We start from the raw sequence: 56,846 nt of genomic DNA, 5'->3' as shown, positions 1-56,846 counted from the left end.
ACGAGCAGCGGGTGATGCGTGCGCTCCGCATGCCGGATGGCCTCGACATACCGTCGCCGGGCCGCCGCGTCGTCGCCGCGGTCGGCGGCCAGCCACGCGGCGAGCCCGGCGATTTCGGAGAGCGCGCGGAAGCCGCTGGAGGTGCGCAGCCGATCCCGGACTACTCCGGCGACCAGGTTCAGATGCGCATCCACCACCGGCGCCAGCCGATCCGAGGGCACCGAGGATTCCATGCGCCGATAGTTTGCGGTGGGCCCGGCCATGGTGTCGACGAGTTCGCCCTCGGTGGGCGCGCTGTTCGCCAGCACCGCGCCCGCGGTCAGGGCGAGTGCGCTGGTGAGAAACTGCTTGCGGTTCACGCTCTCGTCATCCGCTGCCCGGCGCGGCGTGCTGAAGCCGAGTTCGGCGTCCGTGGCAACATTCAGCACCGCCCGCAGTGCCGCTCGATAATGCTTTCTCGGCCATGTAGTTTCGCCTCGCTCCCACTTGCCGACGTGCCGTTCGTCGACGGCCCCGCGCTTGCCGGTGACCCGGAAGACCTGGTCGTTGACGGCGTCGGCCAACTCCCGGCGAGTCATCGATTGTCCGGGCGCTCCTGGCGATTCCATGCGCAGGCGAGCCTCGACGAGCAGCTCGTTGCGTCCGGTCACGGCGTGCGGCCTCTCTGCTGGACCCACAGTCGAGAATAGGTCTTCCACGGATTTGCCGTGCCGTCATGACCCTGGTTTGCCCAGCACTTTCCCCATTGCCCGGCCTCGATCGATCCGGTACGGCGGACGAACCTTGAAGTCGTCACGGACAGTGGCAGTGGATGGCCCCAAGGGATAGCCATGACAACCGAACCCAATGCGATCGGATGGTTGCGGAGCGATGTATCGGGTGAACGGCAGCAATGGGACGAGGCCCGGATCCGGGGGCTGGCGCTGCGGCTCGGTTACGACCTGCGCAAGACGGTCGTGTTCGGCCCGCGGACGGATCGTCCGATGCATCGGTTGCGCATGCTGGTGTCGAGGCTCGCGCTGGAGGCCGTGATCGTGCCCAGCATCGAGCATTTCGACGGTGGTGAGGTGCCGGCCGAGCTGGTCGCGGTGGCCGACATCATCACGGTGTCGCCGGAGAACACGTACGCCCGCTACGCCACCGGGCAGGTGCCCGAATGGCTCGAGGGGTAGCGGGCGTTCAGTCCAGGCGCACTGCCAGCGTCGCCACCACGGCGTCGGTGCGGGACCGCAGCGCGGAGGTGAGCACGGGGCCACGGGGATTGTGCAGCAACCGATGCCACCATCGCCGGGTCTCGATCTGGGTGAGCAGCACGGTCACCTGATGACCCTTGTCCGTTTGTTTGCGGACATAACCAACGAGGGTCGCAACCAGGCTCCGATTCGGACTGGGCAGCACCACCAGCGGTACTCCCGGATCCCACTTCTTCCACAGCGTGCCAAGGCGTTTCGAGGAGGAGGGTTCGATGGCCACGGCGACCGCGACCACCTCGCCGCCCAGCCGCAGCGCCGCGCTGATGGCCTGTTCGGTGAGCAGGTTGACCGTCACCACCGGCACCACGATGAGGCTGGTCCGGGTGCCCGGTTCCGGGCTGGGCGGAATCCGGCCCTGTTTCAGCAGTTTCGCGACGCTCGCGTAGTAGTTCTCGGTGCGCCCGAACAGGATCACCAGTCCGGGCACGATGATCAGCAGCAGCCACGCGCCCTCCGTGAACTTCTCGACCAGCAGCACCACGCCCGCGATGGCGGTCAATATCGCGCCGAACCCATTGAGCAGCGACCGCCACACCCAGCCCGGACTGCGTTCCCGCCGCCAATGCAGCACCAGGCCGATCTGACTGATGGTGAAGCCGATGAACACGCCGATGGCGAAGACCGGCAGCAGCCGATGCGTATCCGCGTTCACGATGAGCAGCACGATCAGCGACAGGATCGCCAAAGCGCCCACGCCGTACCGGAATACCGGCCGCTCCGACCGCATGGCGAACGCGTGCGCCACCCGATGATCCTTCGCCAGCAGCGACAACAGCACGGGCAGGCCGCCGAAACTGGTATTGGCGGCCAGCACCAGAACCAGCGTGACCGCGATATTGGTGACATAGAACATCCAGCCCTTGCCGAAGGCCGCGGCCGTCAGCTGCGCCAGGATGGTGACATCCCCGCGCGGCACCATGTCGTACTGGCGGATCAGCAGCGCGAGCCCGACCAGCATCACCCCGAGCAGCAGGCCGAGCGCGATCTCGGTGTGCTGGGCGCGTTTCACCGCGGGCGTGCGGAAGGCCGGCACCGCGTTGGCGATGGCCTCGACACCGGTCAGCGAGGAGCAACCGGCCGAGAAGGCCTTGAGGATCAGCACGATTCCGACCGCCTCGGTCGGTTCCACCGGACCCAGGTCGGTGCCCACGGTGGCGAGCGGGTCGTGATGCAGGAAGCCGCCCACGATGACCGCGAAGATGGCGAGCACGAACACGATGGTCGGGCCCATCAGCACCTTGGCCGATTCCGCGATACCGACCAGGTTGATGGCGGTCAGTGCCACCAGCCCGATCAGCGTGACCAGCAGCAGATGATCCGCGAGCACCGGGAACGCGCTGGCCAGGCTGGCCGCACCCGCCGCCAGGCTGACGGCCACGGTGAGGGTGTAGTCCACCACCAGGCTCGCGGCGGCCAGCAGGCTCGGCCAGCGCCCGAGATCCTTCTTGGCCACCGCGTAGGCGCCGCCGCCGTCCGGGTGCACGGCGATGACCTGCCGGTAGGACAGCACTAGCACCAGCAGCAGCGCCGTGATGGCCAGCGAGATCGGCAGCGTCCAGGAGACCGCGGCGATGCCGGCCGGAATGAGCGCCAGCACAATCGATTCGGGGCCGTAGGCGACGCTGGACAGGGCGTCCAGGGACAGGGCCGCGAGTCCGCCGAGGGCGGTCAGCCGGAAGGCGTCGCCGCGCAGGGCTCTCCGCACTCGGCGGTCGGCTACGGGGGGTTGCGGATTCGGGGTCTCCAGCGTCTCCACCACAGGGTTATTGAACGCGGTGGTGATACAAACCGCGCGGTATGACACCGGATAGGCGGCAGTTTTTCACCAGCGGCGGACGCGCGGTCCGGCTCAGCGCCGGGTGAGCGGCGGGCGCAGGCCCAGATGTTCGCGCAGTGTTCTCCCCGCGTATTCGGTGCGATACGAGCCGCGGTCCTGGAGTTCGGGGACGAGCCACTGCACGATCTCGTCGAGACCGGTCGGCACCAGGTACGGCGTGATATTGAAACCGTCGCTGGCCCCGTGCCGCACCCACCGCGTCAGCTCATCGGCCACCTGACCCGGTGTGCCCGCGAAACCGAAACGGGCCGTGGTCTCGATGGCCACCTGCCGCAGCGTCAGCTGCTTGGACTCGGCCAGCGCCCGCCACTGCCGCGCCACCTCGGACCGATCGTGACCGTCCCGCTGCGCACCGCGCGTCCCCGAAATCACCGAGGACTCCGGATCTTCCGCCGGCAACGGCCCGTCCGGATCCAGATGCGACAGATCCTTGCCCCACACCTGTCCGGCCAGCGACAAGGCCGTCGCGCCGGTGATCTGCTGCTCCAGCACCCAGCGCTTCTTCTCCTCGACCTCGGACTCCTGCTCCGCGAGCACGATCTGCGTGCCCGGCAGGATGCGGATGTCGTCCGCCGGACGCCCGGCGGTGACCAGACGTGCGCGAATATCGTTCGCGAAATCCAGCGCCGGATCGAAGTGAGTTCCGAAGGGGGAGAAGATGACCTCGGCATGCGCCGCGGCGAAATCCCGCCCGGTCGGCGACACACCGGCCTGGAAGATCACCGGACGCCCCTGCGGACTGCGCGGCACGGTCGGCGTGATGGTGACCCGGAGATGCTCGGTGTCCCGCTCGACGGTACGGACCGCGCCCGGTTCGACCCAGGACCCGCTCTGCCGCGAAGGGGCAATGGCATTGTCCGACCACGAATCCCAGATTTCCTTTGCCGCGCGCAGGAATTCGGCGGCCCGCTCGTAGCGCAACGCGTGATCCAGGAACCCGCCGCGCCGGAAATTCTCACCCGTCCAGGCATTGTCGGTGGTGACCGCGTTCCAGCCCGCGCGCCCGCCGGACAGTACATCCAGCGAGGCGAGCCGCCGCGCCAGATCCGCGGGCTCGTTGTAGGTGGTGTTCTGCGTGGCCACCAGCCCGATCCGATCGGTAACCCCGCCCAATGCCGCCAGCTGCGTGATGGCGTCCGGCCGGCCCGCGATATCGGTGTCCAGCAACTGCCCGTCCTGCTCCCGCAGGCGCAGGCCCTCGCCGAGGAAGAAGGCGTCGAACAGTCCGCGTTCGGCCGTGGTGGCGACGCGGCGGAAGGTCTCGAAGTCGATCTGCGAGCCGCTGCTCGGATCGGACCAGATGGTGGAGTGATTGACGCCCTGCAGGAAGACCCCGAAATGCACGGTGGCGTCGGGGAAGGGGACCTCGGTCATCGGGTGGCTTCCTTCACGTAGCGGTTGGCGGGCCGGGACAGGCCGAGATTCGCGCGCAGGGTCGAACCCGGCACGGGACGATGCGCGAGACCCGAACGCAGCAGCGCGGGCAGCACGAAACGCGCCAGCACGGGCAGGTCCTCGTCCAGGACGGCAGGATGCAGGCGCACACCGTCGGCCTCGGTGGCCAGCTCCGTGAGGACGGCGACGAGTTCCGCTGCCGAACCCGAAAAACTCAGGCGCACTTCCGATTCGGACTCTCCGGATGCATCGGTGCTCACACCGTTCGTCACGCTGCCGGATGTGGGGACAGCAGCCCCGGCGAGGCGCTCGGCCGCGGTCGCGGCGGGAGTATCCAGCGTGACGCGGAGGTCGATCACCACGCGTGGCACGCCGGTCGCGCGGGCGCGGCGTGCCGCGTCCAGGGCGGCGGGCACGGTCGGCGCGGTCACCACGGCGACATCGAGCCGGTCGGAACCGGTTGTGACATCACCGAATACGACCACCTGCCCCTGCGGCGGCCGCGGCACGATGGCAGGCCCCTTGACCGAGAAGGTCTCACCGATGAAGTCCGCGTAGTGCAGCTTGTCGCGGTTCAGGAATCGACCCGTGGCGTAATCACGGACGACCGCGTCGTCCTCCCACGAATCCCACAGCCGCCGTGCGACTTCCACCGAATCGGTCCGCTCGCGCCGGATCTCGGGCTCCAGCACCCGCGGCTCCCGCCCCCACGCCCGCGCCGCCCGCGGTTCGTCGGTGACCAGCCAGCCCGCGCGCCCGCGCGAGGCGTAGTCGAGGGTGGCCAGTTGCGAGGAAATGTGGAACGGCTCGGCATAGGTCGCCGCGACCACCGGCACCAGGCCGAGCGTGCTCGTGGTCGCCGCAACGAAGGCCGCACGGGTAGTGGCGTCGAGCCTGCCCCCGGGTCCCTGCGCGGGCGGTGCCAGCGAATCGTCGAAGGTCGCGAACGTGAATCCCGCATTCTCGGCGGCGGCCACCCGCTCCTTCAGCGTGCGGGATTCGAGCAGTCGCGCGGGTTCATGCCCGGCGCGCCGCCATGCGGCAGGATGCCAGCCCTCCCCGTCGAGTTCGATGCCCACCGCGAACAGCCCAGTCCGATACTCGTGCTCGATCGCCATACGTTCGACGATCGTCGAACACGCTCCCCGCCACCACGATTGCCGTCACCGTGATCCGAACCCTTCGGTGCCGGCCGGGAGCCACTCGGCGGTGAGTCGCCGGTGGCCGAAACGGTTCAGGTCTTCGTCGACCAGTCGTCGCAGTCGTTCCAGGCCCGCGGCGTCGGAGCCCTCGATCCGCACGAGGAGGACGCCGGGCTCGGAGTGCAGGGTGAACAGCCCGTACGGTTCGACATGGATGGTCGCGGCCGTGCCGGTCTGCTCCACGCGCAGGGCGAGGGCCGCGTGTTCGGTGCCGTCGTGGCCGCGGAATCCGTAGTGGCCGCGCGCGGCCAAAGCGTTTGCGTGCTTGCAGAATTGGCGCACGTAGCGATCGGGGTCGGCGATCGCCACCCGCCCTTCCATGGTGGTCATGATGCTCAGATCCGGGTGGCGGAGAGCAGCCACGCCTGGATGACGGGCGGGTCGAGGAGGACGTCGAGGGTGGCGGGGGTCAGGGCGTCGATGCGCCAGCCGGTGGCGAAGGTGTGCTCGATGTCCGTGCGGGACAGGCGGTGCGGGCCCCAGTCGCCGGGCTGCTGGTCGCTGAAGCCGAGCATGAAGTAGCGGCCACCCGGGTGCAGGACGGCGGCGAGCTGGGCGGCGTAGGTGGGGCGGTCCGCGGGGGCGAGGGTGTGGAACAGTCCGCAGTCGAGGACGGTGTCGAAGGTTTCGCCGAGTGCGGTGAGTTCCAGTGCGTCGCCCTGTTGGAATTTCGCGGTGCGGCCGCGGGCGCGGGCCTTGATCCCGGCCAGTTCCACTGCCCGCTGCGAGCGGTCGACGCCGACCGCGTCGAGCCCGAGACCGGCCGCGAGCAGGGCGTGTTCGCCGGTGCCGCAACCGACATCGAGTACGCGTCCGGTGATCAGCCCGTCCGCCGCGAGGTCGGCGAAGGCGGTCTGCGGGCGGTCGATGTCCCAGGGCGGCTTGGTGGTCGTGTAGTCGGCTTCGTGGTGCTCTCGTGTGTTGTCGTCCATGGCTCAATTATTCGAGACACTGTGTCTACGGTCAAGGACCGAATGTAATCAGTGCAGGCACTGCGTATAGTCGGGGTGTGCCGAAGCTGTGGAACGAGACGATCGAGGCGCATCGAGCGCAGGTACGCGATGCCATCCTGGATGCGGCCGCGGCGCTGGCCATGGAGCACGGACTGCGCGGCGTCACCATGTCGCAGATCGCGGAGCGCGCCGGCATCGGGCGGGCGACGCTCTACAAGTACTTCTCCGACGTGGACACCATCCTGCGGACTTGGCATGTGCGGCAACTGGATACGCATCTCGCCGAACTCGTCCGGGTGCGGGAGGGCGGGGGCACGCCGGGGGAGCGGCTGCGGGTGGTGCTCGCGACCTACGCGCACATCGCCTGGCGCAGTGCGAGTCACCATCGGACCCTGGCCCGCCTCCTGGTCCCCGACGAGCAGATCGCCAACGCGCGCACACAACTTCGCGCGCTGATCCGCGAACTCCTCGACGAGGGCGCCCGGGCGGGTGAACTACGGGCCGATGTGCCGGTCGCGGAGCTCGCCGAATACTCCTTGCACGCCCTGGACGCCGCGGGCGAGTTCGAGAACGAGGCCGCGGTGGCGCGGCTGGTGAACGTGGTCGTGTCCAGCCTCGTGTAAATACCCACTGGGGGTATTAAGTTTTTCTCTGTCGGAACGAAGAACGATCGAGAGGAGCGGGCCGTCACCCTCGGCGCGGATTTCACCGTGACCGGCGAATACGGCCCGCAGATCCTGCCGGAACCCGGCCGGACCGCCGTGATCGACGACTACGCGGTGACCCTCGACGGTGACCTGGCCGCCGGCGACGGGGAGATGCTGACCTTCACCGTGCGCAAGGACGGTGTGCCGGTGACGGATCTGCAGCCGTACCTCGCGGCTTACGGTCATCTGGTGATCGTGCGCGCGGGTGATCTCGCTTACGTGCACGTCCACCCGGCCGGTGCGCCCGGCGACGGCGTCACCGCGCCCGGCCCGGCGGTCACCTTCCATGCCGTGGTCCCCGGTCCCGGCGTCTACCGGCTGTTTCTCGATTTCGAGCACGGTGAAGTGGTGCGCACGGCCGCCTTCACCCGCCCGGCGGCGGGCGATCGCTGAAGAACTGGTTTCCACAGCACCCTTGCGGGTTCACAGCCGACTCCCAGGCGCTGTGGAGTGGCGGGCCAGGTCGGGCCCATACGCTCCGCCGGTTGAATGGGTAATCCTGCGGACTAAGGAAAGGGCTGTGGATGGCCACCATGACCAGCGTCGCGGAAGAGGCGGTCCCGGCGGGACCGGGCGAGCCGCCACAAGCGGTCGCGCTCGATGGCCCGCCGGGGCGGCCGCGCTGGGAGCGGCCCGGAATCATCGGGCTGCTGGGTGCGACGACGGTGCTCTACCTGTGGGGACTGGGTGGAGTCGGCTGGGGCAATCCGTTCTACGCGGCGGCCGTGCAGTCGGGTACCAAGAGCTGGAAGGCGCTGCTGTTCGCGTCGATGGACCCGCAGAACGCCATCACGGTGGACAAGCCGCCGGCGTCCATGTGGGTGATGGCCTTGTCGGGCCGCGTCTTCGGCTTCAACTCGTGGTCGATGATGGCGCCGCAGGCGATCATGGGCGTGGTCTCCGTCGGCCTGCTGTTCCTGGCGGTCAAGCGCTGGGCGGGCCCCGCGGCCGGTCTGATCGCGGCGACCGCGCTGGCTCTGACTCCGGTGGCGGCCATGATGTTCCGGTTCAACAACCCGGACGCGCTCATGGTGCTGTTCATCGTGGCGGGCGCGTATTGCACTGTGCGGTCGGTCGATTCGCCGAGTGAGCGGTACTGGTCCGCGAGCACCGGCTGGCTGGCCGCGGCCGGCGTGCTCATGGGCTTCGGCTTCCTGGCCAAGATGATGCAGGCGTTCCTGGTGCTGCCGGGCCTGGCCCTGGTGGTGCTGGTGGCCGGCGCCGGCGGCTGGCTGCTGCGCGTCTACCGATTGCTCACCGCCGGACTCACTCTCGTGCTCTCCGCCGGCTGGTTCGTGGCGCTGGTCGCGCTGTGGCCCGCGAACTCGCGGCCGTGGATCGGTGGTTCGACCAGTAACAGCCTGTGGCAGCTGGCCGTCGACTACAACGGCCTGGGCCGCATCATGGGCAACAAGAACGGTGGCGGGCATCCGGCGCCGAAGGCCGTGCCCGATCCGACCGCCGTGCCCGATCCGCAGCAGCACGGGCCCAAGGGCGGCTGGGGCGGTTTCGGCAGCGACCCGGGTCCCACCCGGCTCTTCAAAGGTGAACTCGCGACCGAGTTCTCGTGGCTGCTGATCGCCGCGCTCATCGCGCTGATCGCCGGGCTGTGGCTGACCCGCCGCGCGCCGCGCACCGATCGGGTGCGGGCCGCGTTCCTGCTGTGGGGCGGCTGGCTGTTGAGCACGGCCGCCGTGCTGAGCACGATGGATCACGGATTCCACTCGTACTACGTGATGGAGCTGAGTCCCGCGGTGGCGGCGCTGGCCGCCGTCGGCGCGACCCAGCTGTGGCAGCGCCGCGCGCACTGGGCCGCCCGCGTGACCCTGGCCCTGATGGTCGCCGGCACCGGCGTATGGACGGTCGTGCTGCTGAACCGGACGCCCGACTGGCTGCCGTGGCTGCGCTGGACGCTGCTCGGCCTCGCTATCGTGGCGGCCGTACTCCTGCTGGTGGTGAACAACTTCCGTCGCTTCGCGCTCGGAATCGGTGTCTTCGCACTGGTTTCCGGCCTGCTCGGCTCCGCCGTCTACACGGTGGAGACGATCTCGCAGGTGCACCTCGGCGGCAGCCCGATCGCCGGTCCGCCCAATCCCGATCACGAGGGCGGCTTCGGCCGGGGCGGCGCTCCGGACCCGCAGCTGGCGGCGCTGATCTCGGCGACCGGCAACCGCTGGGCCGCGGCGGCCACCGGTTCGCAGGACGTCACCCCGCTCGAATTGACCACCGACAAGGCGCTGCTCGCCGTCGGCGGCTTCAGTGGCCGGGACCCGTCACTCAGCCTGGATCAGTTCAAGCAGTACGTGGCCAACCACGAGATCGGCTACTTCCTGGTCCACAACCGGGACGACAACGGTGGCTGGCACATGGGCCGTGACGAGAAAAACGACGCGGCGAAAATCACGGCGTGGGTGAAGGCCAACTTCACCTCCACCAAGATCGGCAGCATCGACGTCTACAACCTGAACCCGTAGTATCCGCTCACACACGATGGCCGCCCCGAATTCGGGGCGGCCATCGCTGTTTCGCGGATCGGGCAGCCGGGATCAGGGCGCTCGGCTCTCGCGGATCAGCGTTCAGCCTGCGAGTTCGATGCGGGCGGGTACGTGCTTGTGCCACGGCGTCCCCGCGATGGGGTCCCGCCACCCGCGATCGGTGAGATCGTTGGGCGCCACCCCGACGCGCCCCGCCGCCTCGTCCAGCCCGAACCCATTGGGCAGCGAGACATGGCCCGGCTGCATGCGATCGCTGATCTCCACCACCGCTTCGGCCGTGCCGGTGGCGGTCACGATGCGCGCGGCGCCACCCGTGGTCAGCCCGAGCCGCTCGGCATCCGCGGGATTGACGCGCAGCGCACCGCCCGCATCCCGGGTACGCCAGCTCGGATCGCGGAAAATGGCATTGGCACTGAAGGATCGGCGTTCGCCCGCCGCCAGCACGAACGGGAACTCCGCATCGGTATGCACCGCGGGCGTCTCCGGCAGCGCGTCGATGGCCTCCAGCAATTCCGGGATCGCGACGGGAATCCGGCCGTCGGCATGCGAGACGTAATTCCACGCGTCCGCGTAGTCGTCGGCCGTGAACACCACGCCGGAGCGGGATTCGAGAATCGCATCGAAGAGCGCATCGGCATCGCGATGCCCGGCCCGCCGCATGGCGGCCGGATACTCCCGGCCCACCCGCTGCGTGAGTGCCCACAGCACGGCCGCCGCTCGCGCCCCGTGCGGCAGTGTGGGACCGAGGGTTTCGTACAGCAGATAGGGCGCGACCCCCATCAGCTTCTTGTCCCGCAACGCCAGTGCCGCGAAGGTCAGGGCATAGGCGCGGCGGCCGAGTCGCGCCGCCGCTTTCAACGCGGTGAGCACGAGCGGCGACACCACGCGCAGTTCGCGCAGCAGCCGCGCATAGATCTCCGGTTCGGCCAGCGTCCCCGGTAGCGGATCCAGCAGGGGCGCGCGCAGATGGAAGGTGTTGCGCGGGAATTCCAGATTGAAGAAGGTGGCCTCCCACTTCTCGAACTGGCTGGCCGCGGGCAGCACATAGTCGGCCAGCCGTGCGGTCTCGGTGAACGCCACATCGATGACCACCACGGTGTCCAGCGCTTCGAGGGCCTTCTGGAAGGTGGCCGAATCCGCCAGTGAGTGTGCGGGATTCGAGGATTCCACCACCATGGCCCGGAAGCGTTTCGGATGGTCGGTGAGGATCTCCTCGGCGATCACATTGCACGGCACCATGCCGCCCAGCAACGCCGCCCCGGTGACCGGCGACTGCCGGACCTTCAGGCTGTAACTGGCCAGCGGCGCCATCCACGAATGCGGTTGCATGGCGCCGGGTCCGGCGAAGTTCCCGGTGAGCAGCCAGAGCAGTTTGTTGAGGTAGGAGACGAGCGTGCTGTTGGGCCCCTGCTGCACGCCGAGGTCCTCATAGGTGGAAACGCTTGCCGCCCCGGCGATCACGCGGGCGGTGCGGCGCAGCAGGTTCTCGTCCACTCCGCAGATCGCGGCGTAGGCGGGCACGTCGACCGTCCGCAGCGTGGTCAGCACCGGGTCGGCGCCGGTGGTGTGCGCGGCGAGGAACTCGTGGTCGACCAGGTCCTCCTGCACGAGCACGCCGAGCACCGCGGACAGGCACCAGGCGTCGGTGCCGGGCCGTACCTGGAGGTGGATATCGGCCAGTTCGGCGGTTTCCGTGCGCACCGGATCCAGCACGATCATGGTCCGCGCCGGATCGGTGGCGATCTGTTTGAGCACGGTGCGGGCGCGCGGCACCCCGTGCGATTGATAGGGATTCTTGCCGATGAACACCGAGACCTCGGCATGCTCGAAATCGCCGGTGGTGTGGCCGCCGGTGAGGTGGGCGTCCACCCAGCCTTCCCCGGTCTTCTCCTGTGCGAGCGCGGTGGACCGGTAGCGCCCGCCGAGGGCCCGCATGAGCGCGCCGGAGTAGGCCCCGCCCAGGTGATTGCCCTGTCCGCCACCGCCGTAGAAGAAGATGGATTCTCCGCCGTGCGCGTCGCGCACCGCGCGCAATCGTGCGGCGATCTCGGAAATGGCGGTGTCCCAGCCGATTTCGGTGAAGGAGCCGTCGGCTTCCCGGCGCAGTGGCGAGGTGAGCCGGGTGCCGCCGTTCTGGTAGTGGTCCAGCCGCAGTGCCTTGTTGCAGGTGTAGCCGGCCGAGGCGACGTGGTCCTTGTCGCCGCGGATCTTGGCGAATCGGCGGCCGTCCAGCTGGATGCGGATGCCGCAGTTGTTCTCACAGAGGATGCACGCGGTGGGCTGCCACTCCGGGCCGTTCGCTCCGTCCATGCGTCCAGACGGTAGCACGATCGGTATACATGTGCACCTGGTTTCATATGGGAGGGAAAATGAACAGTGGTGACCGGGAGTTAATCGGACATGTCAGACACGCGAATCCCGGAGCCAATGATTAACTGAGGCTTCATTGTCGAATCCCCTCGGCGTCATGAGCTGCAAGTTTCTTCGGCGATCCTGGCATTAGCCGTTCTTGTGCTCACGACTCGAAGCCGGGGGAGTCATGGACCGGAGGCGTTTTCTGAAGCAGGCCGCGATGCTGGGTGGCGCGGCGGGCGCCATGTCGATGCTGCCGCCGAGCCTGGTGCAGGCGTGGGCCGAACCGTCCCGGCCGGGTGGCTGGGAAGATATCGAGCACGTCGTCATCCTCATGCAGGAGAACCGCGCCTTCGACCATTACTACGGCGGCATGGCCGGCGTACGCGGGTACGCGGATCTCAATGCGCTGCAACTGTCCAGCGGCCGATCGGTCTTCCATCAGCCGGACGGCGCGGGCCACGTGCTGCCGTACACGACCGCGCTGGAGAACATCGACGGCACCGATCACGGCACCGGCACCGGCCACGACGCCTTCGCGTCCGGCCGCCACGACGGCTGGATCGAGGCCAAGACCGCGGGCTGCATGGTCGGCTACGACCGCGGCAGCCTGGAGTTCTACTACCAGCTGGCCGAGGCGTTCACCCTCCTCGACGGCTACCACTGCTCGGTCAACGGGCCCACCGACCCCAACCGCATGTACCTGTTCACCGGCACCGTCCGAAACCCCTTGGCACTGGACAACTTCGCCGAGAACCTGCAGACCTCACTGTTCGACTCCGATGCCAAACTGGCCTGGATCCGCAGCCTGCCGACCTCCGAGATCATCGACACCGTCCTGAATTTCGTGCACGGCGTGACCAGCGTGGTCCCGGAACCCGTGGTGCAGGCGGCCCTCGGCATGGTCGGCCGCTCCCGGGACCTGTTCCGCTACGACGCCCTGCTCGGGCCCGACGGCGGGCGCTACCTCAACGAGGTCATCTTCGGCCTGCCCTGGACCACCTACGCCGAACGCCTGCAGGAACGCGGGCTCGGCTGGCGCGTCTACCAGGAATGGGACAACTACACCGACAACACCCTCGACTTCTTCCTGCCCTTCCGCACCGCCGCTCGCACCGCGCTGAAGTACACCAACGGCGGTGGCAACCACGCCTTCGAGAACTTCTTCCGCTACTACAGCGACCTGCAACGCGACCCGAGCCTCGAAAACGCCTATGCCGCAGAACTACAGCGCGGCATGGCCGAACTGGCGCCCTCCGATCGCACCCTGGTGGAACGCGGCCTGCTGCGCTCGCGCACCGGCACCCTGGTCGACTCCTTCCGCGCGGATGTGGCGGCGGGGACGCTGCCGACGGTCTCCTGGATCGTGGCGCCGTACGTCGACTGCGAACATCCGGTCATGGGCCCGCGCAACGGTCAGGCGCTGGTGCGCGGCGTGCTCGAGGCGCTGGCCGAACATCCGGATGTCTGGAACAAGACCGTCTTCATCCTCAATTACGACGAGAGCGACGGCTACTTCGACCACCTCCCCGCACCCACCCCGCCACGCGGCGCGGAGGGCGAATACTTCTACGGCCACAACATCGGATTGGGCGCCCGCACCCCGGCCATCGTGGTCTCGCCGTGGAGCAAACAGGCGGTGAGCTCCGAACTCTTCGACCACACCTCGGTGCTGAAGTTCCTGGAACGCGTGACCGGGGTGGCCGAACCGAATATCAGCCCGTGGCGGCGCGCCATGTGCGGCGACCTGTCGTCACTGTTCGACTTCGGGGCACGGCGCACCCTGCTTCTGCCGACCACGCCACCGGCCGCCACCCAGCCGGATATCGGTGCGACGCAACCGATTCCGGCACTGCAGAAACTGCCGGTGCAGCAGTCCGGAAGCAAGCCGCGGGTGCCATTGCCGTACCGGCTCGACGTCCGCTGTCGCGCGAGCTGGGCCAAGGCCGTCACGCTCACGGTGCGCAACACCGGGACCGGCGCGGTGCAGTGCGCGGTCCACCCCAATGCCTTCGCCGCCGATTACACGCCCACCCGCCTCGACATCCCCGGTGGCGGCAGCGTGGATCAGCATCTCCCGATCACCTCCGGCCGCTACGACTACAGCGTCTACGGCCCCGACGGCTTCCAGCGTCGCTTCGCCGGAGACCTGGCCACCACGGGCGGCGCCCTCGAGGTGATCGCCGAGCCCGCCGCCGGGTCGAAGCGGAAACTGCTGTGGCAGTTCGAGAATCGCAGCCCCAAGCCGGTCACCTTCCTGGTCGTCGCGAATGCCTACCGGCAGGACGGACCCTGGACCATTCCGGTGGGTGCCGGGCAGACCGCGCGCCGGGACATGTCCTGCGACCGTGATACCGAGGGCGCGGGCTGGTACGACCTGACCGTCACCGTGGACGCCGACGCCGGATTCCTGCGGCGCGCACGAGGTTTCGTGGAGACTGGAGCCACCGGCCGCACCGCCGACGATGCCGCACCCTACGACCGGCTGCTGCTGGACCGCGCCAGCTACGAGCCCGGCCGCGATCTGGTGGTGAGTTACGCACTGGCGCAACCGGTCCCGCGGCACAGTCTCGCCTTCTACCCCGACACCGGAGACCTGGGCGGCACCGTGCCGGTCGGCGCGCCGCTGATGGTGGTGACACTCGCCGCGGGCGCGAGCCGCGACCAGATCGTCGTGCCCATGGCGGGTCCTCCTCGCCGATCGGCGACGGTGCACGCGGTCGGCGCGGGTTCGGCGGCCGAAGTGCATTCGGCCGCAGTCGGATCCGCGGTCGGGATCAAGGAAGCGGGTGAGGCGGGACAGCTGCCGTCCGGTTCGTATCTGCTGTATCACCTGGATGACGCGGGCAGGCCGCTGGTGCATCCGATTCGCTTCCGGGTGCTGTGACGACAGCAGCTCCGGTCCATCGGACCGGAGCTGCGAATGTGTCTGTCGCGGAGGTCAGTTGGTGACTCGCCCGCCCGCGACGTCGATGGTGATGCCCGTCAGGTACGACGATGCGTCCGAGGCCAGGAACAGCGCGGCCTCGGCCACATCGTCGGTCCGGCCCAGCCGGCGCAGCGGATGCGCGGCCGCGACCTGCTGCTGCACCGCCTCCGGCATGTTCGCGGCCACCTTCTCGGTCAGGATCGAACTCGGTGCGAGGGCATTGACGCGAATACCCTGCGGTCCGAGCTCTCCGGCCAGCTGCCGGGTCAGCATGATCACGCCGGCCTTGGCGGCGCCGTAGGCCAGATTCGCCTGGGAGGGTTGCCGTCCCGCGGTGGACGACATGGTGATGATGCTGCCGCTGCCCCGCTCCAGCAGGCCGGGCAGGAAGGTCTGCACGGTGAGGAAGACGGAGGTCAGCTCCGAGTCGAGCACCTGACGCCAGCGCTCCTCGGGCAGTTGCACACTGGGGATCGGATATCCCTGGCCACCGGCGAACGCCCCGACCACATCGACCGGTCCCAGCTCCCGCGCGACCAGATCGCGCACGGCGGCCAGCTCGGCGGCGGAGGTGACATCCGCGACCGCGGCGACCGCGGTGCCGCCGGCGGCGGTGATGCCGGTGACCACCTCGTCCAGTGCGACCTTGTCGCGGCCGACGACGCAGACCTTCGTCCCGTTGGCGGCCAGCAGGCGTGCGGTCTGCGCGCCGATGCCGCGGGATCCGCCGGTGATGACGGCGACCTTGCCGGCCAGATCGGAGTAGTTGCTGCTCATGGGAGTGAAGCCTTTCGAAAAGTGAAGTGCGGGTTGAGATTCGAGGGAGATTCAGCGCCGCGCGGCGGCAATGGCGGTGGCGATCAGCCAGATCAGGCCGCCGAAGCGGACGACCGGCAGCAGGAACGAGAACGGCGTGGCGACCAGCGCCAGCCCGGAGACGAAGGCCGCGACGGCGATGACCGATCCGAACCAGCCGACCCACCGCGGCAGGCTGCGGCCGAAGAGGACCGGAATCGAAATGCCCACGGCCAGTAGCCCGAATCCGGCGGCGAAGGCGGGACCGCCGGTCATATAGCCCATATCGGCGATGCTGCGCGCCAATTCCGGTGCGGCGGTGGCGGGCAGCCGGGCGCCGGTCCAGGCGAACAGCGCGCTGAGCGTGAGTGCCGCCGAGGCCAGCGCTCCGCCGATGACCGCGATCGGCGGCGCCTGCAGCACCCGGTGCAGCAGCGCCGTCGCAATGGCGAGCGGCGCGCCCGCCAGCAGGAGGAGCAGTGCGCCCGCATCGATGGATCCGTGGTGGGCGGTGGTGTAGGCCAGCACGTCGGCGCCGGAGGCGTCCGGATGCGGGGTGGCGGCATTGAGCGCGACGTAGGCGATGGTGAGGACGGCGAAGGCGGCGGTGGGGAAGAGGGCGGCGGTGTTCATCCGGGCGGCGGTGTCGGGGCGAACGGTGGCTGTGCTCATGGCGGTGATCCCTTGGTTTCGGTGAACCGTGCTGCCTAAATAATGATTACAACTTGAAACGATTGTCAAGTGTCTATCGTTTATCCGATGCTACGATTTCGTCGTGGATACGAATCAGGGGGCCGGGCCCCATCGCATGCCGGACGCGGTCGGATTCCTGTTGACGCAGGTCGGAGCCCATGCGGCCATGAGCTTCGGGGAACGGATGGCCGCGCTCGGCCTGAACCCCGCGCAGGCCGGACTGCTGCGGATCCTGATCGTGCAGCCCGGTCGCAGTCAGCGGGAGCTCGCCGATGAGCTCGGCATGCCGCCCAGCCGCTTCGTGAAGTTCGCCGACGAGATGGAGCAGCGTGGCCTGATCGAACGCAAACCCAATCCGGAGGATCGCCGCCTGCACGCGCTGTACCTGACGCAGCAGGGGCGCGAGCAGCTCGGGAAGGTCGGCGCGGTGGCCAAGGAGCACGAAGCGCACCTGACCCGGTCGCTGACCGAGGAAGAGCATCACCAGCTCTCGGCCCTGCTCGGTCGCATTGCCGCAGATCAGGGGCTTACGGCCGGTATACATCCGGGGTATCGCAAAATCTGACCTGAAACAGGTTCTAGACACTTAGAGGCTTTTGTCTTACCTTCGAACCATGAGTTCAATGGCGTCTCATGCGGTCCGATTCGAGCTACGGTCCGGCGAGACCTGGCGCGACCCCTGGCCCATGTATTCCGCACTGCGCGACCACGACCCGGTACACCGAGCCGTCCCGGAAGGCCGGGAATCCGACGACTTCTATGTGCTCACCAGGCACGCCGACGTCTACGCCGCCGCCCGCGACCCCGAGACCTTCTCCTCCGCCTCCGGACTGACCGTCGATTACATCGGCCTGGAGGCCGCGGGCGTCGGCCAGCACCGGCCCTTCGTCTTCATGGACCCGCCCGAGCACACCGAATTCCGCCGCCGCGTCGCCCCGGGATTCACACCCCGGCAGGTGAATTCGGTGGAACCCGCCGTACGTGAGTTCGTCGTCGAACGCATCGAACGACTGCGATCCGCCGGACAGGGCGATATCGTCGCCGAACTGTTCAAGCCGCTGCCCACCATGGTGGTCGCGCACTATCTCGGTGTGCCGGAACAGGATCGGGGCCACTTCGACAAGTGGACCGAGGCCATCGTGGGCGGCGCCGTCGCCGGGGCCGGCATCCAATCCGGCGGTCAGGAAGCGCTCACCGCCGTCGGTGAACTGGTCGGCTACTTCTCGGAACTGATCGCCCGCCGCCGCGCCGAACCCGGCGACGACACCATCTCGCACCTGCTGGCCTCCGGCCTCGGCGCGGACGGCGACAACGACGGCCTGGTCGCCATCCTCGGCTTCGCCTTCACCATGATCACCGGCGGCAACGACACCACCACCGGAAACCTCGGCGGCGCCGTACAACTGCTCACCACCAGCCCGGACCAGCGCCGCATCCTCATCGAGAACCCGCAGCTCATCCCGGACGCGGTCGAGGAATTCCTGCGCATGACCTCACCCGTGCAAGGCCTGGCCCGCACCGCCACCCGCGATGTCGAACTGCACGGCGTCACCATTCCGGCAGGCCGCCGCGTCCTGCTGTGCTACGGATCCGCGAACCGGGACGAGCGCGAATTCGGGCCCACCGCAGCCGAACTCGACGTGCGCCGCAACCCCAAGCGCATCATGACCTTCAGCCACGGCCACCACCACTGCCTGGGCGCGGCCGCCGCCCGCATGCAGGCCCGGGTCGCGCTCGAGGAACTCCTCGCCCGCTGCCCCGACTTCACCGTCGACCTCGACGCCGTCACCTGGACCCACGGCAACTACGTGCGCTGGCCCGTCTCCGTCCCGTTCCGGGCCGTGGCCTAGGCTCGCCCGAAACCGAAGGGAGCAGCCATGAGCCGGGACTGGCTGGCCGACGATCGCGCCGACCTCGCCGCCGAACGCATACTCGACGCGGCGGCCCGGCTCTTCGCCGAACACGGCGTGACCGCCGTCGGCATGGCCGATATCGCCAAGGCGGCCGGCTGCTCCCGCGCCACCCTCTACCGCTACTTCGAGAACCGGCAGGCGGTGCGGGTGGCCTTCGTGCACCGCGAAACCCGGCGCATCGCCACACAGTTGTTCGGCGCGGTCGGCGATATCGCGGATCCGGGCGAGCGGGTGGTCGAGGCCATGCTCGGGGCAGTGCGCGCGGTGCGCGCCGACCCCATGCTCATCGCCTGGTTCCGCGCCGGTGAGGCCGGACCGGCCGGCCGCATCAGCCAGGACTCCGACGTCATCGAATCCATTGCGGCAGCGCTGTTCACGTCCACCGAACTCACCGAGGCCGAACGCGGCCGGCTGGCGCGGTGGCTGACCCGCATCATCGTGTCCCTGCTGTCGTCCCCCGGACGCGACGAGGACGAGGAGCGGACCATGCTGGAGGAATTCGTGGTCCCACTCGTCGTCCGCGCCTTCGCCTGACCCGCCTCACGCCAATACGGTGCCGCCGTCCACGGTGAGAACGGGTGCCCTTGCGGGCGGGCCGGTGCGACAGAATGAGGCCATGTCATCCCGCCCCATGCCGGCCACCTTCACGACCGTGCACCCGCTCTCGCACAGTCAGCGGGAGCGGCGGCAGCGGTTGCTCGACGCGGCCCGCGACCTGGCCGCACAGGGCGGATACCCGGCGGTGACCATGCACGCGGTGGCCGATCGCGCCGAGCTCGCCCGCGCCACGGTGTACCGCTACTTCGGCAGCAAGGACCAGCTCCTGACCGCGGTGGGCGCTGAATGGGCGCGCGGCGTCATCGCCGCCCAACGCGCCATCGCCCTCGAATCCGGCACCGCCGCCGACCGCGTCGGCGCCCTCCTGGACGCCATCTTCGACCAGGCCGCCACCGAACTCCCCCTCTGCTCGGCCGTGGTCTCCGCCATCATCTCCGGCGACCCCACCGCCGACCGCGAACGCCGAGAGCTCTACGCCCTCTGGATGTCCCGCTTCGACGAAATCCTCGACACCGCCGTCCCCGCCGCCGACCGCGCCGAAATCGACTACCTCCTCGGCCAAATCCTCCTGGGCGCCTTCACCAGCATGTGCATGCTCGGCCAAACCCCCGACCAGATCCGCACCATGCTCGCCGCCGCCGCCCGCCGCCTCCTCCCGTGAACCGGTCGCGCGCAAGGATTTACACGGCGGCGGCGAAGAAGTCGACGAGGGAGTAGGGGGCGCGGTCGCCGAGGAGGATGGTCAGGAGTTCGGCGGCGTCGACGGCTTCGGTTGCGGCGCGGCGGAACATGGGCTCTTCGTAGGTGGTGAGGGCTGTTTCGAGGTCGTCGGGGTGGGCCGCGAGGGCTTCGGCCAGTTGGGAGCCGTCGAACATGGCCAGGTTGGCGCCCTCGCCCGATGGGGGCATCAGGTGGGCGGCGTCGCCGAGGAGGGTTACGCCGGGGACTCGGGTCCAGCGGTGGTCGTTCGGGAGGGTGTGGATCGGGCGCGGGGTGAGCGGGGTGTCGCCGGCGGTGATGAGGGCGGTGAGTTCCGGTGCCCAGCCGTCGAATTCGGCGGCGACGCGGTTCTTCGCGGCGGGGGAGTCGGTGAAGTCGATGGCGGTGATCCATTCGAGGGGACGCCGCAGCTGGATGTAGGTGTGCAGGATGCCGCCTGCCTCACGGTGGGCGCTGATCGCCTTGCCCGGGGCGCCGGAATACAGGGCGCCGGCGCCGACCATTGCGGCCGTTGCGGGGTGCTGCTCGTCGGCGTCGTGGAGGTAGGTCTCGATGAAAGTGGCGTCGGCGTATTCGGGTTTCGCCGCCGACAGCAGGGGGCGGACCTTGGACCAGGCGCCGTCCGCGCCCACCAGGAGTTCGGTCCGCACGGTCGTGCCGTCGGCGAAAGTCAGTTCGTGGCGGCCGTTTCCGAGGGATGCGACGCCGGCGAGCTTCTTACCCCACTGAATCGTCCCTTCCGGCAGGGATTCGATGAGGATGCGCCGGAGGTCGCCGCGTAGTACCTCGGGGCGTCCGTGGGTGTCCGCGGTCTGATCGTCGAGCAGTATCTGTCCCTGCTCGTCGACAATGCGTGACGCCTCGGCGCCCTCGTGGATGAGTGCCTGGAATTCTTCGGTGAGCCCGGCCGCCGCGAGGGCGAGCTGGCCGTTGTACTCGTGGATGTCGAGCTGCCCGCCCTGCGTCCGGGCGGCGGCGGAGGGCTCGGCCTCGTAGATGGTGGCGGCGATGCCGTGGATGTGGAGGACGCGGGCGAGGGTTAGTCCGCCGAGCCCCGCGCCGACGATCGTGACGGGTGACTTCATGATCCTGCTCCTCTCGAAGTATCTCTGGAACGTCGTTCCATGAATACAGCTTGGAACAACGTTCCAGACATGTCAAGATGGTCCTCATGGCGAACAGGACACAGCGCACCGAACGACGCTCGGACGCGCTGTCCAAGCAGCGGATCGTCGAGACCGCGATGGAGATCCTCGATACCGAGGGCGAGAGCGCCCTCACCTTCCGCGCCCTCGCCGCCCGCCTGGCGACCGGCGCCGGCGCGATCTACTGGCACGTCGATAACAAGAACGACCTACTCGCCACGGTCGCCGAGGACGTCATCGCCCGCGCCCTGGCCGGAGTCGGCGGCACGGCCGAACCCCGCGAGGCGATCCGGGCCATCGCCCTCGCGGTATTCGACGCCATCGACGCACACCCGTGGGTGGGCGCCCAACTCTCCGGCGAGCCCTGGCAACCCGCCGTACTGGAGATCTTCGACAGCCTCGGCGGGCGACTCCAGGCGCTCGGCGTCCCCGAACCGGCGCAGTTCGACGCGGCCTCCGCGCTGGTGAACTACATCCTCGGCCTCGCGGGCCAGTACGCCGCGGGCGCCCGGCTCCTCGGCCGCGAGACCGACCGATCGGCCTTCCTCGCGGGCGTCGCCGAACAGTGGACACGGCTCGGCCCCGCGAAATACCCGTTCCTGCATCGGGTCGCCGCGCAACTGGCCGAACACGACGACCGCCAGCAATTCCGCGCCGGCATCGACCTCATCCTCACCGGCATCGGAACCCTCTGACTCGAGGAACGGCGCGATATCCCGTGCGGTGACCGTAGACCCGGTCGTTCAACGCCTGCGCGAGATCGGCGACCGCCTCCCGGGCCTGCGGGATCGGGAGAGCGTGGAAGACATGCCAGAGCCCCCGATACTCGTGATGCCGCAGCGGGGCACCGGATTTCGCCGCATGCGCCGCGAACCGGCGAGCGTCCCCGGCGAGCAGATCGTCCCCCGCCGAGTGCAGGACGATGGGCGGCAACCCGGTGATATCCCGATAGAGCGGGGACAGGGCGCGACGTTCCGCCTCGGATCGACCGGGCAGATAGGCGTCCATGAACATCATCATGAGCTCCGGCGTGAGCAGCGGCTCCCGGCTCGGATCACAGTGCAGCGCCTCGGAATCCGAGGACAGATCCAGCACCGGGCAGATCAGCGCGAGCACCGCCGGGGCGGGCAGCCCTCGATCACGCAGCAGCAGCGCGAGATCCAGGGCGAGCGTGCCGCCCGCCGAATCCCCGGCCACCGCAATGCGTTCCGCCGGGATCCCGCGATCCAGCAGGGCCTGATACGCCGCGAGCGTGTCGTCGACGGCCGCCGGATGCGGATGTTCCGGCGCCAGCCGGTAATCCACCGCGTACACCGTGGTCCGCATGGCCGCCGCCAGCGCGCCGGTGAGCGGCCGCACCATCTCCGGCGCACCGATCACGAATCCGCTGCCGTGCAGGTACAGCACGGCCGCATCCGCGGGCGCGCCGCGGGGCGTGAGGGTTTCGACGGGAACGCCGCCCAGGCTCGCGTTCGCCACGGTCACGCCGTGCGGTGCGCGGGAGAAGCGGATGGTCGCCACCGCGCGCCGCCGCACCTGCGGCCAATCCGGTGCGGGCGCGAACCACCAGGTCCCGGTCAGCCGGGACAGGAAGCGCCACAGGGAAATCAGCACAACATTCTCACTTCTCGCTGGCTACGCGCTGACCCAATTGGTAATCCACCAGCTCGGGTGTACTCCGGACCATCTGTTCGAAGCGGCGGGGACTCCACGGCCACAATTCCGGCAGCCCGTCCTTGCCCAGGTACCAGCTGCGGCAGCCCGTGCTCCAGATGGTGTCGGGCGCGGCCGCGCGCATGCGGGCGTTGTAGCGGTCGGCGGCGGCCCGGGTCGGCTCGATGGTGGTGAATTCGTCTGCGCGCCAGCGCCGCAACCACTCCACGATGCGCGCGGACTGCGCCTCCGCCACCGCGGTGAGCGGATGATTGGCGACCGGTGAATGCGGCCCGACCAGCATGAACAGATTCGGGAAGCCCGGCATCATGGAACCCTCGAAGGCGCGCGGCCCGTCCTCCCACGCCTCGTCGAGCGTCCGGCCGCCCGTCCCCGTGACCGCCATCGGCCGCATGTAGGCGTGCGCGTCGAAACCCGTTGCCAATATCAGGATGTCGAGCTCGTGCCGGGCGCCGTCCACGGTGATCACGGCATCCTTCTCGACGCGTTCGATACCGCTGGTCACCAGCTCGACATCGGGCCGCTGGATCGCCGTGTAGAACCGGTCCGACACCACCAGCCGCTTGCACATGGCCTGATAATCCGGGGTGAGTTTGCGCCGCAGCTCCGGATCCTCGACCGAGGCGAGATTGCGTTCCACCACCCACTGGATGAACTTGCGGATCCGCCCGGGATGCACCAGCCCCTGCGAAAACGCCGCGAAGAAGGCACGATTCATGGCGTAGGGGAGATGCCCGAGCGCGGGCAGCCACCGGTACACGCTCTTGGACACGCGCGAATAGGCGCGGTTGACGGTCGGCAGGATCCACTGCGGAGTGCGCTGGAACAACACCAGCTCCGGCACTTCCCCGGCGAGCGCACACACCAGCTGGGTGCCGGTGGAGCCGGTGCCGATCACGCCGACGTGCTGCCCGGTCAGGTCCACGCCGTGATCCCAGCGCGCGGAATGCATGACGGTGCCGCCGAATTCGTCCAGCCCCGGAATATCCGGCCGATTCGGATGATGCAGGAAACCGGTGGCGCACATGAGGAAATCGACGCGGTCGACAGCGCCGTCGACGGTGGTGATGCGCCAGCCGTCGTCCTCGAATTCGGCCGCGACGATCTCGGCGTGGAAGCGGGTGCGATGGTGCAGGCCGTGCCGCCGCGCGACCCCGGCCAGGTAGTCCTTGATTTCCGAGCCGGGTGAATACAGCTGGGACCATTCGGGATTCAGCGCGAAGGTGAACTGGTAGTAGCGCGAGGGCACATCGCAGAACAGGCCGGGATAGGTGTTGTCGCGCCAGGTGCCGCCGTAATCGCCGGCCTTCTCGTAGATGGTGAATTCGGTGAAGCCCGCCCGTTGCAGTGCGACGCCGGTGGCGATGCCGGAGATTCCGGCGCCCACGATGGCGATGCGCGGTTGTCCATTGGGTCGGTGCGGTGGAGCAGCACTCATGGGACGCCAGCCTAGACTCGAGTCTCATTCTGGGGGTAGCTTTCGGGAACATCGATAGACATTCCGTCACTCGCTAGACGTAGTGTATAGCGAATGCTACGGTGTGCGACAGATCACAATTTCTCGTGAGGAAATCCAGTATGCGAGCACTCCAGTGGACCGGTCCGGAAACCATTGCCGTCAACGAGATTCCGGTCCCGGACATCGGGCCCAATGACCTCCTCATCCAAGTCGGCGCCGCCGGCGTCTGCCATTCCGACCTCACCCTGGTCAACTTCCCGTACCAGCTGCGCGACGATCCGCTCACCCTCGGACACGAAATCGCCGGCACCATCGCGGCGGTCGGCTCGGAGGTGAGCGGACGCGAGGTCGGCGAACGCGGACTGGTCTATCTCTTCTGGACCTGCGGCGTCTGCCGCGAATGCGTGAGCGGCAATGAAAACGTCTGTCTCGCAGCGGGTCGCGTCGCCATGCCGCCGTGCCCGGGCCTCACCATCGAGGGCGGCATGGCCGAGTACGTGCGCATTCCGGCCAATACTTTCGTGCCCGTCGGCGACCTCGACTTCCTGCAGGCCGCACCCGTCGCCGATGCCGCGCTCACCGCCTACCACGCCATTCGCGGGGCCGAGGAACAGTTGCGGCCCGGCGGTACCGCCCTCGCCATCGGCATCGGCGGGCTCGGGCATGTCGCGGTGCAGATCCTGCGTGCCATCAGCGGCGTGCGCGTGGTCGCTGTCGACGTGAGCCAGGAGAAGCTGGATCTGGCCACCGCCTGCGGCGCCGACCTCGGCATTCTCGCCGGTGACGGTGACGGTGTCGCGCAGCAGCTCCTCGACCTGACCGGCGGGCGCGGTGTGGACGCCGTCTTCGACTTCGTCGGCATCGACTCCACCGCGAAACTGGCCGTGGAATCCGTTGCGCCCAACGGGGCCTACCGCATGGTCGGCATCGGCGGCGGCACCCCGCCGGACATCAATGCCGGACCCGCCGGCGGACCCGGCCTGCCCTGGGGCGCGACTGTTCGAAAGTCGCTGGGCGGCACCCGCGGTGACCTGCATGCCTGCGTCGCGCTCGCGCAGGCGGGCAAGATCCACATGGAGGTCGAACGCTACGACCTCACCGAAGGCCCGGAAGCCTTCGCCCGCTTGGACAAGGGGCAGATCCGCGGGCGCGCGGTGCTCGTGCCCTAAGCGCCCTTCGCGGTTTCGGCCTCGTCCAGGAACTGCAACATGCGCGCCGCGATCTCCTCCGGGAACTCGCCGTTGACGGCGTGCGAGGCCGCGGGCCACACCTCGATCTGCGCGGCGGGCATCAGTTTCCGCGCCCGCTTCGCGATCCGCTTCGCCCGGTGCACGATGCTGCGCCCGCCGAAGATCCCGAGGAACGGCACCGAGATCGCGGCGAGCTTGTCCTTGGCAGGCTGATCCGTCATCGGCAGGAACGCCGCGAAATCCCGCATGCCCGAGGCGATCAACCGGCCCTCGGGCAGGTCCGCGGGCGCCTGCACGCCGCCGGAGATCCAGCCCAGCAGCCGATTCCGCCATTTGTCCGGCATCCCCGGCAGCACCGAACCCAGCGACACCGTGATCATCTTCCAGGTCACGCCGCCGAACACGAACGGCGAATCCAGAATCGCCACCGACGCCACCCGCTCCGGATGTCGCACAGCGAGATTCACCGCCGACCAGCCACCGATCGACGCCCCCAGCACATGCACCGGCCGCGACTCCAGCACCCGCAACGCCGCAGCCAGCCACGCCGCCTGATCCGCCGCATCGGTGAGCGGCTCCGACTGCACACTCGCCCCCGGCTCACCCAGCAGATCCAGCGTGATCACCGGCCGCACCCCGATCAACGAGGGCAGATTCGCCGCCCACATGGGCGTAGACGCCTGCCGCCCCGGCAACAAAACCAGCGGCGTCGCATCCCCCTCCCCGAACCGGTAGGCCCGCACCACCCCGAAAGCCGTTGGAATATCAACGGACTGCCGCACCGCAGGCAGCCCCCCGAACCCCTCCACATACGCGCTCTTGTACCGCTCGTACCCGGCAGTCTCCCGGAAATATCCGACCCGCTTGCCCTTGAACTTCGCGCCCACATTGTGCTGGGGAAAGTCGACCATCCCCTAAGGCTAATCTGCGTGGATCGGGGAGCCTGCGGGTGGAGGAGTCAGCGGAGGCGGGCTATGCGGCGTTGGAGCCAGCGGCGGGATTCGGCGTCTCGGGCGTGGAGGAGGATTTTGCGCTGGGAGGTGGGGGAGAGGGCGGTTAGTAGGTGGGCTATGCGGTTTCGGGTGTGCCAGCTGATCAAGTAGCGGACTGCGCCGGCGGTGGCCTGGTCGTCGGCCAGGTCGACCGCTCGGGCGAAGTCGGTGCGGTCTTCCAGGTCGAGGAATTGGCCCGGGATGCGTTCGTGGACGGGGTATCCCGTGTAGGCGCCGGTGCCGGCGGCGGACCAGGTGAAGAGGGTGAGGATGCGGTCGATCGGGTCAGGGTAGGCGGTTGCCAGGTGTTCGCGGATCTCGGTCAGGTCGGCTTCGATGAGGCCGTTGCCGGATTTCGTGGTGTCCAGGAACAGGTTTGCGTAGATCGCGAGGGGTTCGGGAATCTCGGTCACCCACTGGCGGGTGACGCGGTCGGATTCGGCTTGGCGGCGGGCGGCGGCGTGGAATTCGCGCAGCGGTCCGGTGACGCCGCGGACCGCGAGCCACTCCAGCGAACGCACGCCGTCGGCGAGGACGGCGTCCTGCGGCCAGCCGTCCCAGCGCAGTGAATATCCATGGTGCAGCGTCACGGTGGTGACCGGCCGGCCCGCCGCGTCCAGGAAGTCGAGGGCCACATCGCCCCAGCACATGCAGACGAACCCGGGCAGATCCGCGATGCGCAGGGCCGCGCGCAGCGCCTGCACGGCAACCGGGTCCCGTTCCTCGAGCAGCGGGGTGGAATCGCCGCGCATCTCCCGGACCCGGACCCAGTGGGCCCGCGCCAGTATGCGATCCAGAGCCTGCGGATCACGTCCGGTGCGCTCTCCCCCGAACGGCATACCTTGAACCCTAACGGGAACCCTGTGCTGACCGGGAGATCCTCGGCATACCTCGTGCCGTGGACCGCCGGGTGAATGTTGTCCATCCAGTAGCTGACTGGTTCGTACCAGTTGGGTGATACGGTTCGGTGTGACGCCGACAACTCGGACCCGACAAGGGGTCCGTGCGCAGTGACGGGGCTGGAACCAGCGAGTCTGTCTGCCGGCCACCAGCGACGGCGTACCGATCGGTTGCCCGACGGTGACCGACCGGCGCTGAACTGCATTGTTGCCGAGAGCCAGACATAGGAGAAACCGTGGCGCCATCGGACTCCCCGCGGGAAGCCGTCGCACCTCCTCCCGCACGCACCACCGGATTGTTCCGCACCAAGAGCGTCGAGCAGTCCATCCGCGATACCGACGAGCCGGACACCAAACTTCGCAAGGACCTGACGTCCTGGGACCTGACCATCTTCGGCGTCGCCGTCGTGGTCGGCGCCGGTATCTTCACCCTCACCGCGCGAACCGCCGGCAATACCGCCGGACCCGCGGTCTCGCTGGCCTTCGTGTTCGCCGCCATCGCCTGCGGTCTGGCCGCCCTCTGCTACGCCGAGTTCGCCTCGACGGTGCCGGTCGCGGGCAGCGCCTACACCTTCTCCTACGCCACCTTCGGTGAACTGGTCGCCTGGATCATCGGCTGGGACCTGATCCTCGAATTCGCCCTCGGCGCTTCCGTTGTCGCCAAGGGCTGGTCGCAGTATCTGGGCACCCTGCTGAACGGGCATCAGCCGCTGTGGCATTTCGGCTCGCACTCCTTCGACTGGGGCGCGTCCGGGCTCATCGTGATCCTGGGCGTGTTGCTGGCCATGGGCACCAAGCTGTCCTCGCGGGTGTCGGCCGTCGCGGTCGCCATCAAGCTGGCGGTCATCGTGCTGGTGGTCGTGGTCGGCGCCACCTACTTCAAGGCGTCCAACCTGAAGCCGTTCATTCCGCCGTCGGTGCCGAATGCCGGCAGTGGCGGGTCACATACCTTGCAGCAGACCCTGTTCCAGCTGGTGACCGGTGGCGGGAACAGCCACTTCGGCTGGTACGGCCTGCTCGCCGCGGCGTCCATCGTGTTCTTCGCGTTCATCGGTTTCGATGTGGTCGCGACTGCCGCCGAGGAGACCAAGGATCCGCAGCGCAATGTGCCGCGCGGCATTCTGGGCTCGCTGGCCATCGTGACAGTGCTGTACGTGGTGGTGTCGCTGGTGCTCACCGGTATGGTGCCCTACACCGATCTGCAGGGCGACGACGCAACGCTCGCAACGGCTTTCGCCATTCACGGCGTCACCTGGGCCAAGAACCTGATCTCCATCGGCGCGCTGGCCGGTCTGACCACCGTCGTCATGGTGCTGTTCCTGGGGCAGACGCGCGTGCTGTTCGCCATGTCCCGCGACGGACTGCTGCCGCGGCAGCTGGCGCACACCGGATCCAAGGGGACGCCGGTGCGCATCACCGCCATCGTCGGCGTGATCTGCGCGGTGCTGGCCGGTTTCGTCGACTTCGGCACGCTCGAAGAGATGGTCAATATCGGCACGCTGTTCGCGTTCGTGCTGGTGTCCATCGGCGTGATCATCCTGCGCAAGTCGCGGCCGGATCTGCAGCGAGGCTTCCGGGTTCCGCTGGTGCCGCTGGTCCCGATCCTGTCGGTGCTGGCCTGCGCCTGGCTGATGTTCAACCTGGCCGTGGAGACCTGGCTACGGTTCGTCATCTGGATGCTGATCGGCATGGTCGTGTACTTCGCGTACGGCCGACGGCATTCGAAATTGGCCAAAACCGGTAGCTGATCGGCTGCTCAGGTTCGGTGCTGGTGGTGTGTCTTCGCTATGACACACCGCGGACTGGTGTTCAATTGCTCTGAATAGTGAGAGTTGTGCCACAAGTTCCGCCCCGTCAGCACCGTTTCAGCATCCGAGAGGAACCGATCGTGAGCATGCTCCTCGCCGTGCACGATGCGTATACCCACGTTCTCGCGCAGATCGGCAACCCGACCCCGGAGACGCCTCCGGTGGCCGACAAACTGATGAAGCTGGTTCGCTACTTCACCTGGTTCACCATGCTTTCCGGCGTTACCGCCATCACCTACGGCGGCGGCCGCTTCGCGTGGGAGAAGTGGAGTGGCGGCGGCCTGGAATCGCCGAAGATGGTGGCGGGAGCCATGATCGGCGGCGCGACGGCCACGAGCGCGGGAACGATCATGAACGCGGTGATCGGGAACTAGCGCTGTACGTGAAAAGGGGGTGCGCCGAATTCGGCGCACCCCCTTCATATTTCAGGGCCTAGTTCTGGGCGAGCATCTTGTTCATCTGATCGATCTCACCCTTCTGCGCGGTGATGATGGACTGCGCGAGGCCTTTAGCGTCGGCGTTCGTGCCGTTCTTCAATTCCGTGTTCGACATGTCGATAGCGCCCTGATGATGCTCGATCATCATCTGCATCCACATCTTGTCGAAGGCCGGACCGGAAAGACCTGCCAACTCGGTCATCTGATCCTGCGACATGATGCCCGCCATGGCGTGATCCATGGTCGTGCTGGGTGCGGGCTTTCCGAACGACGCGAGCAGCTTGGTGATCTGCTGCATTTCCGGCGCCTGCGCGTTCTCCACATTCTTCGCCAGGGTGATGAGTTCCTGGTTCTGCGAACGGCTCGGCACCATCTTCGCCATATCGACGGCCTGAGCGTGATGCGGATACATCATGTCCAGGAAGCTCACGTCGGCGTCGTTGTACGACGGGGAATCGCTTTTGCTGCTGCTACATCCGGCGATGATCACCGCGAGCAGGGAAACGAGCGCCACCAGGGCGATCTTGGTACGGCTCTTGAACATGCTTGTACTCCTTGGTAATTGATCGGAATCGTGAAAAGGGCATGCGGAAACCCGCGACCCATCAGATTCGGAGAATCGCCAATTCGGAGAGCGTCAGCACGGTCCACGGCGGCGGCCGGGCCCGATGCGGCCGGGCTTGCCGGACCTTCATCGGTGGACGATCGCCGCGCCGCAGGCCGACCCAGGCCAGCAGCGCCAGCCCGAGCAGGAACAGCAGCGCGGAGAGCACGAACAGGCAGCCGTGCATCCCGGCGTGCCCACTACCGCAGTCGGTGCCCGCACACGCGGGCGCGGACATGTCCCGATGCTCGTTCATGACCATCGCCACGACGGTCTGCGAGCTCATGTCGTGCCGGCCGGAGTCTTCGTGATTCATGCCGATGACCAGTGAGTGCATGGCCACCAGCCCGGCCAGGAGCGCGAACAGGCCGAGAGCCCGGATATACCGGGTGCCGCATGCCTGTTGTCCGACCACGGCGGTCATTCTATCGACGCGCCCGGCTCGCCGACGCGGGCACTCACCCCCGGGCGGTAGCCTGACGCCCGTGTCACAGCGCGAACTGGTCATCCTCGGAACGGCCAGCCAAGTACCGACCAAGCAGCGCAATCACAATGGCTACCTGCTGCGCTGGGATGGCGAAGGAATGCTCTTCGACCCGGGTGAGGGCACGCAGCGGCAGATGATCTACGCGGGGGTGTCGGCGACCGACATCACCCGCATCGGCATCACCCATTTCCACGGCGATCACAGTCTCGGCCTGGCCGGGGTCGTCCAGCGCATCAGCCTCGACCGGGTGCCGCATCCGGTGGACGTGTACTACCCGGCCTCGGGGGAGCAGTTCTATCAGCGCCTGTGCCATTCCACGGCGTATCACCAGACCGGCGAGCTGCGGCCGCACCCCATCGCCGAACCGGGCGCGCTCGAGGCGCCCGCCGCGCCGTTCACCCTCCGCACCGAGCGGCTCTCGCATCCGGTCGAGGCCTTCGGCTATCGGCTGACCGAACCGGACGGCCGCCGCATTCTCCCCGAACGCCTGCGCGAACTCGGGCTCTCCGGCCCGGTGGTCGGCCGATTGCAACGCGACGGTCAGGTCGAGATCGACGGCCGCGTCATCACCCTCGACGAGGTGAGCGAACTGCGCCGCGGCCAGAGCTTCGCCTTCGTCATGGACACCCGCCTCTGCGATGGCGTGCACGAACTGGCCCGCGGCGTCGACATGCTCGTCATCGAGGCCACCTTCCTGGACGCCGACGGCCACCTGGCCACCGAATTCGGCCATCTGACCGCCGGTGAGGCGGGCCTGGTGGCCGCCCGCGCGGGCGCCCGCACCCTGGTCCTCACCCACTTCTCCCAGCGCTACCGCACCCTGGACGACCACCTGGAAGAGGCCCGGACCTTCTTCGACGGCGAGATCGTGGTGGCCGAGGACCTCATGCGAATTCCCATGCCGCCGCGTCGATAGTCGCGGGCGAGCACCGGCGGTCCCGGGCATGATTGAGCCCATGGACGCGCACGAGGAACTCATCGCACTCGCGGATCGGTATTGGGACGCCCTGCTGGAGTCCGCGCCCAGCCTGGCAACACTGTTGGGGGACAGGCGGTTCGACGATCGCATCGAGGATCTGTCCGTCGCCGCCGAGGAGCGGCAGCTGGGCAGGTACCGGGCCCTGCTCGCCGAGGTCGACGCCCTGGATCCGGAAACCCTGAACGCGCAGGATCGCACCACCCGCAGTCTGCTGCGCAACGAATTGTCCGGGGCCGTCGCGCATCTGGAATGGCGGCCGGTGGAGCTCGCCTCCGATCAGATGACCGGCGTGCACGCCGAGCTGCTCACCGCGGCCCCGCAGCTGAACGCGCCCGCGCCGGAGAACGCCGAGAAACTGGTGCTCCGTTTCCGCCAGTTCGGCACGCTGCTGGCGCAGGCGGCCGAGCGGTTCCGGGCCGGGCTGGCGGCCGGGCGTACCCCGGCCCGCATCGCCATCGAGCGCTCGCTGAATCAGCTCGACGGCTACCTGGCCTCGGACCTCGCCACCGACCCCTTCGTCACCTTCGCCGGCCCGGCGGACTGGGACGGTGAATCGGCTTGGCGCGCAGAGCTGGCCGAGGTCGCCCGCGAGGTCATCCGCCCCGCCTTCACCGCCTACCGCAATGTGCTGCGCGACGAACTGCTGCCCGCCGCCCGCCCCGACGACAAGCCGGGCCTGGGCTGGCTGGGCGAGGACGGCGCGGACATCTACCGCCGCCTGCTGCGCACCCACACCACCCTGCCGGATCTCGGCGCGGACGAGATCCACCAGCTCGGCCTCGACGAACTCGGCAAGCTGCGCGCCGAATACGCGGAGGTCGGCGGCCGGCTGTTCGGTCTCACCGACCTGACCGAGATCTTCGCCCGGCTGCGCGAGGATTCCGCGCTGCGCTACGGCGACGGCGAGGAGATCATGGTCGACGCCCGCCGCTATCTGGCCGCGGCACAGGCGGAGATGGGCAACTGGTTCGGGCGGCTGCCGCGGCAGTCCTGCGACATTCTGCCGGTGCCGGAGTTCCTGGCCGCGGATGCGCCTGCCGCGTACTACTTCCCGCCCGCCGCCGACGGTTCGCGACCGGGCGCGTACTACGTGAATCAGCACGAACCCAAGGGCCGCAACCGGTACGAGACGGCCGCGGTCGCCTATCACGAGGCCATTCCGGGGCATCACCTGCAGCTCACCATCGCCAACGAGCTGGATCAGTTGCCCAGCTTCCAGCGCATGTCGTTCGCCAATACCGCCTTCGTGGAGGGCTGGGCGCTCTACACCGAGCGGCTCGCGGACGAAATGGGTTTGTACCCGGACGATCTCGCCCGCATCGGCATGCTGGCCGCCGACTCGTGGCGGTCCTGCCGCCTGGTCGTCGACACCGGGCTGCACGCCAAGGGCTGGAGCCGGCAGCAGGCCATCGATTTCATGGTGGCCAACGCACCGGTGGGGCTGGACGAGATTCGCACCGAGGTGGACCGCTACATCGCCATGCCGGGCCAGGCCGTCGCCTACAAGGTGGGGCAGCAGGAGATCCGCCGGCAGCGGGCGCAGGCGCAACAGCGGCTCGGTGCGGCCTTCGATATCAAGGCATTTCACGATGTGGTGCTGGGTTCGGGTTCGGTGAGCCTGCCGGTGCTGCGGGAGCTGGCCGCCACACTCTGATCCCCGAAGCGGGCCCGCCGAAGATCGTCCCAGGAATTTAGATCCGTTCCCGGCGTTCGACTCAAACGAGTGAGTCGTGCTGATGAAGGGATCGCCGTGCCGGCAACAGAAGTGAAATCGTCGATCGGCCTGCGCTCCGAGCGCGGGCCGGTCCTCATCGCCCTCATGCTGGCCACCTCGCTGGTGGCGCTGGATTCGACCATCATCGCGACCGCGGTGCTGACCATCACCGATCAGCTCGGCGGCTTCGCGCAGTTCCCCTGGCTGTTCAGCATCTACCTGCTGGCGCAGGCGGTCACCGTCCCGATCTACGGCAAGCTAGCCGACATGCTGGGCCGAAAGCCGGTGATGCTCTTCGGTATCGCGGTGTTCGCGCTCGGCTCGCTGCTGTGCGGGCTGGCGACCGGCATGGTCGGGCTCATCATCTTCCGCGCGGTGCAGGGCATCGGCGCGGGCGCGGTCGGCCCCATGTCCATGACCATCGCGGGCGACCTCTACACGGTCGAGGAGCGCGCGAAGGTGCAGGCGTACCTGGCGAGCGTGTGGGCCGCCTCCTCGGTGCTGGGCCCGCTGCTCGGCGGCGTCTTCTCCGAATATGTCAGCTGGCGTTGGATTTTCCTGATCAACCTGCCCCTGGCCGCGGTGGCGGCGTGGATGATCCTGCGCAAGTTCACCGAAAGCGCGCCGCGGCAGCGGCATCGGATCGACTATCTCGGCGCGGGACTGCTCACCGTGGGCGCGGGCGCGCTCATCCTGGCGCTGCTGGAGGGCGGGCAGGCCTGGGGCTGGACCTCGGCGACCAGCATCGGCCTGTTCGTGGCCGGCGCGGCGGTACTGGTGCTGTTCGGCTGGGTCGAACAGCATGCGGCGAATCCGATTCTGCCGCTGTGGATCTTCACGCGGCGCGTGATCGTGGCGAGCAGCCTGATATCGCTGCTGGTGGGCGCGGTGCTGCTGGGGCTCACCTCGTATGTGCCGACCTTCGCGCAGGGCGTGCTCGGCAGCGGGGCGCTGCTGGCGGGACTCACCGTGGGCGCGCTGACGCTGGGCTGGCCGGTCTCGGCCTCGCAGGCCGGAAAGGTGTACCTGCGCATAGGTTTCCGCAATACCGCGCTCATCGGCAGCGTGATCGCGACCTTGGGTGCGGCGACACTGCTGCTGGTGGACCGGGATTCGTCCCTGCTGCAAGTGGCGGCCGGCTGTTTCGTGGTGGGCCTGGGAATGGGCCTGGTGGCGAGTCCGACGCTGATCGCGGCCCAGTCCAGCGCGGAATGGTCCGAGCGCGGCGTGGTGACCTCCACGAACATGTTCGCGCGCAATATCGGCAGTGCGGTGGGCGTGGCGGTGTTCGGCGCGGTGGTGAACTCCCGCATCGGCCACGGCGATCATCCGGTGCCGGCGGCGCTGACCTCGGCGGTGCATCTGGTCTTCATCGGGGTCGCGGTGATGGCGCTGATCATGGTGGCAGCCTCGGCCATGATGCCCGCGCGCGATGCCGGAGTGCCGCAACAGGCGACGGCCGAGATTCCGGCGAAGGGTTAGCAATCCGGCTATTCGGTCGGACAGTGCAAGGTCAACATATGGTTTGCGAAGGCGCAGAATAACGCCGGGCCCGCTCAGCACAGAATCTGCTGTCAATTACCGGCCGAATAGGACGATGCGGCAATGATCTAGCACACTGTATGGCGTGCTCGAGATGGAAGACGTGCTGAGCCGGTTGCGGCGCTATCCGGATGTGGAGGCGGTGAACCTCTACGCGGTGGACGCCGCCGACCGGTTACTGCTGGATACGGCGGCGGAGTCGCTGGCCGCGGCCGACGGCGACCGGGTCGCGGTGATCGACGACGGTTATGGCGCGCTCACCCTGGGCGCCATTGCCGCACACGATCTGTCCGGCGTACGCGTGCATCAGGATTTGCTCACCGGTGAGCTGGCATTGGCGAATAACGCCCGAATTGTCGGCTTATCCGATCGATTCACCGTGCACGACCTCGGCCCGAAACTTCTCGACAATGCGCGCGTGGTCCTCTGGCGGCTGCCCCGCGCCCTGGCCGGCATTTCCGAAACCGCCGACGCCATTGCCCGATACGCCGCGCCGGACGTCGAGGTATTCGCCGGCGGCCGCGACAAATACCTCACCCCCGCCATGAACGAGGTACTCGCCGAATCCTTCGCCTCCGTCCGCGCCAGCCGCGGCCGGCAGAAATCCCGCATCCTGCTCGCCGCCGAACCCGAAACCGTTGGCGAGCCCCGCTTTCCGATGCGCAACCGGCTCGACGACTTCGACCTGGAGGTGGTCGCGCACGGCGCCGCCTTCTCCGGCCCGCGCCTCGATATCGGCACCCGCTTCCTGCTCGACTACCTCAAGCGCATGAAACCGGACGCCCGCGAGGCCATCGACCTGGGTTGCGGCACCGGCATTCTCGCGGTCGCGCTCGCCAAGGCGCGGCCCGGCATCCGCGTCACCGCCACCGACCAGTCCGCCGCCGCGGTCGCCTCCACCCGCGCCACCGCTCTCGCTAACGAGGTCGCCGACCGGGTGACCGTGCTGCGCGACGACGCCATGTCCGGAATACCCGACCACAGCACCGATCTCGTGCTCTGCAATCCGCCCTTCCACGTCGGCGCGGCCGTGCACACCGGATCCGCCATCAAGATGTTCCAGCAGGCCGGCCGGGTCCTGAAGCCCGGCGGCGAACTGTGGACCGTCTACAACACCCACCTCAATTACCGCGGCGTCATGGAGCGGATGGTGGGCCGCACCGATGTGCTGGGACGCAACAAGAAGTTCACCGTCACCCGGTCGGTGCGCGGGCTGCACGACCGGACCTGAACAATGGGTGCATGGGACGAATCGACCTTCGTATCTTCACCGAACCCCAGCAGGGCGCGAGCTACGACACTCTCCTGACCGTCGCCAAGACCGCCGAAGATCTCGGCTTCGACGCCTTCTTCCGCTCCGACCACTATCTGAAAATGGGTGACGCCGACGGCCTGCCGGGCCCGACCGACGCCTGGATCACCCTGGCCGGCCTGGCCCGCGAGACCCACCGCATCCGGCTCGGCACCCTGGTCACGGCCGCCACCTTCCGGCACCCCGGCGTGCTGGCCATCGAGGTCGCGCAGGTGGACAACATGTCCGGCGGCCGCGTCGAATTCGGTTTCGGCGCAGGCTGGTTCGAGGCCGAGCACAAGGCCTACGGCATCCCGTTCCCGGCGGACAAGTTCCCGCGCTACGAGGAACAGCTGGCCATCGTCACCGGCCTGTGGGCCACCCCGGCGGGGGAGACCTTCAGCTACGCGGGGCAGCACTTCACGCTCGAGGATTCCCCGGCGCTGCCCAAGCCCACCCAGCCGAAGATCCCGGTGATCATCGGCGGCACCGGCCCGAAGCGCACCCCGCGCCTGGCCGCGCAGTACGCCGACGAGTTCAACCTGCCCTTCCAGTCGCCCGAGGACGCCGCCGCCCAGTTCGGCCGGGTCCGCAAGGCGGCCGTCGACGCGGGCCGGGATCCGCAGGACATCGTCTTCTCGAACGCTCTCGTCGCCTGTATCGGCGCGAGCGATGCCGATATCGCCCGCCGCGCGGCCGCCATCGGACGGGACGTCGACGAGCTGAAGGCCAACGGCCTGGCCGGCAGCCCGCAGCAGGTCGTCGAGAAGATCCGGCACTACGAGGAGGTCGCGGGCACCAGCCGCGTCTACTTGCAGATCCTGGACCTCGGTGATCTCGCGCACCTCGAGCTCATCGCCGACGAGGTGCTCCCGCACCTCGGTTAGCAAGCCGTCAACAAGCGGGTAGCAACGGTAAAGCTCGGGTAAAGTCCGATAGGTCCGGTGTGTGAGTGATCCGGGAACTCCCGCAGTTCACGGCGCGTTGGACGAGTAGCAGTAAAGGCCACGACCGACGTGCGCCGCGACTCCAGAAAGGGACCGCAAGTGCGCTCCACATCGAACCCGGTCTTCCGGAACCTGACGCCACAGCAAGGCGGCTACGCCGGCTTCGGCGGGCCTGGAGCCGGACAATTCCCGAACCAGCAGTACGGTCAGCAGCCGCCGCAGTACCCCGGCTACGGGCAGCAGCCGTACCAGCCCGCGATCCCGACCACCCGCCCGATGACCATCGACGACGTCGTCACCAAGACCGGCATCACGCTCGGTGTGGTGACCCTCGGCGCGATCATCTCCTACGCGGTCACCTCGGCCAACAACTCGCTGGCCGTGCTGTTCGTGCTCGTCGGCGGCCTCGGCGGTTTCGCGCTCGCCATGATCGCGTCCTTCGGCCGCAAGCAGAACAACCCGGCCATCGTGCTCAGCTACGCGGCGCTCGAAGGCCTGTTCCTCGGCGCGCTGTCGTTCATGTTCACCAATGTGAAGTTCGGCGGCGTCGGCGGTTCCGGCCTGATCGCGCAGGCGGTGCTCGCCACCTTCGGCGTGTTCATCGGCATGCTCGTGGTCTACAAGACCGGCGCCATCCGCGTCACCCCGCGCCTCACCCGCATGATCGTCGGCGCCATGATCGGCGTGCTGGTACTCATGCTCGGCAACCTGGTCGCCGCCTTCTTCACCCCCGGTGGATTCGGCCTGCGCGACGGTGGCACCTTCTCGATCATCTTCAGCCTCGTGGTGATCGGTGTCGCGGCCTTCAGCTTCCTGCTGGACTTCGACGCCGCCGATCAGATGATCCGCGCGCAGGTGCCCGAAAAGGCGGCCTGGGGCGTGGCTTTCGGCCTCACCGTTACCCTGGTGTGGCTGTACATCGAAATCCTGCGCCTGCTCTCGTACTTCCAGAACAGGTAATGATCAGCCGCTCGGCGGCTGGACCCCATAGAACGGGCGGGCATCGGAATCCGATGCCCGCCCGCTCTTTTCGTTGCCGAACGGCTTTCTCTTATCCGGGGGTGTGGGGGCTCGGCCCCCACACCTATCTTTCTTCCCGACCGAGTCGGGAGCGGCTCAGCTCAGCTGAGGCGCTCGATGATCATCGCCATGCCCTGGCCGCCGCCGACACACATGGTCTCCAGGCCGAACTGCTTGTCCTGGGTCTGGAGGTTGTTGATGAGGGTGGCGGTGATGCGGGCGCCGGTCATGCCGAACGGGTGGCCGAGGGCGATGGCGCCACCGGAGATGTTCAGCTTGTCGTGATCCATGTTCAGCTCACGGGCCGAACCCAGGACCTGCACGGCGAACGCCTCGTTGATCTCGTACAGGTCGAGATCGTTGATGGTCATGTTGGCGTTCTTCAGCACCTTGCGGACCGCCTCGATCGGGCCGAGGCCCATGATCTCGGGGGACAGGCCGGAGACGCCGGTGGCGACGACGCGCGCCAGCGGGGTCAGGCCCAGCGCCTTCGCCTTGGTGTCGCTCATGACGACCAGCGCGGCCGCACCGTCGTTGAGCGGACAGGCGTTACCGGCGGTGATGGTGCCGTCCGGGCGGAACACCGGCTTCAGCTGCGAGATCTTCTCGTAGGTGGTGCCGGCGCGCGGCCCGTCGTCGGTGGTGACGATGGTGCCGTCGGGCAGGGTGACCGGGGTGATCTCCCGCTCGAAGAAGCCCGACTTGATGGCCTCCTCGGCGCGGTTCTGCGACCGCACACCCCAGTGGTCCTGCTCCTCGCGGGAGATGCCGGTGTAGGTGGCGACATTCTCCGCGGTCTGGCCCATGGCGATGTAGACGTCCGGCAGCAGGTTGTTCTCGCGCGGATCGGTCCAGGTGGCGTTGGTCTCCGCGGTCTCGACCGTGCGGGCCTCGGCGTCGGCGAACCTCGCGTTGTGGGTGTCCGGCCAGCCGTCGGAGGTGCCCTTCGGGAAGCGCGAGACGGTCTCCACACCGGCGGAGATGAACACGTCGCCCTCGCCGGCCTTGATGGCGTGGAAGGCCATCCGGGTGGTCTGCAGCGAGGACGAGCAGTAGCGGTTCAGCGTGACGCCCGGCAGGGTGTCGTAGCCGAGCTGCACGGCGACCGAACGCGCCATGTTGAATCCGGCCTCACCGGCGGGCTGACCGCAGCCCAGGATGAGGTCGTCGATGGTGGCGGGATCGAGGGCGGGCACCTTGTCCAGTGCCGCACGGACCATCTGAGCCGTGAGGTCGTCCGGCCGAATGCTCACCAGAGAACCCTTGCCGGCGCGGCCGATGGGCGAGCGGGCGTACGAAACGATGACGGCCTCAGCCATTGAGGACTCCTTTTTTGCAGGGGTGAACCAGCTTCGAATTTACGACGAGTGTGTCGGGCCTCAAACATCCGGTATGGGCGGATCCCAGTGTTTGAACTGTGGGATATCGCTCACTCTCGCGGCTCTCGTGCCCCGCTGCCTGTGGCAGCGGGGCACAACGGGAGACAGGGGCGGTGGCAATTGTCACTGGGGGACGACGAAGCTGCTGTGCGCGGGCACGTTGGCGTTGTCGGTGAAAACGGTCACATCGATGCGGCCCGGTCCGGTGTCCTGGAAGAGGGAGTACTGGATGCTGCCGTAGAAGCCGGCCACGATGTTCTCCACGTACTGGCCCTGTGCTCCGGTGTCCAGATTCCGCCAGGCGACGGTGGTCAGCGCTTCGCACTGCGGCGCGAAACTGTAGTCCCCGGGCCCGATTCCGATCACCGGCTGCGCCTGCATGTTGATGATCGCGCGGCCCGGCCACCGCGGATCGGTGTTGGCCCAGGTGTGGATGTTGGTGCCGCACAGGCCATCCCGGAGCAGGCTTGGCACCAAAGGGAATTCGAAGGTCTGCGCACCCGCGGGCGGACTCGCGGCGATCAGGGCCGCCACAAGAGGGGCCGTGAGGGATCCGAGTAGTAAGGCTCTGCACGCGGTTTTCGGCGTCCTCATACCCGCGATGGTAAACCGGGCGATCGTGATATCTCCGACGTGCGCGAAGGCTCGCGTCACCTTTCTGCAACGATGTGTGGCATGCGTATTGCTGACCATGTCGTCGACTTGATCGGAAACACCCCGCTCGTACGGTTGAACTCCGTCGTCGGTCCGAACTCGGGACTGGTGGCCGCGAAGGTCGAGTACCTGAACCCGGGCGGTAGCTCGAAGGACCGCATCGCCGTCAAGATGATCGATGCCGCCGAGAAGGACGGGTTACTGAAGCCCGGCGGCACCATCGTCGAACCGACCTCCGGTAACACCGGTGTGGGCCTGGCCCTGGTCGCGCAGCAGCGCGGCTACAAGTGCGTGTTCGTCTGCCCCGACAAGGTCAGCGAGGACAAGCGAAACGTGCTGCGCGCCTACGGCGCCGAGGTCGTGGTGTGCCCGACCGCCGTCGCGCCGGAGGACCCGCAGAGCTACTACAACGTCTCCGACCGTCTGGTCCGGGAGATCCCGGGCGCGTGGAAGCCGAACCAGTACTCCAACCCGGGCGGCCCGGAATCGCATTACGAGACCACGGGTCCGGAGATCTGGCGCGACACCGAGGGCAAGGTCACGCATTTCGTGGCCGGCGTCGGCACCGGCGGCACCATCACCGGCACCGGGCGGTACCTGAAGGAGATCTCCGGCGGCAAGGTCAAGATCGTCGGCGCGGATCCCGAGGGTTCGGTCTACTCCGGCGGCACCGGCCGCCCGTACCTGGTCGAGGGCGTCGGTGAGGACTTCTGGCCCACCGCCTACGACCCGGCCATCCCGGACGAGATCATCGCCGTCTCCGACGCCGACTCCTTCGAGATGACCCGCCGCCTGGCCCGCGAGGAAGGCCTGCTGGTCGGCGGCTCCTGCGGTATGGCCGTGGTGGCGGCGCTGAAGGTCGCCGAGCGCGATCCGGACGCGGTCGTGGTCGTGCTGCTGCCGGACGGCGGCCGCGGCTACCTGTCCAAGATCTTCAACGACCAGTGGATGAGCTCCTACGGCTTCCTGCGCTCGCGCCTGGACGGCAAGAACGCCGACCCGCACGTCGGAGATGTGCTGCGCGGCAAGTCCGGTGAACTGCCGGACCTGGTGCACACGCACCCGCAGGAGACGCTGCGCGACGCCATCGAGATCCTGCGCGAGTACGGCGTCTCCCAGATGCCCGTGGTCGGCGCGGAACCGCCGATCATGGCGGGCGAGGTCGCCGGCTCGGTCTCCGAGCGGGATCTGCTGTCCGCGGTCTTCGAGGGCCGCGCCAAGCTCACCGATCCGGTCTCCAAGCACATGAGCGTGGCCTTCCCGCTGATCGGCGCCGGCGAGCCCATCTCGGCGGCCACCAAGCTGCTGGAGTCCACCGACGCCCTCATGGTCATCGAGGACGGCAAGCCGGTGGGCGTCATCACCCGCCACGACCTGCTGGGCTTCCTCAGCACCGGCGTGCTGGGCTAGTCCCGGAACACCGCTACGGCGTAACCCGCCCGCCGGACCTGCTCGGTCCGGCGGGCGTTCTGTATTCCGGGGCCCGGTGCCGTCGCGCGAGTGACTCAGGTCCTCCGGTCCAGTGATGTTGATCCAGGCCACCTTTGCCGCCCCGGTCGCATGGGGGTCGGTGTCATCACAGGCCGGGTCCGGCAGGATAACTGCGTCGTTACTGAATGTTCATGAGCGCCGGGCAAGATCGATAGGCATGAACCCCCGGCAAGCGATCTCATGGATAGCGTTGTCAGCCGCCGTACTGGGCGGCGCGGCCCTGCTGGGCCGGGTGGGGGTGCCCGCGCCGCAGATGATCCTGGCGATCGTGACAGGTGCGGTGCTCGCACTCACGGGCAAACTCCCGAAGCCGCTTCCGCGGCAGGTCAATACGGGTGTGCAGGCCATGCTGGGCGTGCTCATGGGCAGTTATCTGCAGGTCTCGCTGCTGACTTCGCTGGGCCTGGATCTGCTCCCGGTACTGGCCATCACGGCGGCCACCGTGGTGGTCAGCATCGCCGTCGCGTTGATCTTCGCGCGGGCCGCGAAAATGGATGTCCGGACCGCGACGCTCGGGATGCTGGCAGGTGGCTCGGCCGCGGTGGTGTCGGCCGCGGACGATCTCGGCGCCGATCCGCGGCGGGTGGCGTTCATGCAGTACCTGCGCGTCGCCCTGGTCGCGCTGAGCGCCCCGGCCGTTGCCGCGCTGCTCGACGATCAAGCCGGAATCTCTTACGGCTCGGCCACTCTCGGCGGTTCCGTCACCGATCCGGGGCTGCCCTACTGGATGATCATGGGCCGCAGCGATCAGCTCGCCGGGCTGGCGATCGCGATCGCGTTGTGCCTCATCGGCGTTCGGATCGGCGGCTGGTTGCGGATGCCCAATGCCGCGCTGCTGGGCCCGATGCTGGTCACGGCGGTGGTGACCGCGCTGGGGCTGAGTCACGGGTACGCGCCCACGCATCTGTTCAAGGATCTGCTGTTCGTGCTCATCGGTTTCGAGGTGGGCGCCCGATTCACCCGCCAGGTGGTGCGGGAGATGGCGCGCATGATCCCGGGGATGGCCGTCGCCATCGTGGCCCTGTCCGTGCTGGTCGCCGGAATGGCCTTGGGACTGGCATATTTCGTGAACTTCGCGCTGTCGGATCTGTACCTGGCGACGACGCCCGGCGGCATCAACGCGGTGCTGGCGACGGCCGACAAGATGGGTGAGAACCTGCCCCTGATCACCAGCGTGCAGACCGTCCGGCTGCTCGGGATGATGCTGTTGCTGCCCTTGCTCATGCGGGTGCTGCGCCGATTCGACGGGCCCGCATCACCTTCCGAAGCCGACGGTGCGGAACCACCAGGCGGCGGCCAGCGTCCACGCCAGCACGAAGCTCGCGAACACCAGGCCGCCCAGCACGGGTAGCAGCCAGCCGGGTGCGTTGCGCAGGCGCAGCGTGAGCATCTTCGCGGCGAACGCGCCGTAGAAGGTAAGTCCCGCAAGGGAATGCATCCAGGTGCGGGTCGGTACCTGCGGCCCGAACTGGAAGCCGAAGGTGTACAGGCAATAGAAGCCGACCGGCAGGCTGAGCGTGAAAGCCAGTGCGCCGCTGAGCCGGTGGTATCGGTGCACGACGTGTGGTGCGCGGAAGCGGTATATCCATACGGCCGTGAGCAATTGGCCGATCACGAGCACCAGGATCACGCTGCTGAGGTAGGCCTTGAACACCGACGGCCCCGAGAATCCCCAGGTCGGCAGGGCGGTGGTGCCCGGTCCGTAGTGCTTGGCCACGACGCCGAGCACGACGGCTACGGCCGCGCCGGCGAACAGGACGGGTACGGCGAGGAGTTGGCGCCGGGCGGCGCGGGCGTTTCGGGCGCGGAGGGAGGTTTCCGACGGCTGGATTTGTGCCACGTAGACCGATAGGGGGCCGGGTTACGTTGCCGATTCTTTATTTGGCGTTACTGGTGTTACCAATGGGGCGATAATCGACTTATGGGATTTGCTAAATGATCACCGGCCCAGTGTGAAACGGGTGCGAAACGCCGATTACACGTCGATAAATCGGGCAATTCTCTGTATATCGTCGCGGGCGGGCTAAATTTCTCTGTGATCTGAAACACTTTGTGGTTTTAGTTGAATGACCAGGTCAGCGCTTGTATTAATGCAGGTCCCGGAGTTGCCAAACGGACCGGTTCACCGTCTGTTCAACTTTGGTTCAGACGGCGTTAACTTTGCGCAATCAAGCTGTGACCTTGTCGGAAACAGACCACAAGTCTGCAAGGCGCAAGGAGATGTGACTACATATGCGGAACGTCATCACCACCTAGGTGCGATGAGGCCGCGTGGCCGGGATGGCCGCGTGCGTACCCGCTGACCTCCATGGAGCGTCTGAATTCCCTTGGCCCGTAACGGGTCTCACAAAAAGATCACATAAAAGCATCAGCTCTCAGGTGGGCGCCACCCGGTGCCCGCGTACTCGAATGCTGCCTGCTCCCGGCCTGCGAGCCACCGAAACCGAACAGGAATCCGAATTCGCCATGCCCACGAACGCCATGAATGCCCTGCGTGACCCTGCCAGACGTAGCAAGGTGGTTGCCGCCGCCCGTACTGCCGGCACCGCCGCTCTGGCTCTCGGAGTTCTCGGCTCCATCATCACCGCCGCCGGCACCGCAGAGGGCGATGTCCGCCCCGCGGCGCTGAAGGAGACCCTGGCGGCCGCCGCGCCCGTCGCCGCCCCCGCGAAGGCCCAGCTGCCGCGCGTCCTGGCTCCCGCCCAGGCCCCCGTGCCCGCCCCGATGCCGGCCCCCGCGCCGCCGGTGGCCCCGCCGCCCGCGCCGGTCTACGCGAACAACCTCGACGGCTGGATCCGCCAGGCGCTGGACATCATGTCCCAGCACGGCATCCCCGGTAGCTACGACGGCATCCTCCGCAACGTGCTGCGTGAGTCCAGTGGCAACCCTCAGGCGATCAACCTGTACGACTCCAATGCGGCCATGGGCATCCCGTCCAAGGGCCTGCTGCAGGTCATCGATCCGACCTTCAACGCGTACCACGTCGACGGCACCTCCACGAACATCTGGGATCCGGTCGCCAATATCGTCGCGGCCTGCAACTACGCGGCCCACCGCTACGGTTCGATGGATAACGTCAACAGCGCCTACTGAGTTTGCTCGACGGCGCGGCCGAGCTTGCCGGCAATTTCCTGGCACGCGATTTGGCAACTATTTCGCAAACAGCAGCGAACGATGATCGACTAGCGGTATAACGCCTTTGGACACAGTTCCGGCAACTCGGCCGGAGCAGATAGCGAAGGGACGGGGTACATGCACACCTCGAGTTTGGCTATCGACTTCCAGCAGGGGCTCTCGGACGCGTGGAGTTCCGTCGCGCAGTTCGTGCCGAAGTTCGTCGGATTCCTGGCGATTCTGGTCATCGGGTGGTTCGTGGCGAAGATCGTCGCCAGGCTGGTGTCCCGCATCCTGAACCGGCTCGGCTTCGACCGCCTGGTGGAACGCGGCGGCATCAAGGAGATGCTGGCCCGCGGCCGCTACGACGCCACCACGCTCATCGCCAAGCTGGCGTACTACGCGGTCCTGCTGATCACGCTGCAGCTCGGCTTCGGCATCTTCGGGCCGAACCCGGTGAGCACCATGCTGAACGGCATCGTGGCCTGGCTGCCGCGACTGGCGGTGGCCATCGTCATCGTCTGCATTGCCGGGGCCATCGCCAAGGTGGTCATGGACATGATCGCGAACATGCTCAGCGGCCTGGAATACGGCCGCATGCTCGGCCGCGTCGCCGCCGTATTCATCTGGGGCATAGGCATTATCGCGGCCCTGAACCAGATCGGCGTCGGCACCTCGGTGACCATGCCCATCCTCATCACGGTGCTCGCCACCATCGCCGGCGTCCTCATCATCGGCATCGGTGGCGGCCTCATCCGCCCCATGCAGCAACGCTGGGAAGGCTGGCTCGACACCATCGAAGGCGAAATGCCCGAGGTGAAGGGTCACGCCCAGGCCTACCAGCGCGGCCGCGAAGACGCCGCCCGCCAGCGCGCCATGATGCAACAGCAAATGGCGGCCCAGCAACAAGGCATGCCCACCGGCCAATACCCCATGCCCGGCCAGCAGAACCCGCCCGGCAAATGGGCCGACCAGCCGGTCGCCGCCACCCCCGGCTACGCCCAGCAGCCCTACACCCGCGACCGCGGCGGTTACACCCCCGGCCAAATGCCCGCCCAACCGGGCATGCAATCCCAGCCAGGCATGCCACCGCAGCCGGGTATGCAATCGCCCCCCGACCGCGCCCCCCGCAATCCCTCCGACCCCGGCAGCAACCACCCCGGCATGCTCTGACCCCACCCGTCGAGTGGCACACCAGGTTCGCAAAACGCGAGTAACCGCGTCCCCCATGTGCCACTCGACGCTCGCCGATTGGCGGGCGTGCCGGGCTGGAACTATTCCGGGCTTGCACGCTGGGAGTTGTTTCGGCCATGTGCGATAGGTCGCCCGGGTGGGTCTCCTGGCTCGTGTCGGCCTGTGGGATCTCAGGGTTTGCGTCAGCCTGTGGGGCAGGGTTCGCGTCGGCCCTTGGGGTTTCAGGGGCTTGCCCCTGAGAGTAACGAGAGTTGTTCTAACCTCGGGCGAGGGAGCAGACGGCGGCCAGGCGGAGGTGGGTCCAGTCGGCTTGTTGCCAGTCGGTGGGGGATTGGGGGGTGGGGGCGGTGTCGTGGAGGGTTTCCAGGAGGCCGCGGGCGTAGCCGGCGAGCAGGACGCTGACCGGGACCTGGCTGGAGTTCTCCACGCCGAGGTCGAGGATGTCGCGGATGGCCGCGGCATGCTGGTCGATCGCTGCGGCCAGGCCCGGAAACTCGTTGGCGGCCAACAGGGCCGCGGCTCCGTGCGTGCGCTGCAGACGGTTCAGGGTCTTGCGCGCCGAGACGACGAGCAGTGCGGAGCCGGGCAAAAACACCTGGTCATGCTAGCTCTCGGCGCCCGTGTGAGGGACCCGCTGTGAGATATCGCGCATCCCCGCTCGTGGATCGTTCGGATTGCTCACGGACCGGCGGCCACTGTGCTTTCGCCGCCGGTCCGGCGGAAGGATTTTCGAACGGTCAGCGGAAGGCCTTGGAACCCGTGAGCGCCTCGCCGAGCACCAGCTGATGCACTTCGGCCGTCCCCTCGTAGGTGAGGACGGATTCCAGATTGTTGGCATGCCGCAGCACCGGGTATTCGAGCGTGATGCCGTTGGCGCCGAGGATGGTCCGGCATTCGCGGGCGATCTTGATCGCCTCCCGCGTGCTGTTGAGTTTGCCCGCGCTGATCTGCTCCGGCCGGATCTCGTGCCGGTCCTTGAGCCGCCCGAGCTGCAGCGCCAGCAGTTCACCCTTGCCGAGTTCCAGCGCCATATCGGCCAGCTTGGCCTGGGTCAGCTGATACGCCGCCAGCGGCTTGTCGAACACCTCGCGGGTGCGGGCGTAATCGATTGCGGCGGAAAGGCAATCGCGTGCCGCCCCGAGCGCGCCGAAGATGATGCCGAACCGCGCCTCGCTGAGACAGCCGAGCGGCGCGGCCAATCCGCGCGCCTCGGGCAGCTGGGCGTCGGCGGGCAGCCGCACCCCGTCGAGCGAGAGTTCCGCGGTGATGGACGCGCGCAGCGACAGCTTGTGATGCATCTCCCGCGCGCTGAAACCCGGTGTGTCGGTGGGGACCACGAACCCGCGGATGACATCGCGCTCACCTTCGCGCGACTGCGCCCACACGATCGCCACATCGGCGACCGACCCGTTGGTGATCCACATCTTGGATCCGTCCAGGATCCAGTCGTCCCCGTCCCGCCGCGCCCGCGTCCGCATCCCGCCCGGGTTGGACCCGAAATCCGGTTCGGTGAGCCCGAAGCAGCCGAGCAGTCGTCCCGCCGCCAGCTCCGGCAGCCAGCGCAGCTTCTGTTCCTCGGACCCGTACTTGTGGATGGCGGTCATGGCGAGCGACCCCTGCACCGAAACCATGCTCCGCACACCGGAATCCACGGCTTCCAGTTCCATGCAGGCCAGCCCGTAGGCAGTGGCCGAGGTCCCCGCGCATCCGTAGCCTTCGAGATGCATGCCGAGCAGCCCCAGTTTCCCCAGCTCCGGCGCGAGTTCCCGGGCCGGGAAGGTGCCCGCCTCGAACCATTCCGCCATATGAGGTCGTAACCGGTCCGCCGCGAAGGCGCGGACGGTGGCGCGGATGTCCCGCTCCTCATCGTCGAGCAGGGAATCGATGGCGAAGAGCTCCTCTACGGTGACCATGGCCTCACCATATCCCCGGGTGCGGCCCCGGCGGAGGAGCTCGAAGAGCACATCCTTAGGCTGTGCGCATGAGCGATCAGCTTGGTTTCTCCACTCGCGCCGTGCACGCCGGGTTCGATCCGGACCCTCAGACCGGCGCGGTCAATGTGCCGATCTATGCGAGTTCGACGTTCGCCCAGGACGGTGTCGGCGGGATGCGCGGCGGGTACGAATACGCGCGCACCGGGAATCCGACCCGCACCGCGCTGGAGGCCAATCTGGCCGCCATCGAATCCGGTACGTACGGCCGCGCTTTCGCCTCGGGCATGGCGGCCACGGACTGTGCGCTGCGCGCGAATCTGCGCCCGGGCGATCATCTGGTGATTCCGAACGACGCGTACGGCGGCACCTTCCGGCTCATCGACAAGGTCTTCACGCAGTGGGGGATCGAGTACTCGGTGGCGCCCGTATCGGATCCGGATGCGGTGGCGGCGGCCATGCGGCCGAACACCAAACTGGTGTGGATCGAGACCCCGACCAACCCGCTGCTGAACATCGGCGATATCGCCGCACTCGCCGCGGTCGCGCACAACGGCGGCGCGAAGCTGGTGGTGGACAACACCTTCGCTTCCCCGTACCTGCAGCAGCCGCTGCTGCTGGGCGCCGACATCGTGCTGCATTCCACCACCAAGTACCTGGGTGGGCATTCGGATGTGGTCGGTGGCGCGCTCATCACGAACGATCAGGAACTGGACGTGAAGTTCGCGTTCCTGCAGAACGGCGCCGGCGCGGTGCCGGGCCCGACCGACGCGTTCCTCACCATGCGCGGCATCAAGACGCTCGCACTGCGCATGGATCGGCACTGCGACAATGCCGAGACCCTGGCCGAATTCCTCGCCAACCACCCGAAGATCGCTCAGGTCATCTACCCGGGCCTGCCCGAGCACCCGGGCCACACCGTCGCGCAGAAGCAGATGCGCCGTTTCGGCGGCATGATCTCGGTGCGCGTCAACGGCGGCAAGCAGGCGGCGCTGGACTTCTGCGCCAAGACGAAGATCTTCACCCTGGCCGAGTCCCTGGGTGGCGTCGAATCCCTCATCGAGCACCCGGGCGCCATGACCCACGCCTCGACCGCGGGTTCCGCCCTCGAGGTGCCGGACAACCTGGTCCGCCTGTCGGTCGGCATCGAGGACATCAGCGACCTGCTCGCCGATGTGGAGCGCGCCCTGGCCTAGCCGCATACAGCAGATGAAAAGCAAGGCGCCGCACCGGAAACGGTGCGGCGCCTTGCTTTTATTCGGTACGCGACAACTGATTTCGCGAGATCCGGGTAACTCACCGGGTACGACCGAAATCGGTGTCGTTCGCGGCCGCCGGCACGCGTGCCCAAAGGGCTACGGCTCTCTGCCGGGCGCTGAAGTCGCGGGGGAGCGAGGCGGGGGAGCCTAGCTCTGGTACGGCTCTGCGGATACGAGCGTCACCTTCATGGATTTGCCGTTCGGCAAGGTGTATTCGCGGGTGTCGCCGACCTTGGCGTCGAGGAGTGCGCCGCCCAGCGGGGAGTTGGGCGAGTAGGTTTCGATCTTGCCGTTGCCCAGGCCCTCTTCGCGGGTGGCGATGAGGAAGGTCTCGGTGTCGGTCTCGTCGCCGTCGTAATAGACCTTGACGACCGAACCCGGCAGTGCGATGCCGGACTTGGTCGGCGCGACGCCCACCTTGGCGTTGTTCAGCAGTTCCTGCAGCGAGCGGATACGTGCTTCCTGCTGGCCCTGCTCGTCACGCGCGGCGTGGTAGCCGCCGTTCTCCTTGAGGTCGCCCTCTTCGCGTCGTTCGTTGATTTCGGCCGCGATGACCGGACGGTTGGCGATGAGCGCGTCGAGTTCGCTCTTGAGCCTCTCGTGCGACTCCGGTGTCAGCCAGGTCACGTTCTCAGTCATCTCGATCACTCCCTAGTAGTTGTCCCCGGCAGGCCGGGATTCCCTCTTGCCCGTCACCGGTCCCACCCGGAAATGGGCACAGCAACAGTGGACGGCTAGAGCGATCCTGGGGAAGCTTCCGACAGGCCGGGCCGTCAATGCAGCAAACACGGCTCCGAACTCCGGAACCGTGTATCGCGCCATTTTAGCACGATTTGCAAAGGTGCAGGTAGAAGCATCAAAGCGGGTTGCGGAACGGACTTTTCACTCGGCTCGCAAGTAGGCGGGAACCTTGTCGCTACAGCCGTATACATTGCCCGCGCCGGCCCGTGCCGTGGTGCGCAGTGTGGTGTTGATGCGGACCGTGCCGCTGGTGGAGGCCGGGACCAGCACCTCGCGCCGGCCGACCTCGTCGGTGTCGCCACTCATGGCGCGTACCCAGCAGACCACGGGTTTACCCGGATCCTTGCGGGTCACCTTGAAGTCGACGCTCATGGTGTGGTCGTCGATGATGTCGTAGCCGACGCGGTCGGGTTCGATGTCCTGTGGTCCGAAGTTCTTGTAGCCCATGTAGGCGACGCCGAGGCCCGCGAGGATGACGACCAGGCCCAGCGCGTACGGCAGCCAGCGGCGGTTGCGTCGCGGCGCGATACCGTACCGGTCGGCCGGTCTTTCGCTCATGGCGGACGCTCCCGGGGGGTAGGTCGGAACAAACATCGAACGGATGGAACTATAGGGAATGCAGATCTGACGCCATCCCCTGGCTGTCACTTCAAACAAGCGCGGCAAAACGGTATGAGGTGAACACTGTGATCGGTGAGGTGACTGAGAAGTGAGTGGTCTTCGCCTCATGGCGGTACACGCGCACCCGGACGACGAATCCAGCAAGGGTGCCGCGACCACCGCGCGCTACGCCGCGGAAGGCAACGACGTCCTGGTCGTCACCCTGACGGGCGGCGAACGCGGCGACATCCTGAATCCCGCCATGGACACCCCGGGCATCAAGGAGCGCATCTCCGAGGTGCGCCGCGAGGAGATGGCCGCGGCCGCCGAGGCGCTCGGCGTGCGGCAGACCTGGCTCGGCTACGTGGATTCCGGCCTGCCCGAAGGCGATCCGCTACCCCCGCTGCCCGAGGGTTCCTTCGCGCTGGTCCCGCTCGAGGAGGCCACCGAGCGGCTGGTGCGCGTGGTGCGCGAATTCCGGCCGCACGTCATGACCACCTATGACGAGCAGGGCGGCTACCCGCACCCGGATCACATCATGTGCCACAAGGTTTCGGTGGCCGCCTTCGAAGCGGCCGGCGATCCGGACCGGTTCCCCGACGCGGGTGAACCCTGGACGCCGTTGAAGCTGTACTACAACCACGGTTTCAGCCTCACCCGGCTCGAGGTCTTCGCCGACGAGTACGAGCGCATCGGCGAACCGTTCCCCATGCAGGACTGGATGGACCGCATGCGCCGCTACGCCACCGAGCGCGGCGACATCATGGGCCGCGTCACCACCCAGGTCGAATGCGCCAAGTACTTCCCGCAGCGGGACGACGCGCTGCGCGCGCACGCCACCCAGATCGACCCCAACGGGGCCTTCTTCGCCATTCCGACGGAGATGCAGCAGCGGCTGTGGCCCACCGAGGAATTCGAGCTGGTGCAGACCCGGGTCCGGACCGCCATCCCGGAGACCGACCTGTTCGCGGGCATCGACGACGCCGATACCCCGGACTATGCCGTTGTTCCGGGCTATGCAGATGCCGACACCGAGGACGCCGACCGATGATCATCAGTCTCTTAGCCGACAGCAATTCGCCCACCGGACCCGAATTCGGTAAGGCCTCACCGCTGGGCCTGGTCATCATCCTGGTCCTGCTGGCCGGCACCGTGCTGCTCATCCGCAATATGAACAAGCACATCAAGGGCCTGCCCGCCACCTTCTCCCCGGAGAATCCGGAACCGGACCAGGAGGCGGACGAGGGCACCGAACACGGCATCACCAAACGTGAGGAAGACGCCCCGAAGGCGGAGAACTCCGGCCCGGCCTGACATCCGACGGACCGCCTGAGAAGGTTGACCAGTTCGCTGACGAGCTACCGGGCCCGCAAATTCCGTTTCCGGTCGTATTCGCGTTGTCCACGCAATCGGAAGGGCGCTCATGGGCAAGGGAGGTAGTGCCCGGCGACCTCATTGTGTTCACCGATTGTTCGCGAACTCGGAATCCGTAGGACGTGAATGGCTTCGGGAGGATGGATATGGTGCCCGCCATGCATGCGCGTTCGTACATTGTCCTTCCCGCCGCCCTTCTCGCTCTCGCACTGTCAGGGTGTTCCCACGACAGCGCCTCGACGGCCTCGCCCACGACCGCCGCCGCGGCGGCCACTTCCGCGACCGCGGCGAAGACCGGCTACGGTTCGGACGATATCGCGCAGGCGTGCAAGACCATGCAGGACTACGAGTCCAAAGCCAAGGCGGTCTCCGACCCGGCGGCGCCCGACCTGACCGACAAGCAGAAGGTGGACGGCGCGATAAACCTCATCGCCTCGGCCTCTGAGGCCAGCGGCAAGCCGATGTCCCCCGACGATGTCACGAAGATGCGCGACCTGTATACCGCCGCCGCGGCGACCGGCTGCAAATAGGCAGGTTGCCGATCCGCGTCCTCGCTGCCCACCCGGACGGTCGCGAATCCCGAAGTGCCGCGAAGTGGAATCGGGCAATCGTGCGCGGTCGTCGAATTGCTTTGCGGCCGCTGAATCCACCGTGGACCTCGCCGAATTCGTGCGGCGTCACCTGAACTGACGGATCGCCCGGCTCGTCTGGGATGCTGTGGGGATGACGGTGCAGGGCAGGGCGATGGCGGGCGGGCGCTGGGGTGAGCACAATGCCGAGCGCCGCCGGGTCATTCTCGAGGCGGCCGTCGCGCTGATCGAGGAGGCGGAGCCGGGGAGCGAGATTCCGTTGCAGGCCATTGCCGATCGTGCGGGGGTGAAGCGGTCGGTGATCTACCGGCATTTCGCCGATCGGCCGGATCTGGACGCCCAGATCCGGGAGTTCGCGGCGACGGACGCGCTCGAGGAGGTGACCTCGAATCTGGTGCTGGAGGGCACCCTCGAGGAGGTCATCTTCCGGGTGATCGACACGTATGTGCGGATGGTGCTGGAACGTCCCCGGCTGCACGCGTGGATCGAGCGGGGGCCGGGCAGTGGCAGTCCGTCCGGTCATGCGGTGATCACCGGGACCAAAGCCGCTGTGGCGGAACATATTGCGAGTGTCTTCACCGTGGCCGCCGCGCTGCTGGGCAAGGAGCATCCCGGTATCGACGTGGGTGCGGCGACCGTGGTGTCGATGGTGGACGGCGGTATCGCGCGCTGGCTGGAGACGCGGCCGCCGGGGCTGGACGCGACGCAATTGACCGAGCAGCTGGCCTCGTCGATCTGGTATCTGATCGACGGTCATGCACGGGCGCTGGGGATCGAACTCGATCGGGAGCGGCCCATTTCCGAACTGCTCGCGGACGCGGCGCAGCAGGGCTGAATCCCGTTCCATGCACACCCTGCCCTGGTCGGCGGGGTGTTCGGTGCTGTCCGCGGGGCGGATCTCGATCGTGACACCATGTCGCGGTCACCCCTTGTCTGCGCCGAGTGCGGGCGTTACGCTCGACGCAACGACCGCGACATGATGTCGCGGTCGATCGATTGGGGTGAGGCCACATGTTGGAGACCAAGGCCGACGAGGTCGGCGCATCGGACATCGAATACACCGAGACACTCGAAACGCTCTCGTACGGATCGGTGCACCGCCGCTTCGATCCCTACCTCGATATCGATTGGGACGCACCGGAATACGCGATCGACCCGCACGACGAGCGCTGGATCCTGCCCACCGCCGACCCGTTCGGCGCGCACCCCTGGTACCTGGCGCTGCCCAAGGAGAAGCAGATCGCCATCGGCATGTGGCGGCAGGCCAATATCGCCAAGGTCGGCCTGCAATTCGAGAACATCCTCATCCGCGGCCTCATGCAGTACGTGTTCACCGTCCCGAACGGGTCACCGGAATTCCGCTACTGCACCCACGAAGCCGTCGAAGAATGCAACCACACCATGATGTTCCAGGAATTGGTGAACCGGATCGGGGCCGACGTGCCCGGCATGCGGCGCAGCATCCGGATCATCGGGCCGCTGGTTCCTTTCCTGGCCAATATCTTCCCGGAATGGTTCTTCGTCATGGTGCTCGCCGGCGAGGAACCCATCGACCACGGGCAGAAGAGCGTGCTCAGGTCGGGGCAGCCGGCGCATCCGCTGGTGGAACGGGTCATGTCGATTCACGTCGCCGAGGAAGCGCGGCACATCGGCTTCGCGCACGAGTACCTGCGGAATCGGGTGCCGAAGATGGGGCGCATCCGCAAATTCGTGCTGTCGCTGGTGTTCGCGCCGACCATGCGCATCATCTGCGACCTGATCGCGGTGCCGACCAAGGAAATGCGCCAGGAATTCGATATCCCGCGCTCGGTATTGCGCGAGGTGTATTGGCGCCGCCCGGAATCGCGGAAGATCCTGCGCGACTTCTTCGGCGACGTCCGCATGCTCGCTGCGGAACTCGACCTGATCACGCCGGTCGCCCGCCCGCTCTGGTGGATCTCCCGCATCGACGGCACCGCCTCGCGATACCGCAGCCAGCCCGTCGCGGCGCACTGAGGCCGCCGCATGCCCTACGTCGTCACCCAGTCCTGCTGCAATGACGCGTCCTGCGTGTACGCCTGCCCGGTCAACTGCATTCATCCGACACCCGACGAACCGGAATTCGCGCGCGCCGAAATGCTGTACGTCGACCCGGCGGCCTGCATGGACTGCGGGGCGTGCGCGACCGCGTGTCCCACCGAAGCGATTGTGCCGCATACGAAACTGACCGCGGACCAGCAGATCTTCCTGGAACTCAATGCGGACTTCTATCGGGAGCCGGCGGCGCGCGCCCGGCCGCTGATGGCGCCGGTGCCGCCGAAACCCGTGCTGCGCAAGGGACTCGCGCCCTTGCGGATCGCGATCGTCGGGTCGGGGCCGGCGGCCATGTACGCGGCCGATGAACTGCTCGCCCAGCCGGGCGCCGTCGTGAACGTATTCGAACGCCTGGAGCAGCCGTACGGCCTGGCCGAATTCGGTGTGGCGCCGGATCATCGGAAGACCAGGCAGGTGACCGGGCTGTTCGACGCCATCGCGAAGCAGGACGGGTTCCGGTTCTTCGGTGGTGTCGAGGTGGGCCGGGACATTACCCATGCGGAGCTGCTGCGCTACCACCACGCGGTGATCTACGCGGTCGGCGCGTCCGCGGATCGACGCCTCGGCATTCCCGGCGAAGAGCTGCCCGGCAGTGCCGCCGCCACCGACTTCGTCGCCTGGTACAACGGCCATCCCGATCAGCGCGACAGCGATTTCGCACTCGATCACGAGCGCGCGGTGGTGATCGGCAACGGCAATGTCGCCCTCGATGTGGCGCGGATCCTCACCACGGATCCGGACGAGCTCGAGCGCACGGGCATTGCGCCGCATGCGGTGATGGCTTTGCGGGAGAGCAGGATTCGTGAGGTCCTCGTGCTGGGGCGCCGAGGGGTCGCCCAGGCCGCCTTCACCGTGCCGGAACTGATCGGATTGCGGGCGCATCGCGGCGCGGACCTGACGGTGGTGCCCGGCGAGATCGCCGAGGGGCCCGCCGATCCGGCCGAACTGGATCCCGTCGTGCGCGCGACCCGTCGCCGCAAGCTCGAGATCGTGCGCGCGCTGCCGCCGGTCCGGAGTGGCGGCGCACGGCAGATCACGCTGCGGTTCGGGGTGTCGCCGGCCGAAATCCTCGGCACCGAAAGGGTTTCGGGGATCCGGCTGGAACGTAACGAGCTGACCGTGGACGGTGACACAGTGCGCGCGATGCCGACCGGTGAATTCGAGACCATCGACGCGGGATCGGTGTTCCGCGCTGTCGGATACCACGGGCGGCCTGTGGCGGACCTGCCCTTCCATCCCGGCCACGGCGGCATCGTCCCCAATATCCGAGGGCGCGTGCTGAATCCGAGTACGGAGCAGCCCATGCCCCGCACCTACGTGGCCGGCTGGATCAAACGCGGCCCGACCGGGTTCCTCGGGACCAACAAGTCCTGCTCCCAGGAAACCGTGGCCAGTCTGCTGGCCGACCTGTCCGAACGAATGGAATTGGTGAATGAACGACTACCGCTCCCGCTGGCTCGACGATGAGCTCGACGAGTTGCGTGACCTGGCGCGCCGGTTCTGCGAGAAGCAGATCCGGCCCAATATGGACAGATTCATCGAACAGCATCACGTCGACCGCGAGCTGTGGCAGGAGGCGGGCGGGCTCGGCCTGCTGTGCATGTCCGTCCCGGTCGAATACGGCGGCGGGGGTGGCACTTTCGCGCACGAGGCGGTGCTGATCGAGGAGCAGGCCCGGGTCGGCGACTCCTCCTGGGGCGCGCCGCTGCACAGCGCCATCGTCGCCCACTACGTGCTGGCATACGGCACCGAGGAGCAGAAGCAGCATTGGCTGCCGCGGATGGCGAGCGGGGAAGTGGTGGGCGCCATCGCCATGACCGAACCCGGTACGGGCTCGGATCTGCAGAACGTCAAGACCCGGGCGGTCCGGCACGGCGACGACTACGTCATCGACGGGTCGAAGACCTTCATCACCAATGGTGCGCAGGCAGATCTCATTGTGGTCGTGGCCAAGACCGATACGGCCGCAGGCGCGTCCGGTATCTCGCTGATCCTGGTCGAGGCGGAGCGGACCGGTTTCCGGCGCGGGCGGGTACTCGACAAGCTGGGCCAGCGCGGACAGGACACGTCGGAACTGTTCTTCGATTCCGTGCGGGTGCCCGTCGCCAATCTGCTGGGTACCGACGAAGGGCAGGGCTTCATCCAGTTGATGCAGCAGCTGCCGCAGGAACGGCTGATCCTGGCCGTCGGCTCCACCGTCGCCGTCGAGACCGCGCTGGCGCAGACCCTCGAATACACCAAGCAGCGCAACGCCTTCGGCAAACCGATCTTCGCCTTCCAGAACACCAAGTTCACGCTCGCCGAGATCGCCACCGAGGCGCGCATCATGCGGGTCTTCGTGGACGACTGCATCGAACGGCACGTGCGCGGTGCACTCGACATCCCCACCGTCGCCATGGCGAAATGGTGGACCACCGAACGCGCACAGGCCGCCCTCGACGAATGCCTGCAACTGC

Annotated in this window: 53 protein-coding genes and 1 pseudogene (2 of these 54 running past the window's edge); 31 read left to right on the top strand and 23 right to left on the bottom strand. The window is 67.6% G+C overall.

The window, feature by feature from the left end; translation table 11 throughout:
* Positions 1-650: the 5' portion of a hypothetical protein gene (locus tag ACH438_RS01840; RefSeq protein ID WP_397000063.1), read on the bottom strand. The gene continues 598 nt to the left of window position 1, outside the view; only the first 650 of its 1,248 coding nucleotides appear in the window; it begins with the start codon at positions 648-650; its stop codon lies off the left edge, out of view.
* 180 nt (positions 651-830) lie between these two features.
* Between ACH438_RS01840 and ACH438_RS01835 the strand changes: the two genes are divergently transcribed.
* The gene (locus tag ACH438_RS01835) at positions 831-1,172 is read left to right on the top strand and encodes a hypothetical protein (protein ID WP_397000061.1); all 342 of its coding nucleotides are present in this window, start codon (positions 831-833) and stop codon (positions 1,170-1,172) included.
* A 7-nt stretch (positions 1,173-1,179) separates the two neighbouring features.
* Here ACH438_RS01835 and ACH438_RS01830 read toward each other — a convergent pair whose 3' ends face one another.
* The 5 genes from ACH438_RS01830 to ACH438_RS01810 all read right to left on the bottom strand — a co-directional run bounded on the left by ACH438_RS01830 (position 1,180) and on the right by ACH438_RS01810 (position 6,619).
* A complete protein-coding gene (locus ACH438_RS01830; protein ID WP_397000059.1) occupies positions 1,180-3,012 on the bottom strand; it encodes an APC family permease in 1,833 nt (610 codons plus the stop codon).
* A 90-nt stretch (positions 3,013-3,102) separates the two neighbouring features.
* A complete protein-coding gene (locus ACH438_RS01825; protein WP_397000057.1) occupies positions 3,103-4,464 on the bottom strand; it encodes an NtaA/DmoA family FMN-dependent monooxygenase in 1,362 nt (453 codons plus the stop codon).
* Positions 4,461-5,603: an LLM class flavin-dependent oxidoreductase gene (locus ACH438_RS01820; protein WP_397000055.1), complete on the bottom strand. Its 1,143-nt coding sequence runs from the start codon at positions 5,601-5,603 to the stop codon at positions 4,461-4,463. The genes ACH438_RS01825 and ACH438_RS01820 overlap by 4 nt, the downstream gene beginning before the upstream one ends.
* Positions 5,604-5,648: 45 nt before the next feature.
* Entirely contained in the window at positions 5,649-6,017 is a 369-nt protein-coding gene (locus ACH438_RS01815) for a DUF2218 domain-containing protein (protein ID WP_397000053.1), read from the bottom strand.
* 5 nt (positions 6,018-6,022) lie between these two features.
* Positions 6,023-6,619: a class I SAM-dependent methyltransferase gene (locus ACH438_RS01810; RefSeq protein ID WP_397000051.1), complete on the bottom strand. Its 597-nt coding sequence runs from the start codon at positions 6,617-6,619 to the stop codon at positions 6,023-6,025.
* A 77-nt stretch (positions 6,620-6,696) separates the two neighbouring features.
* Here ACH438_RS01810 and ACH438_RS01805 point away from each other — a divergent pair, with 77 nt between their 5' ends.
* The 3 genes and pseudogenes from ACH438_RS01805 to ACH438_RS01795 all read left to right on the top strand — a co-directional run bounded on the left by ACH438_RS01805 (position 6,697) and on the right by ACH438_RS01795 (position 9,821).
* A complete protein-coding gene (locus ACH438_RS01805) occupies positions 6,697-7,263 on the top strand; it encodes a TetR/AcrR family transcriptional regulator (RefSeq protein WP_397000049.1) in 567 nt (188 codons plus the stop codon).
* A 60-nt stretch (positions 7,264-7,323) separates the two neighbouring features.
* A pseudogene (locus ACH438_RS01800) lies at positions 7,324-7,740 on the top strand (hypothetical protein); the annotation flags it as partial.
* 131 nt (positions 7,741-7,871) lie between these two features.
* Positions 7,872-9,821 carry an ArnT family glycosyltransferase gene (locus ACH438_RS01795; RefSeq protein WP_397000047.1) on the top strand — a complete coding sequence of 650 codons (1,950 nt, stop codon included), beginning with the start codon at positions 7,872-7,874 and terminating at the stop codon, positions 9,819-9,821.
* A gap of 102 nt (positions 9,822-9,923) precedes the next feature.
* On the opposite strand, the gene ACH438_RS01790 is transcribed toward ACH438_RS01795, so the two are convergent.
* Positions 9,924-12,152, bottom strand: coding sequence for a molybdopterin-dependent oxidoreductase (locus ACH438_RS01790; RefSeq protein ID WP_397000045.1), 2,229 nt, complete (start codon positions 12,150-12,152; stop codon positions 9,924-9,926).
* A 229-nt stretch (positions 12,153-12,381) separates the two neighbouring features.
* Between ACH438_RS01790 and ACH438_RS01785 the strand changes: the two genes are divergently transcribed.
* Positions 12,382-15,081 carry an alkaline phosphatase family protein gene (locus ACH438_RS01785; RefSeq protein WP_397000043.1) on the top strand — a complete coding sequence of 900 codons (2,700 nt, stop codon included), beginning with the start codon at positions 12,382-12,384 and terminating at the stop codon, positions 15,079-15,081.
* Positions 15,082-15,135: 54 nt separating this feature from the next.
* On the opposite strand, the gene ACH438_RS01780 is transcribed toward ACH438_RS01785, so the two are convergent.
* Together ACH438_RS01780 and ACH438_RS01775 are read right to left on the bottom strand one after the other, a co-directional pair.
* Positions 15,136-15,900: an SDR family NAD(P)-dependent oxidoreductase gene (locus ACH438_RS01780; protein ID WP_397000040.1), complete on the bottom strand. Its 765-nt coding sequence runs from the start codon at positions 15,898-15,900 to the stop codon at positions 15,136-15,138.
* A gap of 51 nt (positions 15,901-15,951) precedes the next feature.
* Positions 15,952-16,590, bottom strand: a complete 639-nt coding sequence (locus ACH438_RS01775) for a DUF4386 domain-containing protein (RefSeq protein WP_397000038.1) — start codon at positions 16,588-16,590, stop codon at positions 15,952-15,954.
* 103 nt (positions 16,591-16,693) lie between these two features.
* On the opposite strand from ACH438_RS01775, the gene ACH438_RS01770 reads away from it, so the two are divergent.
* From ACH438_RS01770 to ACH438_RS01755, 4 genes are all read left to right on the top strand, one after another.
* A complete protein-coding gene (locus ACH438_RS01770; RefSeq protein ID WP_397000036.1) occupies positions 16,694-17,176 on the top strand; it encodes a MarR family winged helix-turn-helix transcriptional regulator in 483 nt (160 codons plus the stop codon).
* Between the two features lie 49 nt (positions 17,177-17,225).
* Entirely contained in the window at positions 17,226-18,461 is a 1,236-nt protein-coding gene (locus ACH438_RS01765) for a cytochrome P450 (protein ID WP_397000034.1), read from the top strand.
* 27 nt (positions 18,462-18,488) lie between these two features.
* A complete protein-coding gene (locus ACH438_RS01760) occupies positions 18,489-19,058 on the top strand; it encodes a TetR/AcrR family transcriptional regulator (RefSeq protein ID WP_397000032.1) in 570 nt (189 codons plus the stop codon).
* A gap of 82 nt (positions 19,059-19,140) precedes the next feature.
* The gene (locus tag ACH438_RS01755; RefSeq protein ID WP_397000030.1) at positions 19,141-19,743 is read left to right on the top strand and encodes a TetR/AcrR family transcriptional regulator; all 603 of its coding nucleotides are present in this window, start codon (positions 19,141-19,143) and stop codon (positions 19,741-19,743) included.
* Between the two features lie 19 nt (positions 19,744-19,762).
* Here the strand turns inward: ACH438_RS01755 and ACH438_RS01750 are convergent, their stop codons facing one another.
* Positions 19,763-20,887: an FAD-dependent oxidoreductase gene (locus ACH438_RS01750; RefSeq protein ID WP_397000028.1), complete on the bottom strand. Its 1,125-nt coding sequence runs from the start codon at positions 20,885-20,887 to the stop codon at positions 19,763-19,765.
* Between the two features lie 86 nt (positions 20,888-20,973).
* Between ACH438_RS01750 and ACH438_RS01745 the strand changes: the two genes are divergently transcribed.
* Positions 20,974-21,642 carry a TetR/AcrR family transcriptional regulator gene (locus tag ACH438_RS01745; RefSeq protein WP_397000026.1) on the top strand — a complete coding sequence of 223 codons (669 nt, stop codon included), beginning with the start codon at positions 20,974-20,976 and terminating at the stop codon, positions 21,640-21,642.
* Here ACH438_RS01745 and ACH438_RS01740 read toward each other — a convergent pair.
* A complete protein-coding gene (locus tag ACH438_RS01740) occupies positions 21,620-22,561 on the bottom strand; it encodes an alpha/beta hydrolase (protein WP_397000024.1) in 942 nt (313 codons plus the stop codon). The two genes, ACH438_RS01745 and ACH438_RS01740, sit on opposite strands and share 23 nt — an antisense overlap.
* A gap of 7 nt (positions 22,562-22,568) precedes the next feature.
* Positions 22,569-24,059: a flavin-containing monooxygenase gene (locus ACH438_RS01735; protein ID WP_397000022.1), complete on the bottom strand. Its 1,491-nt coding sequence runs from the start codon at positions 24,057-24,059 to the stop codon at positions 22,569-22,571.
* A gap of 140 nt (positions 24,060-24,199) precedes the next feature.
* Here ACH438_RS01735 and ACH438_RS01730 point away from each other — a divergent pair, with 140 nt between their 5' ends.
* Positions 24,200-25,249 carry an NAD(P)-dependent alcohol dehydrogenase gene (locus ACH438_RS01730; RefSeq protein WP_397000020.1) on the top strand — a complete coding sequence of 350 codons (1,050 nt, stop codon included), beginning with the start codon at positions 24,200-24,202 and terminating at the stop codon, positions 25,247-25,249.
* Here the strand turns inward: ACH438_RS01730 and ACH438_RS01725 are convergent.
* Positions 25,246-26,181 (bottom strand): alpha/beta fold hydrolase, encoded by a 936-nt coding sequence (locus ACH438_RS01725; RefSeq protein ID WP_397000018.1) that lies wholly within the window; start codon positions 26,179-26,181, stop codon positions 25,246-25,248. The two genes, ACH438_RS01730 and ACH438_RS01725, sit on opposite strands and share 4 nt — an antisense overlap.
* A 47-nt stretch (positions 26,182-26,228) precedes the next feature.
* Positions 26,229-27,101: a hypothetical protein gene (locus ACH438_RS01720; protein ID WP_397000016.1), complete on the bottom strand. Its 873-nt coding sequence runs from the start codon at positions 27,099-27,101 to the stop codon at positions 26,229-26,231.
* A gap of 296 nt (positions 27,102-27,397) precedes the next feature.
* Here ACH438_RS01720 and ACH438_RS01715 point away from each other — a divergent pair, with 296 nt between their 5' ends.
* Entirely contained in the window at positions 27,398-28,909 is a 1,512-nt protein-coding gene (locus ACH438_RS01715; protein WP_397000014.1) for an APC family permease, read from the top strand.
* 146 nt (positions 28,910-29,055) lie between these two features.
* A complete protein-coding gene (locus tag ACH438_RS01710) occupies positions 29,056-29,343 on the top strand; it encodes a hypothetical protein (RefSeq protein ID WP_397000729.1) in 288 nt (95 codons plus the stop codon).
* Between the two features lie 58 nt (positions 29,344-29,401).
* Here the strand turns inward: ACH438_RS01710 and ACH438_RS01705 are convergent, their stop codons facing one another.
* A complete protein-coding gene (locus ACH438_RS01705) occupies positions 29,402-29,950 on the bottom strand; it encodes a DUF305 domain-containing protein (protein ID WP_397000012.1) in 549 nt (182 codons plus the stop codon).
* A gap of 61 nt (positions 29,951-30,011) precedes the next feature.
* Positions 30,012-30,425: a DUF6153 family protein gene (locus tag ACH438_RS01700; protein WP_397000010.1), complete on the bottom strand. Its 414-nt coding sequence runs from the start codon at positions 30,423-30,425 to the stop codon at positions 30,012-30,014.
* A gap of 70 nt (positions 30,426-30,495) precedes the next feature.
* Between ACH438_RS01700 and ACH438_RS01695 the strand changes: the two genes are divergently transcribed.
* The 6 genes from ACH438_RS01695 (at position 30,496) to ACH438_RS01670 (ending at position 37,930) form a co-directional block, all read left to right on the top strand.
* The gene (locus ACH438_RS01695; protein WP_397000008.1) at positions 30,496-31,413 is read left to right on the top strand and encodes a ribonuclease Z; all 918 of its coding nucleotides are present in this window, start codon (positions 30,496-30,498) and stop codon (positions 31,411-31,413) included.
* Positions 31,414-31,453: 40 nt separating this feature from the next.
* Complete coding sequence (locus tag ACH438_RS01690; protein ID WP_397000006.1) at positions 31,454-33,130, top strand: DUF885 domain-containing protein; 1,677 nt, start codon at positions 31,454-31,456, stop codon at positions 33,128-33,130.
* A gap of 90 nt (positions 33,131-33,220) precedes the next feature.
* Positions 33,221-34,672, top strand: a complete 1,452-nt coding sequence (locus ACH438_RS01685) for an MDR family MFS transporter (RefSeq protein ID WP_397000727.1) — start codon at positions 33,221-33,223, stop codon at positions 34,670-34,672.
* Between the two features lie 154 nt (positions 34,673-34,826).
* Complete coding sequence (locus tag ACH438_RS01680) at positions 34,827-35,963, top strand: class I SAM-dependent methyltransferase (RefSeq protein ID WP_397000725.1); 1,137 nt, start codon at positions 34,827-34,829, stop codon at positions 35,961-35,963.
* A gap of 20 nt (positions 35,964-35,983) precedes the next feature.
* Positions 35,984-36,910 carry an LLM class F420-dependent oxidoreductase gene (locus ACH438_RS01675; RefSeq protein WP_397000723.1) on the top strand — a complete coding sequence of 309 codons (927 nt, stop codon included), beginning with the start codon at positions 35,984-35,986 and terminating at the stop codon, positions 36,908-36,910.
* A 159-nt stretch (positions 36,911-37,069) separates the two neighbouring features.
* Entirely contained in the window at positions 37,070-37,930 is an 861-nt protein-coding gene (locus ACH438_RS01670) for a Bax inhibitor-1/YccA family protein (RefSeq protein WP_397000004.1), read from the top strand.
* 161 nt (positions 37,931-38,091) lie between these two features.
* Here the strand turns inward: ACH438_RS01670 and ACH438_RS01665 are convergent, their stop codons facing one another.
* Together ACH438_RS01665 and ACH438_RS01660 are read right to left on the bottom strand one after the other, a co-directional pair.
* Positions 38,092-39,309, bottom strand: coding sequence for an acetyl-CoA C-acetyltransferase (locus tag ACH438_RS01665; RefSeq protein WP_397000002.1), 1,218 nt, complete (start codon positions 39,307-39,309; stop codon positions 38,092-38,094).
* A gap of 183 nt (positions 39,310-39,492) precedes the next feature.
* The gene (locus ACH438_RS01660; protein WP_397000000.1) at positions 39,493-39,963 is read right to left on the bottom strand and encodes a hypothetical protein; all 471 of its coding nucleotides are present in this window, start codon (positions 39,961-39,963) and stop codon (positions 39,493-39,495) included.
* A gap of 81 nt (positions 39,964-40,044) precedes the next feature.
* Here ACH438_RS01660 and ACH438_RS01655 point away from each other — a divergent pair, with 81 nt between their 5' ends.
* Both ACH438_RS01655 and ACH438_RS01650 read left to right on the top strand, forming a co-directional pair.
* Positions 40,045-41,433: a cystathionine beta-synthase gene (locus ACH438_RS01655; protein WP_396999998.1), complete on the top strand. Its 1,389-nt coding sequence runs from the start codon at positions 40,045-40,047 to the stop codon at positions 41,431-41,433.
* 238 nt (positions 41,434-41,671) lie between these two features.
* Complete coding sequence (locus ACH438_RS01650; RefSeq protein ID WP_396999996.1) at positions 41,672-42,865, top strand: AbrB family transcriptional regulator; 1,194 nt, start codon at positions 41,672-41,674, stop codon at positions 42,863-42,865.
* Here ACH438_RS01650 and ACH438_RS01645 read toward each other — a convergent pair.
* Positions 42,770-43,354: a DUF6529 family protein gene (locus ACH438_RS01645; protein WP_396999994.1), complete on the bottom strand. Its 585-nt coding sequence runs from the start codon at positions 43,352-43,354 to the stop codon at positions 42,770-42,772. The genes ACH438_RS01650 and ACH438_RS01645 overlap by 96 nt on opposite strands.
* A 641-nt stretch (positions 43,355-43,995) precedes the next feature.
* On the opposite strand from ACH438_RS01645, the gene ACH438_RS01640 reads away from it, so the two are divergent.
* Both ACH438_RS01640 and ACH438_RS01635 read left to right on the top strand, forming a co-directional pair.
* Complete coding sequence (locus ACH438_RS01640) at positions 43,996-44,607, top strand: transglycosylase SLT domain-containing protein (RefSeq protein ID WP_397000721.1); 612 nt, start codon at positions 43,996-43,998, stop codon at positions 44,605-44,607.
* A 159-nt stretch (positions 44,608-44,766) separates the two neighbouring features.
* A complete protein-coding gene (locus ACH438_RS01635; protein ID WP_396999992.1) occupies positions 44,767-45,801 on the top strand; it encodes a hypothetical protein in 1,035 nt (344 codons plus the stop codon).
* Between the two features lie 277 nt (positions 45,802-46,078).
* Here ACH438_RS01635 and ACH438_RS01630 read toward each other — a convergent pair whose 3' ends face one another.
* Positions 46,079-46,417, bottom strand: a complete 339-nt coding sequence (locus tag ACH438_RS01630) for a DUF6401 family natural product biosynthesis protein (RefSeq protein WP_396999990.1) — start codon at positions 46,415-46,417, stop codon at positions 46,079-46,081.
* A gap of 142 nt (positions 46,418-46,559) precedes the next feature.
* Positions 46,560-47,735 (bottom strand): acyl-CoA dehydrogenase family protein, encoded by a 1,176-nt coding sequence (locus ACH438_RS01625; protein ID WP_396999988.1) that lies wholly within the window; start codon positions 47,733-47,735, stop codon positions 46,560-46,562.
* A gap of 68 nt (positions 47,736-47,803) precedes the next feature.
* Between ACH438_RS01625 and ACH438_RS01620 the strand changes: the two genes are divergently transcribed.
* Positions 47,804-48,949 (top strand): cystathionine gamma-synthase, encoded by a 1,146-nt coding sequence (locus ACH438_RS01620; RefSeq protein ID WP_396999986.1) that lies wholly within the window; start codon positions 47,804-47,806, stop codon positions 48,947-48,949.
* Positions 48,950-49,159: 210 nt separating this feature from the next.
* On the opposite strand, the gene greA is transcribed toward ACH438_RS01620, so the two are convergent.
* Complete coding sequence (greA, locus tag ACH438_RS01615; RefSeq protein ID WP_396999984.1) at positions 49,160-49,651, bottom strand: transcription elongation factor GreA; 492 nt, start codon at positions 49,649-49,651, stop codon at positions 49,160-49,162.
* 243 nt (positions 49,652-49,894) lie between these two features.
* Entirely contained in the window at positions 49,895-50,311 is a 417-nt protein-coding gene (locus ACH438_RS01610; protein WP_396999982.1) for a DUF4307 domain-containing protein, read from the bottom strand.
* A gap of 169 nt (positions 50,312-50,480) precedes the next feature.
* Between ACH438_RS01610 and mca the strand changes: the two genes are divergently transcribed.
* The 7 genes from mca to ACH438_RS01575 all read left to right on the top strand — a co-directional run.
* Positions 50,481-51,404: a mycothiol conjugate amidase Mca gene (mca, locus tag ACH438_RS01605; RefSeq protein ID WP_397000719.1), complete on the top strand. Its 924-nt coding sequence runs from the start codon at positions 50,481-50,483 to the stop codon at positions 51,402-51,404.
* Positions 51,401-51,667 carry a hypothetical protein gene (locus ACH438_RS01600; RefSeq protein WP_396999980.1) on the top strand — a complete coding sequence of 89 codons (267 nt, stop codon included), beginning with the start codon at positions 51,401-51,403 and terminating at the stop codon, positions 51,665-51,667. Before mca ends, ACH438_RS01600 begins: the two co-directional genes overlap by 4 nt.
* 218 nt (positions 51,668-51,885) lie before the next feature.
* A complete protein-coding gene (locus ACH438_RS01595; RefSeq protein WP_396999978.1) occupies positions 51,886-52,257 on the top strand; it encodes a hypothetical protein in 372 nt (123 codons plus the stop codon).
* Positions 52,258-52,450: 193 nt separating this feature from the next.
* Positions 52,451-53,152: a TetR/AcrR family transcriptional regulator gene (locus ACH438_RS01590; RefSeq protein ID WP_396999976.1), complete on the top strand. Its 702-nt coding sequence runs from the start codon at positions 52,451-52,453 to the stop codon at positions 53,150-53,152.
* 176 nt (positions 53,153-53,328) lie between these two features.
* Positions 53,329-54,312 (top strand): diiron oxygenase, encoded by a 984-nt coding sequence (locus ACH438_RS01585; protein ID WP_396999974.1) that lies wholly within the window; start codon positions 53,329-53,331, stop codon positions 54,310-54,312.
* Positions 54,313-54,321: 9 nt separating this feature from the next.
* Positions 54,322-55,857 carry an FAD-dependent oxidoreductase gene (locus ACH438_RS01580; protein WP_396999972.1) on the top strand — a complete coding sequence of 512 codons (1,536 nt, stop codon included), beginning with the start codon at positions 54,322-54,324 and terminating at the stop codon, positions 55,855-55,857.
* Positions 55,823-56,846: the 5' portion of an acyl-CoA dehydrogenase family protein gene (locus tag ACH438_RS01575; protein WP_396999970.1), read on the top strand. The gene runs 122 nt beyond the window's last position; 1,024 of the gene's 1,146 nt are visible here — the first part of the coding sequence; its start codon is at positions 55,823-55,825; its stop codon lies off the right edge, out of view. Before ACH438_RS01580 ends, ACH438_RS01575 begins: the two co-directional genes overlap by 35 nt.

It is taken from the genome of Nocardia sp. NPDC020380 (genome assembly GCF_044386975.1).
Lineage (GTDB): Bacteria > Actinomycetota > Actinomycetes > Mycobacteriales > Mycobacteriaceae > Nocardia.
This window is presented reverse-complemented; position numbering and strand designations above follow the sequence as displayed.

Coding starts and splice junctions, on each gene's coding strand:
- ACH438_RS01785 (WP_397000043.1), top strand. CDS start 12,382: ATGGACCGGAGGCGTTTTCTGAAGCAGGCCGCGATGCTGGGTGGCGCG.
- ACH438_RS01655 (WP_396999998.1), top strand. CDS start 40,045: ATGCGTATTGCTGACCATGTCGTCGACTTGATCGGAAACACCCCGCTC.
- ACH438_RS01835 (WP_397000061.1), top strand. CDS start 831: ATGACAACCGAACCCAATGCGATCGGATGGTTGCGGAGCGATGTATCG.
- ACH438_RS01730 (WP_397000020.1), top strand. CDS start 24,200: ATGCGAGCACTCCAGTGGACCGGTCCGGAAACCATTGCCGTCAACGAG.
- ACH438_RS01580 (WP_396999972.1), top strand. CDS start 54,322: ATGCCCTACGTCGTCACCCAGTCCTGCTGCAATGACGCGTCCTGCGTG.
- ACH438_RS01665 (WP_397000002.1), bottom strand. CDS start 39,309: ATGGCTGAGGCCGTCATCGTTTCGTACGCCCGCTCGCCCATCGGCCGC.
- ACH438_RS01600 (WP_396999980.1), top strand. CDS start 51,401: ATGATCATCAGTCTCTTAGCCGACAGCAATTCGCCCACCGGACCCGAA.
- ACH438_RS01625 (WP_396999988.1), bottom strand. CDS start 47,735: ATGGTCACCGTAGAGGAGCTCTTCGCCATCGATTCCCTGCTCGACGAT.
- ACH438_RS01820 (WP_397000055.1), bottom strand. CDS start 5,603: ATGGCGATCGAGCACGAGTATCGGACTGGGCTGTTCGCGGTGGGCATC.
- ACH438_RS01815 (WP_397000053.1), bottom strand. CDS start 6,017: ATGACCACCATGGAAGGGCGGGTGGCGATCGCCGACCCCGATCGCTAC.
- ACH438_RS01760 (WP_397000032.1), top strand. CDS start 18,489: ATGAGCCGGGACTGGCTGGCCGACGATCGCGCCGACCTCGCCGCCGAA.
- ACH438_RS01775 (WP_397000038.1), bottom strand. CDS start 16,590: ATGAGCACAGCCACCGTTCGCCCCGACACCGCCGCCCGGATGAACACC.
- ACH438_RS01620 (WP_396999986.1), top strand. CDS start 47,804: ATGAGCGATCAGCTTGGTTTCTCCACTCGCGCCGTGCACGCCGGGTTC.
- ACH438_RS01745 (WP_397000026.1), top strand. CDS start 20,974: ATGGCGAACAGGACACAGCGCACCGAACGACGCTCGGACGCGCTGTCC.
- ACH438_RS01590 (WP_396999976.1), top strand. CDS start 52,451: ATGACGGTGCAGGGCAGGGCGATGGCGGGCGGGCGCTGGGGTGAGCAC.
- ACH438_RS01790 (WP_397000045.1), bottom strand. CDS start 12,152: ATGGACGGAGCGAACGGCCCGGAGTGGCAGCCCACCGCGTGCATCCTC.
- ACH438_RS01825 (WP_397000057.1), bottom strand. CDS start 4,464: ATGACCGAGGTCCCCTTCCCCGACGCCACCGTGCATTTCGGGGTCTTC.
- ACH438_RS01765 (WP_397000034.1), top strand. CDS start 17,226: ATGAGTTCAATGGCGTCTCATGCGGTCCGATTCGAGCTACGGTCCGGC.
- ACH438_RS01610 (WP_396999982.1), bottom strand. CDS start 50,311: ATGAGCGAAAGACCGGCCGACCGGTACGGTATCGCGCCGCGACGCAAC.
- ACH438_RS01735 (WP_397000022.1), bottom strand. CDS start 24,059: ATGAGTGCTGCTCCACCGCACCGACCCAATGGACAACCGCGCATCGCC.
- ACH438_RS01725 (WP_397000018.1), bottom strand. CDS start 26,181: ATGGTCGACTTTCCCCAGCACAATGTGGGCGCGAAGTTCAAGGGCAAG.
- ACH438_RS01810 (WP_397000051.1), bottom strand. CDS start 6,619: ATGGACGACAACACACGAGAGCACCACGAAGCCGACTACACGACCACC.
- ACH438_RS01585 (WP_396999974.1), top strand. CDS start 53,329: ATGTTGGAGACCAAGGCCGACGAGGTCGGCGCATCGGACATCGAATAC.
- ACH438_RS01720 (WP_397000016.1), bottom strand. CDS start 27,101: ATGCCGTTCGGGGGAGAGCGCACCGGACGTGATCCGCAGGCTCTGGAT.
- ACH438_RS01710 (WP_397000729.1), top strand. CDS start 29,056: ATGCTCCTCGCCGTGCACGATGCGTATACCCACGTTCTCGCGCAGATC.
- ACH438_RS01750 (WP_397000028.1), bottom strand. CDS start 20,887: ATGAAGTCACCCGTCACGATCGTCGGCGCGGGGCTCGGCGGACTAACC.
- ACH438_RS01690 (WP_397000006.1), top strand. CDS start 31,454: ATGGACGCGCACGAGGAACTCATCGCACTCGCGGATCGGTATTGGGAC.
- greA (WP_396999984.1), bottom strand. CDS start 49,651: ATGACTGAGAACGTGACCTGGCTGACACCGGAGTCGCACGAGAGGCTC.
- ACH438_RS01705 (WP_397000012.1), bottom strand. CDS start 29,950: ATGTTCAAGAGCCGTACCAAGATCGCCCTGGTGGCGCTCGTTTCCCTG.
- ACH438_RS01650 (WP_396999996.1), top strand. CDS start 41,672: ATGAACCCCCGGCAAGCGATCTCATGGATAGCGTTGTCAGCCGCCGTA.
- ACH438_RS01660 (WP_397000000.1), bottom strand. CDS start 39,963: ATGAGGACGCCGAAAACCGCGTGCAGAGCCTTACTACTCGGATCCCTC.
- ACH438_RS01635 (WP_396999992.1), top strand. CDS start 44,767: ATGCACACCTCGAGTTTGGCTATCGACTTCCAGCAGGGGCTCTCGGAC.
- mca (WP_397000719.1), top strand. CDS start 50,481: ATGGCGGTACACGCGCACCCGGACGACGAATCCAGCAAGGGTGCCGCG.
- ACH438_RS01640 (WP_397000721.1), top strand. CDS start 43,996: ATGAATGCCCTGCGTGACCCTGCCAGACGTAGCAAGGTGGTTGCCGCC.
- ACH438_RS01595 (WP_396999978.1), top strand. CDS start 51,886: ATGCATGCGCGTTCGTACATTGTCCTTCCCGCCGCCCTTCTCGCTCTC.
- ACH438_RS01780 (WP_397000040.1), bottom strand. CDS start 15,900: ATGAGCAGCAACTACTCCGATCTGGCCGGCAAGGTCGCCGTCATCACC.
- ACH438_RS01795 (WP_397000047.1), top strand. CDS start 7,872: ATGGCCACCATGACCAGCGTCGCGGAAGAGGCGGTCCCGGCGGGACCG.
- ACH438_RS01755 (WP_397000030.1), top strand. CDS start 19,141: ATGTCATCCCGCCCCATGCCGGCCACCTTCACGACCGTGCACCCGCTC.
- ACH438_RS01680 (WP_397000725.1), top strand. CDS start 34,827: ATGGAAGACGTGCTGAGCCGGTTGCGGCGCTATCCGGATGTGGAGGCG.